Here is a 55,168-nt window from a genome sequence, read left to right on the forward strand (position 1 = left end):
CACGATCGCGTCGACATTGTCGGGTTGGTAGTAGCCCCGACGCACGCCGAGTTCTTCGAAACCGAGGCGGAGGTAGAGCCGCTGCGCCGTCGGGTTGTCGGCGCGCACTTCGAGAAAGATCTCCCGTGCCCCGCGCTTGTACGCCTCGGTGATCAGGGCGTTCATGAGGGTGCGGCCGAGACCTCTGCCGCGCGCTGACTCGGCCACGCCGATGGTCTGGATGTCGCCCTGGGACGCCCCCTTCGGCGCCAGCAAACCGGCGTAGGCCTCGATGCGCTCCGGCTCGTCGGGCGGAAAGGCGACGAGGTAGTAGCAGCTCGGGTCGCCGATGTCCCTGGCCATCATCGCGGCCGACCAGGCGTCATTCTCGAACAGAGCCGTCTCGAGCACCATGATGGCTTCGACGTCGTCAACGGTCGCGCGCCGCAGCTGCCAGACCATCAGCTCACTCGCTTCGGGCCGGCCGAGAGGGTGACGTCGGGTGAGCGCAGGTAGAGCGGTTCGTCGGCGGCGAACGGTTGTCCGGTCGCCCACAAGAGTTCGGCGACCATTCCGAGGTCTCCGGCGGAGACGGTGGCGGCGTCGAAGCGGGGCACTCCGCTATACTCCCAGCTCGGTTCCAGCAGTTCCGCCGGCTTGGCCAGGTGCGGCTGCCCGATCCGGACGGGAAGACCTGCGGCATCGGCACCGCTGTAGACGCACCAGTAGACCTCGCGGCGGCGGGCATCCGTGACGACGACCAGCGGCCCCGTCTCACCCGCCTGGTAGCGCCCGTAGGCGATGGCGTCGTGGCTGACGAGAGGAATGAACGGTGTGCCGGCGCCGAGCGCGAAGACGCGTGCTGCGGCGATGCCGACCCGCAAACCGGTGAAGGGTCCTGGCCCCATGCCGCCGACCACGCCGGACAGCTCGGAGACGTCGAGACCCGCTTCCCGGAGGCATTCGTCGATCAGCGTACCGACCACCTCGGCGTGGCGCATGGTGTCGGGAATGCCGCGTTCGGCGAGCACACCGCGGTCGCGGTCGACGACCGCGACGCTGGTTCCGGCTGAGGTATCAATGGCAAGAAGCACGGAGTTCAGCCTATTCGTTTCGCAGAAAATCAAACTCGGGGGCGCCGGCCCAGCGCGGGCCGTTGGCGGTGAGGGTGACGATCCGGGGCTCGTCGAGGTCGAGTACCTCGATCGCGCCGTCGGCGTCGGTGGCCGGGGCGGATGGTGCATCCGTCGGCAGTACCGCCTGCGACGCCCCCAGCGGGCGTTCGATCTCGATGTCGAGCCACGAGTCGGTGATCCCGTCGAGCAGGCCGCGCCCCCATTCGATCACGACGATGGAGTGGGCGAAATCGATGTCGAGGTCGTCAAGTTCCATGGCGCTCGACAACCGGTAGGCGTCGACGTGCACGAGGGGCGGGCCGCCGGCCAGGTTCGGATGCGTGCGCGCGAGCACGAAGGTCGGGCTGGTGACTGCGCCGCGCACGCCGAGCCCCTCCCCCAAACCGCGCGTCAGGGTGGTCTTTCCCGCACCGAGCGGACCGGTCAGCACGATCAGATCGCCGGCTGTCAGTCCCCTGGCCAGGGAAACACCGAACGCATGCATCTGGTCGGCGTCGGGAATCGTCAGTTTCACGGCTGCGCGTCCGCTTCGGCGGGGGCGCCGCCGCAGTAGCTGCGCGTGACGCGGTGGCCGATCCGGGTGACGATCTCGTAGTTCACGGTCAGCGCCGCATCGGCCCAGTCGTTGGCGCTCGGCACTCCGGCGACCGGGTCACCGAACAGCACGACCTCGTCACCGACCTCTGCCGTGTCGTGACCGAGGCTGACGACGAACTGGTCCATCGCGATCCGGCCGACGATCGGGTAGCGCCTGGCGCCGATCTGCACCTCGCCGCGCCCGGAAGCCTGCCGCGGAATGCCGTCGGCATAGCCGAGCGGAACGAGAGCCAAGGTGGAGTCCTCCTGGGCGCGCCAGGTGTAGTCGTACGACACCCCGGCGCCCGCTGCGACCCGGCGTACCGCAGCGATTTGTCCACGCACGGTCATCGCCGGGATGAGGCCGAGATCGCCGGAGTCGGCGTCTTCGAACGGGGAAAGCCCGTAGATCCCGATGCCCAACCGCACCATCGAATACCGTGACTCGGGCACGCGCAGAGCGGCCGCGGTTGCGGCGAGGTGAACCAGATCCGGGGTCAGGCCGGCGGCTCTGGCCGCAGCGAGACCCTCGTCGAAGCGCGCGATCGCCTCCGCGTCGTCGGTCGGTGAGGTGTTCGACAGATGGCTCATGATTCCGCGCACACGGATGCGGCCCGCACGCTCGAGCGCCGCCGCGCGGGTGAACAGCTCGTCCCATTCGCCGGGAGCGGCACCGTTGCGGCTGAGTCCGGTTTCGAGTTTCAGCTGCACCGCGGCGCTCTGCCCGAGCTCGATCGCCGCCTCGGCGACGCGGCTGAGCTGCGCCACCGACGACAGGCCAAGGTCGATGTCCGCCGTAATAGCCGCCGCGAAATCGGTGTCCGGCCCATGCAACCAGGCGAGAATCGGGGCAGTGATTCCAGCGCGACGAAGCTCGAGCCCCTCCTCGACATCGGCGACACCGAGCCAGCGTGCCCCGGCGGCAACCGCCGCGCGCGCAACCGGTACGGCGCCGTGCCCATAGGCGTTCGCCTTGACCACGGCAAGAATCTGTGGGTCGCCAATCAGCGTGCTCAGGTGACGGATGTTTGCGGCAATGGCGTCAAGATCGACGACCGCTTCTCTGAACCGGGTCATGCGCCCCCCTCCGCGATCACGAAGGCACAGGCCACCCCGGCATCGTGGGTCATCGTGAGGTGCAGACTCGTGATCCCGCGTCGGTCGAGCACCGCCAAGGCGCTGCCGTGCAGCACGAAGCCCGGGTTTCCGAGTGCGTCGGGAACGACCTCCATGTCTTGCCAGGACACCCCGGCGCTGTCGCCGAGCGCTTTGATCAGCGCTTCCTTCGCGGCGAACCGGGCGGCCAGGGAATTCACCGAGAGCCCGCGTTCGCTTTCAGCGAACAATCGGGGGATGAGCTTCGGCGTTCGTTCGACCTGGCGAGCGAAGCGCGCCAGGTCGACGATGTCGACGCCAATTCCCTTGATCATTGAAACCGCGAGACCGCGACTACTCGACAGTCACTGATTTGGCGAGGTTGCGCGGCTGGTCGACATCCAGACCCTTGGCCACGGCCAGTTCCATGGCGAAGATCTGCATCGGCACGACGGCCAGCAACGGCTCGAACAGCGGCGCAGCCAGCGGGATGTGGATCACGGTGTCGGCGAACGGCAGTACCGCGGCATCCCCCAGCTCGGCGATGGCGATGATGCGTGCCCCGCGGGCGCGGATCTCCTGAATGTTCGAGACCACCTTGGGGTGCAGGTGCGCGGATCCGCGCGGGCTCGGCACGATGACGAACACGGGCTGACCCGGCTCGATCAGTGCGATCGGGCCGTGCTTGAGTTCACCGGCCGCAAAGCCCTCGGCGTGAATGTAGGCGAGCTCCTTGAGCTTGAGCGCGCCTTCGAGCGCGATCGGGAAACCAACGTGACGGCCGAGGAAGAGCACGGCGCGCGTGTCGCTCATCCAGGTGGCGAGCTGCTTCACGGCGGGGCCCTGCTCGAGCACCGTGGCGATCTTGGCGGGGATCGCCGTCAGCTCGGCGGCCTGCTCGGCCAGTTCGGCATCGGTCAGGCTGCCGCGCACGCGAGCAAAGTGCAGGGCGAAGAGGTACAGCGCGGTGATCTGGGCGACGAACGCCTTGGTCGATGCGACGGCGACCTCTGGCCCGGCGTGGGTGTAGATGACGGCATCCGACTCGCGCGGAATCGTCGCGCCCTGCGTGTTACAGATCGAGATGGTCTTCGCGCCCTCGGCCCGGGCGTACTTGACGGCCATCAGGGTGTCCATGGTCTCGCCGGACTGGCTGATCGACACGACGAGGGTGTCGTCGGTGAGCACGGGCTCGCGGTAGCGGAACTCGTGGCTGAGCTCGACATCGACAGGAACGCGCGCCCACTTCTCGATCGCGTACTTTGCAACCTGGCCGGCATACGCCGCCGTGCCACAGGCGATGATCACAATGCGATTGATGCCGGTCAGCACGTCATCGCCGAACGCCGTCAGCTCGGGGATGGCGACGACACCGTCGACGATGCGCCCACGGATCGTGTTCGCCACGGCGTCAGGCTGCTCGGTGATCTCCTTGGCCATGAAGCTGGACCAGCCGCCCTTGTCGGACGCCGAGGCATCCCAGGCGATCTCGAACTCCTCAACCTCGACCGGCTGGCCGGCGAAGTCCGTGACGGTCACCAGGTCGGGGGTGATGCTGACGATCTGGTCCTGGCCGATCGCCATGGCGCGGCGGGTGTACTCGACGAACGCCGCGACATCCGAGCCCAAGAAGTTCTCGCCGTCGCCGAGGCCGATGACGAGCGGGGAGTTGCGGCGGGCGCCGACAACGAGACCCGGCTGGTCCTGGTGCACGGCAAGCAGGGTGAATGCGCCATCGAGGCGGCCGACGATGGCGCGGAACGCCTCATTCAAGTCGCCGGTGCGCTGGTACTCGCGGCCGAGCAGCACGGCTGCAACCTCGGTGTCAGTTTCACTGTCGAAGGTGAATCCTTCGGCGAGAAGCTCATCGCGGAGTGGGGCGAAGTTCTCGATGATTCCGTTGTGGATGAGGGCGAGTTTGCCGTTGTCGCCGAGGTGCGGGTGAGCGTTCACGTCGGTTGGGCCGCCGTGGGTCGCCCAGCGCGTGTGGCCGATGCCGGTCGCACCGTTGCTGATGGGGTGGTTGGCCAGTTCGGCGGTCAGCGCGGCAAGCTTGCCGGATCGCTTCGCGGTGTTCAGCTGGCCTGCTGCATCGATCACGGCGATGCCTGCGGAGTCGTAACCGCGGTATTCGAGCCGTTGCAGGCCCCCCATCAGAACTTCGATGCTCTTGTTGTCTCCGACATATCCCACAATTCCGCACATGCGCTCGATTTTAGTCGGACTAAGCTTGGGGGAATGTCCGAGCAGGGTGCGAGCGCAGCGAACCACTCCCACGTGACCCCCTTTGTCGAGTTGTCCCGCGCCGACTGGGCGGCCCTCGCACCGACGACGCATCTGCCTCTGAGCGAGACCGAACTCGTGCAACTGCGCGGTCTCGGCGAGCCGCTGAATCAGAACGAAGTGACGGATGTCTACCTTCCGGTCAGCCGCCTCCTCAACCTCTACGCCGCCGGCGCCCGCCAGCTGCACCGGCAAACCAGCGACTTCCTCGGCGAACGAGCACAACGCACACCGTTTGTGATCGGCGTGGCGGGTTCGGTCGCCGTCGGCAAGTCGACGATTGCCCGGCTTCTGCGGGAGCTGCTCGCCCGCTGGGAAGACACCCCGCGGGTCGAGCTGGTGACCACCGACGGATTCCTGTTTCCGAATGCCGAACTGTCCCGGCGCGGCCTGATGGAACGCAAGGGGTTTCCGGAGTCCTACGACCGGCGCGCGCTTCTTCGCTTCGTCAGCGCGGTCAAGAGCGGTGCGGCTGAGGTGCGCTCACCGTTCTACTCGCATCTCAGCTACGACATCGTTCCCGACGCGCAGATTGTCGTTCGGCAGCCGGACGTGCTCATCGTCGAGGGGCTGAATGTGCTCCAGCCTCCCGGGCAGGGTCATGGACTCGCCGTCAGCGACCTCTTCGACTTCACCGTCTACGTCGACGCGCGCACGCGCGACATCGCCCGGTGGTACGAGGAACGCTTCCTGAAGCTCCAGCAGGGCGCATTCAGCAACCCGAAGTCGTATTTCCACCGCTACTCCACGCTCAGCGAGCAGGAGGCCCGGGCGAAGGCTCACGAGATCTGGAGCCGCATCAACGAGCCCAACCTGCTGCACAACATCCGGCCCACCCGGTCGCGAGCGACCCTCGTGCTGCGCAAGGACTCGGATCATGCCGTGTCGAAGGTGCTTCTGCGCAAGGTCTGACCGCTCGCTCGAGACCCCACCGCCGGTGGTCGAGCTTGTCGAGACCACGTGACCCGCTCTCCAAACACGGGTCGCGTGAGCACGGGCGTCCGAGATCTCGACAGGCTCGATCACCGAAAGAGTCGAGCCCGGCTCGACCGTTGAGGTTCTAGAGCGCCAGGCGCTCGCGCACGACGTCGGCGAGCTGGTGCGCCAGCCGGTCGGCGGTCGGCTGGTCAGCCGCCTCGACCATGACCCGAACCATCGGCTCGGTGCCCGACGGGCGCAGCAGCACCCGGCCGGTGTCGCCGAGCTCGGTTTCGGCAGCGACCACTGCTTCGGCGATCACCGTGTCGGAGTTCAAGCCGTGGTGGTTGACGCCGCGCACATTGACGAGAATCTGCGGGAAGACGGTCATCACCGAAGCGAGTTCGGCGAGCGTCTTGCCCGTGCGGGCCATTTCGGCCACGAGGTGCAGTCCGGTCAGGATGCCGTCGCCGGTGGTGGCGAACTTGGTCATGATGACGTGTCCCGACTGTTCGCCGCCGAGCGAGAGCCCGTCGATGTTCAGTTCTTCGAGCACATAGCGGTCGCCGACCTTGGTCTCGAGCACGCGGATGTCGTGGGCGGCCATGGCCTTCTTCAGACCCAGGTTGCTCATCACCGTGGCGACGAGCGTGCGGTCTTTCAGAACGCCTCGCTCGGCCATTGAAACGGCAAGGATGGCCATGATCTGATCGCCGTCGACGATGTTTCCCTCGCGATCGACGGCCAGGCAGCGGTCGGCATCGCCGTCATGGGCGATTCCGACGTCGGCGCCGTGTTCGAGCACGGCACGCGCCAGATTGTCGAGGTGGGTCGAACCGACGCCGTCGTTGATGTTGATGCCGTCGGGATCCGCGCCGATTACCGTGACGCGGGCGCCGGCATCCGTGAAGACCTGCGGGGACACGCCGGCCGCCGCGCCATGGGCGCAGTCCAGCACGACATGAATGCCATCAAGACGGTGCGGGAGCGTGCTCAGCAGGTGCACGACGTACCGGTCCTCGGCGTCGGCAAAACGACGGATGCGACCGACATCGCCACCGATCGGAGTGAGCATCTCACCGTCGAGGTGCGCTTCGATGCGGGTCTCGACATCGTCGGGAAGCTTGGTGCCGCCGAAGGCAAAGATTTTGATGCCGTTGTCGGGGGCGGGATTGTGCGAGGCGGAAATCATCACGCCAAAGTCTGCGCCGATATCGGCGATCAGGAATGCTGCTGCGGGGGTCGGAATGACGCCGGCATCGAGCACATCCACTCCGGAGCTGGCCAAACCGGCTGCGACAGCGGCCGAGATGAACTCTCCGGAGATACGCGGGTCGCGTGCGAGCACGGCGACCGGGCGTCGACCCTGGGCGCGTCGTTCTTCTGCGCGACGTCCCTGGGTCAGTACTACTGCGCTTGCCTGGGCGAGGCCCAGGGCCAGGCCAGCCGTGAGATCACGGTTGGCCAGGCCCCGGACACCGTCCGTGCCAAAAAGTCGAGGCATGGGTGCCTTGAATCGACCTTCGACTTAACGCTTGGAGAACTGAGGAGCCTTGCGGGCCTTCTTGAGACCAGCCTTCTTACGCTCCTTGACGCGAGCGTCACGGCTGAGGAAGCCGGCCTTCTTGAGGATGGCGCGGTTGTTCTCTTCGTCGATCTGGTTGAGCGAGCGAGCAATGCCGAGACGCAGTGCGCCGGCCTGGCCCGACGGTCCGCCGCCGCTGATGCGAGCGATGACGTCGTAGGCGCCGATCAGGTCGAGAACCTTGAACGGGTCGTTGATCAGCTGCTGGTGCAGCTTGTTCGGGAAGTAGTCAGCGAACTCACGGCCGTTGACCGTGATGGTGCCGGAGCCGGGAACGATGCGCACGCGGGCGATGGCCTGCTTGCGACGGCCGACGGCTGCACCGGGAACGTTGAGGATGGCGCGGGGCGCCTTGGTGACGGCTTCTACGGGAGTCTCTGTCGAGTAGCTCTCCGGAGCCGCGTCAATCTGGTCTGCGATCTTCGCCACGATGGTGTGAATCCTTTTTCTTAGAGTCGAGAAGTCTGGGGGCCGACGCTACTGCGCGACCTGGCCGAGGGTGTACGGCTTCGGCTGCTGCGCAGCGTGCGGGTGCTCCGGGCCGGCGTAGACCTTGAGCTTGGCCAGCTGAGCGCGGCCGAGCGAGTTCTTCGGCAGCATGCCGCGAATCGCCTTCTCAACCGCACGCGTCGGGTGCTTCTCGAGCATCTCCGAGTAGTTCTGTGCCGACAGGCCGCCCGGGTAACCGGAGTGGCGGTAGGCGATCTTCAGGTCGAGCTTCTTGCCGGTCAGGGCAATCTTCTCGGCGTTGACGATGATGACGAAATCTCCCATATCCATGTGGGGAGAGAACACAGCCTTGTGCTTGCCGCGAAGGAGAACGGCTGCGTGGCTGGCGAGACGGCCAAGAACGATGTCGGTGGCGTCAATGACGACCCAATCGTGCTGGACTTCACTTGCCTTGGGGGTGTAGGTGCGCGTCACTATAGTGCTGCTTTCTTGTTCGAACGGAGGTGTTCGTGAATCCCGCTCCGGGTGTGTTCTAGAAGAAGAACACGATCGATGGAGGGCTCACGTTCGTGTGCCTGGCTGCAACGCACAGACACCAAGGGTCAATACTACTTCGCCGGCAGGGCATCACGCAATTCGAGGCGGTTCACTGAGGCGACGGATGGCGTCGGTCACTCCTCAGGGAGCTCACGACGGGCGCGGGTTTCGGCCGCGCGCAGCGCGAGTTCGGCGTCTTCCGGGTAACCGACCTCGGTGAGCGTGAGTCCCTGGGCCTGCATCACCTTGAACTCGCTCGTTCTGGCGCGTTCGATCCGCAGGTTCACCAACCGGCTCCCGGCGAGTTTTCCTTCGCCCACTGCGACACAGGCTCCGACCAGGGCGCGCACCATGCTGTGGCAGAACGCGTCGGCCCTGAGAGAGGCGATCAGAACCCCGTCGGGGTCTCTGCGCCACCGAAAATCTTGCAGGGTGCGCACCGTGGTCGCCCCGGCGCGCGGTTTGCAATAGGTGGCGAAATCGTGGAGTCCGACGAGAGTCGCGGCCGCCGCATCCATCGCGTCGAGATCGAGCTCATTCGGATGCCAGGTCGTGCGCAGCCGCTGTGCCGGATCATGCCCGGCCAGCGTGTCGGCGAGACGATATTCGTAGCGACGCCACAGTGCGGAGAAGCGGGCATCGAACCCGTCAGGTGCCAGGGTGACATCTTTCAATACGATCTCGGGTTTCGTCACGAGGATGCCGCTGACCCGTCGGTAGATCTCGACAGGAAGCGGCGGTTTGGGCTTGTTGCCGGTGCCGCGACGGGGCTGCACAAGTGCGTGCGCCTGCTCGGCGGTGAGATCGAAATGCGCGACCTGACCGCGGGCGTGCACCCCGGCATCCGTGCGCCCGGCGACGACGAGATCGGGAACCGGGCCGTGACGGCGCAAGATGGTCGCCAGCGCGTCTTCGATCTCGCCCTGAACTGTGCGCAACTCCGGCTGCTTCGCCCAGCCGGCGAACGTCGTGCCGTCGTAGGCGATGTCGAGCCGAATCCTCTGCACGGCTCCCGGCTTGGCGGGCGCAGCAGCCTCGGACGCAGGAAGAATCACGGATTCAGTTTATTGGGCGGGGCGGCAACGGCCTGCCGTTCCAGTACCGGCCACGGCAATTCCGACGGGCTATCGAGCTCGAAACGTGAGTTATCGTTGAATCCGGGTTCCGCCCGCCCTTGCTATGAAACGTCTTCCCTCCCCCTCCCCCAGCCCCAGCGCCACACCCACCGGTGTGCCCGAAAACAGTCCGGCCGCTGCGACCTCGGTTCCGGCATCCGTCGCACTCGCGCCGGTCTCCGGGCCGCTTCCCGCAGCTTCGACGTCGGTTCCGGCATCCGTCGCACTCGCGCCGGTCTCCGGGCCGCTTCCCGCAGTTCGGTGGGCCGGCCTCGACGGCTTGCGGGCGCTCGCGGTGATCGCGGTCATCGCCTACCACTTCTTTCCCACGGTCCTTCCGGGCGGCTACCTCGGCGTCGATGTGTTTTTCGTCATCAGCGGCTTCCTCATCACCAGCCTGCTGCTCGCCGAGCACGAACGCTCGGGCCGGATTTCCCTCGGACGCTTCTGGACCCGGCGGGTACGCCGTTTGGTTCCGCCCCTCGTGCCGGTGCTCCTCATCTCGGCCAGCGCCGCCCTGCTGATCGGCGGCGATGTCCTCGTCGGCCTCGGCCGGCAGATCCTCGGCGCCGTCACCTTCAGTTACAACTGGGTGTCGATCGGAGCGAACGCAAGCTACTTCGCGACCGACCAGCCCGAGCTGTTCCGCAACCTCTGGTCGCTCGCCGTCGAGGAACAGTTCTATCTGGTCTGGCCCCTGGCACTTGCCGCATTGCTGCTCATCCCTCGCCCCCGCCTGCGACTCGTCCTGGTTCTCGCATTGGCCGCCGCATCCGCGCTCTGGATGGCGGTGCTGTACGTCCCGGATGCCGACCCCACGCGGGTCTACTTCGGTTCAGACACGCATAGTTTCGGGCTGGCGATCGGGGCCGCCCTCGCTCTGGCGCTGGCGCGCAGCACGCAATCCGGCGCCACTGTCGAGCGCCCCGGCTCCGCGCTGCACGCTGTCATACCGCGTCTGCTCCCCTGGCTGGGCCTCGGCGCCCTGCTCGCCCTCGGCGCCTTCAGCATCCTCATGCCCGCCGACAGCCCGATGGCCTACCGCGGCGGGCTGGTCGCCGTCTCGCTTCTGTCTGCCGTGGCGATCTGGGCGGGTGTGCGCAGCGCACGCTTCGGGCAGCACCTCGATGCGGGGCCACTTCGCTATCTCGGCGCGCGCTCCTACGGCATCTATCTCTGGCACTGGCCGATTTTGATTCTGCTGCAGCTGGCCTGGCCGACGGCTTCCGCTCACGCGACGCCGTCCGCGGAGGTCACGCGCACCGTGCTGATCGGGGTGCTGGCGCTGGCGCTGACCCTGCTCGCGGCTGGCGCGTCGTACCGGTGGGTCGAGCAGCCCATCCGCCGACTGGGCTTTGGCGGCAGCATCCGTCGGGTGAAGGCTCGACTGCGCGGCACGCGGGTGCAACGGCAGACTATGTGGGCTGCGGCCCTGGTGTCCTGCTTCTTCCTGACCGGCGCCACTGCCGCCCTGGCCGGCGCACCGAGCGTTGCGAGCTCCGAGGCCGTCATCGAGCGCGGCCAACACGCGATGGAGGCCGCAGCGCACGACGCACAGACGCCGTCCGACTCGGCAACGACAGCCCCGCACGTTGTCATCCCATTGCGTGCCGAAACGAGTGACGCCATTGCCCCCGCAGGCGCACGGATGAGCGCCGTCGGCGACTCGGTCATGCTCGCTTCGGCCCCCGAACTGCAGGAGGCATTCCCCGGGATTGCCATCGACGCCGCGGTCTCGCGAGGCATGAATGCCGCCCCAGAGATTCTGCAGAATCTCGAGCAGACCGGTCAGCTCCGGGACGTCGTCGTCGTGGGACTCGGCACCAACGGCCCCATCGAGGACGCCGATCTGCAGCGCATCCGGGTGGCGATCGGCCCGAACCGGCAATTGATCATGGTCAATGCCTTTGCCGATCGCGACTGGACGCCCGGCGTCAACGCCACCCTGGCCGATTTCTCCGCCCACTACCGGCGCATCGAATTGGCCGACTGGTCGACCGCGATTGCCCCGCACACCGATGTGCTGGCCGAAGACAACATCCATCCCGGACCGACCGGTGGCCGGATCTACGCAGAAACGGTGGGTTCGGCCGTCGCCCGCCTGGCCGACTTGCCGCCCGGCCAGCAGCCGGGTCCGAACCGCCTGCTCCTGCTGCCCAACTGACCGGTCTGGTCGACACTCCAGCGGGGCTCAGTACTCGAGGGTGTAGGCGAACTTTTGGTGCGCTGGGGTGAATCCTTGCCGCCGGTAGAGCCGGTAGGCGCCGGTCTGACTGTCGGCGTCAACCTCGAGGGTGACCCGCTCGTAGCCGGCGTTCCGACTGGCCAGAAGCTGCGCACAGAGCACAGCGGAAGCGAGGCGTCGGCCGCGCCATTCCGGACCGACCGTCGCAAGGAATCCCCTTGTGCAAGCCATCCCGACCGGAAGCCGAAAGTAGGAGCGGAGGTGTGTCGTGCCCCCGCCAGCCGGCGTGTCGCAGCCGACTCGCCGCTCCACTCCTAATTTTGGCCTGGGCATCCCGGGCATCATCCGTATCCGGCGACTCCGCAGACATCCGTGCCGGCCGCGCAGACACAAACGCGCAGACACAAAAAAGGGGCCCGACCGAAGTCGGGCCCCTTCCGGCGGTGACTCAGCGCTGACGGATCAGCGCTGAATCAGCACAATTCTTTGAACTACTTGGCTTCCTCAGCGGATGCCTCGGAAGCGTCGGCTTCAACAGCTTCGGTCTCTACGACCTCGGCGTCAGCTTCAACTGCAGCTTCCTCGACGACCTCAACAGCAGGCTCCTCGGCGACGTGCTTTGCAGCCTTCGCCTTGGCCGGCTTGGCCTTCGGGGTGACGGGCTCGAGAACGAGCTCGATCTGCACCATCGAAGCGTTGTCGCCCTTACGGAAACCAAGCTTCGTGATGCGGGTGTAGCCGCCCTCACGCTCGGCAACCAGCGGCGCGATCTCGGTGAAGAGCTCGTGCACGACTGACTTGTCGCCGATCGTACGCAGCACGCGACGACGTGCGTGCAGGTCGCCCTGCTTTGCGAACGTGACAAGGCGCTCAGCGACCGGACGCAGGCGCTTGGCCTTGGTCTCGGTCGTCTTGATCGACTTGTGCGTGAACAGGGCAGCTGCCAGGTTGGCAAGCATGAGGCGCTCGTGCGCCGGTCCTCCGCCGAGGCGGGGTCCCTTAGTGGGTGTAGGCATTTTCGTCTTTCTCTAGTATCAAAAAATCAAAGGTTGTCGAAACGACAGCCTTAGACGGTTTCTTCGTCGTATCCGCTGTAGAAGTGAGCGCCGTCGAATCCGGGAACGGAGTCCTTGAGCGACAGGCCCAGCTCAACGAGCTTGTCCTTGACTTCATCCACAGACTTCTGACCGAAGTTGCGGATGTTCATGAGCTGCGTCTCCGAGAGGGCGACGAGTTCACTGACGTTGTTGATTCCCTCACGCTTGAGGCAGTTGTACGAGCGCACCGACAGGTCGAGGTCTTCGATCGGAATCGAAAGCTCGCCGGGCAGAACGGCGTCAACCGGCGCCGGGCCGATCTCGATGCCTTCAGCAGCCGTGTTCAGCTCGCGTGCCAGACCGAACAGCTCGGTCAGGGTGCGGCCGGCGGATGCGATTGCGTCGCGAGGCGAGATAGCCGACTTGGTCTCCACGTCAACGACGAGGCGATCGAAGTCAGTGCGCTCACCGGCACGAGTTGCCTCGACACGGTAGGTCACCTTGAGCACGGGCGAGTAGATGGAGTCGACCGGAATCTGGCCGGCTTCTGCATACTCTGCACGGTTCTGGGTGGCCGACACGTAGCCACGGCCACGCTCAATGGTCAGTTCAAGTTCGAACTTGGCCTTGTCGTTGAGGGTTGCGATGACCAGCTCGGGGTTGTGCACCTCGACACCGGCCGGAGCCGAAATGTCAGCGGCGGTAACCTGGCCGGAGCCCTGCTTGCGCAGGTACGCGGTGATCGGTTCGTCGTGCTCGCTCGAGACGACAAGTCCCTTGATGTTCAGGATGATCTCAGTGACATCTTCCTTGACACCGGGAACGGTGCTGAACTCGTGAAGCACTCCGTCAATGCGGATGCTGGTGACAGCAGCGCCGGGGATCGACGAGAGCAGAGTGCGGCGAAGCGAGTTACCGAGGGTGTAGCCGAAGCCGGGTTCCAGGGGCTCGATCACGAACCGTGAACGGAACTCCGAGATGTTCTCTTCGGTGAGCGTTGGACGCTGTGCAATAAGCACTGTTGATTCCTTTCGGCCAAGTGTCCGCTATATGACACTTCTGTAGCGAGGTTTTGAGTTTTCTGTCCTAGCGCCGATTCTCGAGACTCTCGTGTCTCGACAAGCTCGACAACCGGTTCATAGATCGACCCCGTCAGGCTCGGCAACCGTGAAGGTCATCGAGCCTGACGGAATCCGAAAGGAATTAGACGCGGCGACGCTTCGGCGGGCGGCAGCCGTTGTGTGCCTGAGGGGTGACGTCGTTGATGGAACCGACCTCGAGGCCAGCGGCCTGGAGTGAACGGATCGCGGTTTCGCGACCTGATCCCGGTCCCTTGACGAAGACGTCAACCTTCTTCATGCCGTGCTCCTGCGCCTGGCGGGCGGCCGACTCGGCTGCCAGCTGTGCGGCGAACGGGGTCGACTTACGCGAACCCTTGAAGCCAACTCCACCTGACGACGCCCAGCTGATTACTGCACCAGTGGTGTCAGTGATCGAGACGATCGTGTTGTTGAAGGTGCTCTTGATGTGAGCCTGGCCCACAGCAATGTTCTTCTTATCTTTCTTACGCGGCTTCCGTGCGGCCGACTTGGGTGCTGCCATGATTTCTCCTGAATCCTAAAGACGAACCAGCTAAGCCGAGGCCTAGCGGGCCTTCTTCTTGCCGGCTACGGTGCGCTTCGGGCCCTTACGGGTACGAGCGTTGGTCTTGGTGCGCTGTCCACGAACGGGCAGGCCCTTGCGGTGACGAATACCTTCGTAGCTACCGATCTCGACCTTGCGGCGGATGTCAGCGGCAACCTCACGGCGGAGGTCACCCTCAACCTTGAAAGTTCCTTCGACGTAGTCGCGCAGTGCAACGAGCTGGTCGTCGGTCAAATCCTTGACGCGGATGTTTCCATCGATTTCAGTGTCGGCGAGGGTCTTGAGTGCCCTCGTACGGCCAACACCATAGATGTAAGTCAGTGCAACTTCCACGCGCTTGTCGCGGGGAATGTCAACTCCTGCTAGACGTGCCATTGTGGCTTCTCCTGTGAGTGAGTGGAGGTCTGTAGCAGTTCCTGTGCATCGGCCTCCAACCGATGGTGTCTCCCCGAAGGAATCCCGGAACTGCTATTTCTGTACTCGGTTATGAGTACGTGTTTTGCGTGCTTACTCAATTCAGGCCCGATCTGAGATCGAGCCTGAAGTGACTAGCCCTGGCGCTGCTTGTGACGCGGGTTCTCGCAGATGACCATCACGTTGCCGTTACGACGGATGACCTTGCACTTGTCACAGATCTTCTTGACGCTGGGGTTGACCTTCATGGTGATTCCTTGTGTTCGCTGTCTTCGTACCCTCGGGATGCCGAGGGCCGTTACTTACAGCAGCCGTTACTTGTAGCGGTAAACGATCCGGCCGCGGGTCAGATCGTATGGGCTCAGCTCAACGATCACGCGGTCCTCTGGGAGAATCCGGATGTAGTGCTGACGCATCTTGCCCGAGATGTGGGCAAGAACTTTGTGGCCGTTGGTCAACTCAACGCGAAACATCGCGTTGGGAAGAGCTTCGACTACTGCGCCCTCGATTTCGATGACACCGTCTTTTTTGGCCATAGCCTCACTGTCGCTCAATATATTGGTAGCTGGTCATGCGTGGATTGTGGTGAAAATTGCACGCCGCGAACGGCGATGCACGACACCAAGGATCCAGCTTATGTTATAGAGCTCGGTTAAGCCAACCCGCTTCAGTGAACGCTCAGCCGGGCCGCCGCTTCGGCAACCGCGATGCGCGCCTCGGGCGCGCCAACCGCGTCGAGGGCGACCTCGGCCAGTGAGCGAGCGGATTCCAGGGTGTAACCAGCCAAGCTGGCGCGCACATCGGCCAGGGCCGACGCCGACATGGACAGGCTCGTCACGCCGAGCCCGACGAGCACGACGGCCAGCAGCGGATCGGCAGCTGCCTCGCCGCAGACCCCGACGGGCTTCCCCAACGCCCTGCCGGCCGAGCCGACCTGGCGAATCAGTGCAAGCACCGCCGGGTGCCAGGGATCCTGGAAGGCGGCGACACTCCCGAGCATGCGATCGGCGGCCAAAGTGTACTGAGTGAGATCGTTGGTTCCGATTGAGGCGAAGTCGGCCTCGGCGAGCACGCGATCCGCCAACAGTGCCGCCGAGGGGATTTCAATCATCACGCCGGCCGTCTTCAGCCCCAACTCGTGTGCGAGCCCCACGAAGTACCTGGTTTCCTCGACCGTTGCCACCATCGGCGCCATCACCCAGAGGTCCGCGTCTGTCGCCGCATCCGCTCGAGCGAGCGCGGTGAGCTGGTCGCGCAGGATTCCCTCTGACGCCCGCAACGACCGCAGGCCGCGCAGGCCGAGAGCCGGATTCTCTTCCTCGGCGTCGTTGAGAAAGGCCAACGGCTTGTCGGCCCCCGCATCGAGAGCACGCACGACCACCTTCTTGCCGGCAAACTCACGCAGCATCAGTTCGTACTTCTCTTGCTGCTGCTCGATGCTCGGGGCCGTCGCCGAGTCGAGGAAGAGAAATTCGGTGCGGAACAACCCGACACCTTCGGCCCCGAGGGCAACGGCATGCGCCGCACCATCGGCGTTGGCCAGGTTCGCAAGCAAAGGAATCGCGGTGCCGTCGGCGAGCATCCCGGGGGTCAGCGGGGCGTCGATTCGCGCGAGCCGCTCGGCGATCCGTTTCGTCGCGTCGGCTTTCTCGGCGGAGGTCGGGTCGGTGACCACCACGCCGCGGGCCGCATCGAGAATCACTTCGTCTCCGTCGGCGAGTTCGGTCGCCTGTGCCGCGCCGACGATGGCGAGAATCGACTTCTCGCGGGCCAAGATCGCCGTGTGCGAGGTTGGGCCACCACCGCTCGTGATCAAACCGAGCACGACATCAAGATTCAGCAAAGCGGTGTCAGCCGGAGCGAGATCACGGGCAACGAGAATGAACGGATGTCCGGGGTCAGGCACTTCAGACGGCGCCTGTCCGGCGAGATGCGCGCGCACCCGCTGCGAGACATCGTCGAGGTCGACCGCGCGTTCGGCCATGTAACCGCCGAGCCCGGTCAGCATGTCGCGGAACGCCCCGAATGCCTCGAAGACCGCGCGCTCCGCCGTCGTTCCGCGCGCCAGACGCACGGCGATGTCGTCGATCAGTGACGGGTCTTCGGCCATCAGCGCCTGCGCCTCAAGCACGTCTCGGGCGGCTCCCCCGGCATGCGCGCCCCGCGCGGTCAAGTCATCGGCAACGAAGCGGAGCGATGCCGCAGAACGGGCACCCTCTTGCTCGGCCGTCAGCGCACTCGGCCGGTCGTCCGGGTCCGGCAACGGATCGGACATGCGAACGACGCGGCCGATAACCACGCCCTGACCGATCCCAATTCCGTGCAGGTCCATCAGGTCTTCCTTCCGGGTCGCGGCTCTGTCCCGATTTTCACCCTAGCCGGGTTTCGAATCCGGTGGTCGTGACAGGAGAATTACGCGATGGGAACGGGGGTGACACCGAGTGGGGCGAGCGCTGCCGCTCCACCGTCTTCAGYCGTGAGCACCCAGATTCCGTCTTTGTGCACCGCAATGCTGTGTTCCCAGTGCGCGGCGGAGGCGCCGTCGGTGGTGGCCACCGTCCAGTCGTCGTCACGCGTGTAGGTGTCGATGTCGCCGAGCACCACCATCGGCTCGATGGCGACGACGAGGCCCGGCTTCACGTCGGGGCCCTTCTGGCGCACACGGTAGTTGAACACCGACGGCGCCTCGTGCATCGAGCGCCCAATACCGTGTCCGACATAGTCGGTCAGGATGCCGTATGTGCCCTGCGACTCGATGTAGTCTTCGATCGCCTCGCCGACCTCGTTGAGGTGGCGGGCTCGGGACAGCTGCGCGATGCCGACCCAGAGCGACTGTTCCGTCACGTCTGAGAGCTTCTGCCGTTCAGCGACGATCGCGGCGTGCGCCGGATCGGCGTCGGGCACGATGAAGCTGAACGCCGCATCGCCGTTCCAGCCATTGATGACGGCGCCGCTGTCGATCGAGACGATGTCGCCCGGCTGAAGCTCACGCGAGTTCGGAATGCCGTGCACGACATCGTCGTTCACCGACGCACAGATGGTGTGACGGTAGCCCGGCTCCAGCTTGAAGTTCGACGCTCCGCCGAGTGCGATGATCGCTGCCTCGGCCGCGGCGTCAAGTTCCAGTGTTGTCACACCGGGACGGATGAGCGCGCGCACCGCGTCGAGTGACGCCGCGGTCGCGAGACCGGGCGCCACCATCAGACGCAGCTGCGCCGGCGTCTTGTAGATCGACTTGCGAAGCATTGACATCGAAATCAGTTTTCCGATCAGGCCGAGACGACGATGCCGCGGGCAGCAAGCGCCTCGAGCACGCGGGCAGCCACGTCTTCGACGGAACCGAGACCATTCACCTCGGCAACGAGGCCACGTGCCGTGTAGGCGGCAATCAGCGGCTCAGTCTGCTCCAGGTAAACATCTTGGCGGTGTCGGATGACATCTTCGGTGTCGTCGGCGCGTCCCTGCTCAGCAGCGCGCTTGAGCAGGCGAGCAACAACCTCGTCTTTGTCCGCAACGAGCTGAACAACGGCGTCGAGCTGAGCGCCGGTCTCACCGAGGATGCGGTCGAGTTCAATGACCTGATCCGCCGTGCGCGGGTAGCCGTCGAGCAAGAAGCCGTCGGCGGCATCCGCCTGGTGCAGGCGGTCCTGCACGATGGCGTTGGTCAGCGAGTCGGGAACGTAGCCGCCGCCGGCAACGATTTCCTGCACCTGCAGGCCGAGCGGAGTGCCGGCCTTGATGTTGGCGCGGAAGATGTCGCCGGTCGAGATTGCGGGAATTCCGAACGTCGAGGCCAGAATCTCGGCCTGCGTTCCCTTTCCCGCTCCGGGCGGTCCGACAATAAGCAACCGGGTCATCGCAGCAGCCCTTCGTAGTGGCGCTGCTGCATCTGCGAGTCGATCTGCTTGACGGTCTCGAGACCGACACCGACGATGATCAGGATGCTGGCGCCACCGAACGGGAAGTTCTGGTCGGCACCGAGCAGCGAGAATGCAATCAGCGGGATCACCGCGATCAGCGCCAGGTAGAGCGAACCGGGAAGCGTCACCCGGGTCAGCACGAAGTCGAGGTATTCGGCGGTCGGGCGACCGGCGCGGATGCCGGGGATGAATCCGCCGTACTTCTTCATGTTGTCGGCCACTTCTTCAGGGTTGAAGGTGATCGCCACGTAGAAGTAGGTGAATCCGATGATCAGCAGCACGTAGAAGAGCATGTAGAGCGGCTGGTCACCACCGGTGAGGTTGTTCGTCACCCAGACGACCCAGGCTTGCGGCTCCTGGCCTGCGGCGGGCTGGTTGAACTGAGCGATCAGCGCCGGTAGGTAGAGCAACGAGGAGGCGAAGATGACCGGGATAACGCCGGCCATGTTGACCTTGATCGGGATGTAGGTGTTGTTTCCACCATAGGTTCGTCGACCGACCATCCGTTTGGCGTATTGCACTGGGATGCGCCGTTGCGATTGCTCGACGAACACGACAGCGAAGACGATCAGCACACCGATGACGAGCACGATGGCCAGGACGTCCCAGCCCTTGAGCAGGCCGATGGCACCGAGCGAGTTCGGGAAGCGAGCAGCGATCGACGTGAAGATCAACAATGACATTCCGTTGCCGATACCGCGCTCGGTGATCAACTCACCCATCCACATGATCACACCGGTACCGGCGGTCATGGTGATGACCATCAGCATGATGGCGTACCAGGCGTCGTTGGTGATCAGCTGCGTGCACTCCGTGCTGCCGGAGGTGCCGAACAGGGCGCCACTCCGAGCAACGGTGATGAGTGTCGTCGACTGCAGCACGCCGAGGGCGATGGTGAGGTAACGCGTGTACTGGGTCAGCGTGCTCTGACCGGCGGCACCCTCTTTGTAGAGAGTGTCGAAGTGAGGGATAACCACACGCAGCAGCTGGACGATGATCGATGCCGTGATGTACGGCATGATGCCCAGTGCGAAAACTGAGAGTTGCAGCAGTGCACCACCGCTGAACAGGTTTACCAGCTCGTAGAGGCCACTGGTCCCCTGGTTCGCTGCAAGACAGGCCTGCACGTTGCCGAAGTCCACGAATGGGGCGGGAATGAACGACCCCAGGCGGAACAGGGCAACAATACCCAGGGTGAATCCGATCTTCCGGCGAAGGTCGGGTGTGCGGAAGATCCGCGCAATGGCGCTAAACAAAAAGGCCTCCAGATATTAAACGTAGATCGAGCTTGTCGAGACCACGCCACCGAAATACTCGATAGGTGGTCCCGACAAGCTCGACCCAGCGTCTACGGACTTACTTGATTGAACCACCTGCGGCGACGATCTTCTGCTCTGCTGAGCTGGAGACCTTGTCGACTGCAACGTTCAGCTTAACCGCAATGTCCCCGTTGCCGAGAACCTTGACCTTTTCGTTGTCACGAACGGCGCCCTTAGCGACCAAATCAGCGATTGTTACGTCGCCACCGGTCGGGTAGAGCTCGGCGAGGCGTTCCAGGTTAACAACCTGGTACTCAACGCGGAACGGGTTCTTGAATCCGCGCAGTTTCGGGGTGCGCATGTGCAGCGGCATCTGCCCACCCTCGAAGCCGATACGAACGGTGTAGCGGGCCTTGGTGCCCTTGGTGCCACGACCCGCGGTCTTACCCTTGGATCCTTCACCACGGCCAACGCGCTGCTTGGACTTCTTCGAACCGGGAGCGGGGCGAAGGTGGTGAACCTTCAGCACCTGCTCGCGCTTCTCGACGGTCTCAACAGCGGCCTTCTTGGGTGCAGCCTTGGCAGCTGCAGCCTTCTTGGGGGCTGCAGCCTTCTTCTCAGCGGCGGGCTTGTCAGCCGTCTTTGCGACGGCTTCCTTCTCGTCAGCCATTAGTCAATCTCCTCGACCTTCACCAGGTGAGCAACGGTGTTGACGTAGCCACGGTTCTGCGAGTTGTCCTCGCGGATCGTGACGGCGCCAATACGACGCAGGCCCAGGCTGCGAAGCGTGTCGCGCTGGTTCTGCTTCTCACTAATTTTGGACTTGATCTGCGTAATCTTCAGCTGAGCCATTAGGCACCTGCCTTTGCTGTCGCGGCGGCTGCAGCTGCATCCGCCTCGGCACGCAGGAAGCGGGCCGGGGCCACATCTTCATACGGCAGGCCACGACGAGCTGCGACGGCGCGCGGCTCCTCGAGCTGCTTGAGAGCAGTAACCGTTGCGTGCACGATGTTGATCGTGTTCGACGAACCGAGCGACTTGCTCAGAACGTCGTGGATGCCGGCGCACTCGAGTACGGCGCGAACCGGACCACCGGCGATAACACCGGTACCGGCAGCGGCCGGACGCAGCAGAACAACGCCGGCTGCGGCCTCACCCTGCACGGGGTGCGGGATGGTCAGGCCGATGCGGGGAACGCGGAAGAAGTTCTTCTTCGCTTCCTCGACACCCTTGGAGATAGCGGTCGGGACCTCGCGGGCCTTACCGTATCCAACGCCGACCAGGCCGTTTCCATCGCCGACGACGACGAGAGCGGTGAAGCTGAAGCGACGACCACCCTTGACGACCTTCGACACGCGGTTGATGGTGACAACGCGCTCCAGGAACTGGCTCTTCTCCGCATCGCGGCTTCCGCGATCACGGTTGGGGTTGCGCTCACGACCACCGCGACGAGCCTCACGAGGCTCGTTCTGCGGGGGTGCGGTCGACGCAGCAGTCTCGACGGGTGCCTCTGCAGCCACCTCTTGCTCCTTGCTTGCTGTGTTAGGGGTTTCAGTGCTCACAGGTCCAACCCACCCTCTCGCGCGCCCTCGGCGACAGCAGCGACGCGACCCGCGTACTTGCTTCCACCGCGGTCGAATACGACGGCTTCAATTCCGGCAGCCTTTGCGCGCTCGGCGACAAGTTCGCCGACCTTGCGGGCCTTGGCGGTCTTGTCACCATCGAAGGTGCGCAGACCGGTTTCGAGCGTGGACGCCGAAGCGAGGGTGTGACCCTTGCTGTCGTCGATGACCTGCACGAATACGTGGCGAGCCGAGCGGTTGACGATCAGGCGCGGACGAACCGCGGTGCCCTCGATCTTCTTGCGCAGACGGGTGTGCCTACGACCGCGGGCAGCTGACTTGCTCTTACCTCTAGTTCCGAGACCCATGGTTACTTACCACTCTTTCCGGCCTTGCGGCGAACGATCTCGCCGGCGTAACGCACACCCTTGCCCTTGTAGGGCTCAGGCTTACGAATCTTACGGATGTTGGCGGCGACCTCGCCGACGGCCTGCTTGTCGATACCGCTGACCATGAGCTTGGTGTTGCCCTCAACAGTCAGAACGATGCCGGCGGGCGGGTCAACGAGGACCGGGTGCGAGAAGCCGAGAGCGAACTCAACAGAGTTGCCCTTCTGGACGACGCGGTAACCGGTACCGACGATCTCGAGTCCCTTGGAGTAACCCTGGGTGACACCGATGATCTGGTTGTGAATCAGGGTGCGGGTCAGGCCGTGGAGCGAACGCGAAGCGCGCTCGTCGTCGGGACGCGTGACCAGAACCTGTGCGTCTTCGAGCTTGACCTCGATGGGCTTGGCGACGGTGAGCGTCAGCTCGCCCTTCGGGCCCTTCACCGAGACCAACTGGCCGTCAACCGAAATGGTGACGCCGGCGGGAACCTCGATGGGCAGTCTTCCAATACGTGACATTGTCGGCTACCACACGTAGGCGAGAACTTCTCCGCCTACGCCCTTCTTCTCTGCCTGACGGTCAGTAAGCAGACCGCTGGAGGTGGACAGGATGGCAACGCCGAGGCCGCCGAGAACCGTGGGGATCTCAGTCGACTTTGCGTACACGCGCAGGCCGGGCTTGGAAACCCGCTTGATGCCGACGATCGAACGCTCACGGTTGGGGCCGAACTTGAGGCTCAGCGTGAGGGTCTTACCGACCTCTGCATCCTTGACATCCCAGGCGGAGATGTATCCCTGAGCCTTGAGGATGTCTGCGATGTGCGCTTTGAGTTTGCTATGCGGCATCGACACTGTGTCGTGGTACGCCGAGTTAGCGTTGCGCAGTCTGGTCAGCATGTCTGCGACCGGATCTGTCATTGTCATTTTGTGGTGCCTTTCTCGCCCGGTTTCGTGCAGCCGTTACACGGCTGACGACCTTCGCGGTGGAGGGGCTGGACGGATGTCCAGCCCCCGAGGGTAAATCTTTGGTCAAGCAGGGTAAACCCAAGCAGAACTACGTAAGCCTACTTGTTTTTACTGACTACTTGTTTTCTGCGTTCTCCGCAGCCTTGAACGGGAAGCCCAAAGCCTTGAGCAGTGCACGGCCCGACTCGTCGTTCTTGGCGGTCGTCACAACAGTGATGTCCATACCGCGAAGACGGTCGATCCGGTCCTGGTCGATTTCGTGGAACATAACCTGCTCGGTCAGACCGAAGGTGTAGTTTCCGTTGCCATCGAACTGCTTGTCGGAGAGTCCGCGGAAGTCGCGGATACGCGGAAGAGCGAGGCTGAGCAGACGGTCAAGGAACTCCCACATGCGGTCGCCACGCAGGGTGACGTGCGCGCCAATGGGCTGTCCTTCACGCAGTTTGAACTGCGCGATGGACTTGCGTGCCTTGTTGATCATCGGCTTCTGACCCGTGATCTTGACCAGGTCGGCAACGGCGCCATCAATGATCTTGCCGTCGCGTGCTGCCTCGCCGACACCCATGTTCACGACGATCTTGGTGAGCGTCGGGATCTGGTGCGGGTTGGTGAAGCCGAGTGCCTTGCTGAGCTCAGCGGCAATCTCTTCCTGGTACTTCTTCTTCAAGCGAGGCTGGGGGGCCGCGACAGGCGCGACGCCAGCTTCAACTGCAGTGTCAGTCATCAGAGGTCCTTACCTGACTTCTTGGCGTAACGAACGCGGACCGTCTTGGTGACGCCGTCCTTCGTTACCTCTTCGATACGCACGCCGACCTTGGTCGGCTTCTTGGTCTCCGGGTCAACGATCGCAACGTTGGACACGTGGATCGGGGCTTCGAACTTCTCGATGCCGCCGGTCTTGGTGCCGCGCTGGGTCTGGCCGACGCGAACGTGCTTGGTGACGAAGTTGATGCCCTCTACGAGAACACGGTTCTTCTCAACCTGCACTTCGAGCACGCGACCCTGCTTGCCACGGTCTCCGCCGCGAGCCTGGGTGCGGCCGGTGATGACCTCTACGAGGTCACCCTTCTTGATTCTGGCCATGACTTAGATAACCTCCGGTGCCAACGAGATGATCTTCATGAACTTCTTGTCGCGAAGCTCGCGACCGACCGGTCCGAAGATACGGGTGCCGCGGGGGTCACCGTCGTTCTTCAAAATCACTGCGGCGTTCTCATCGAACTTGATGTACGAACCGTCGGGACGACGGGTGTTCTTCTTGACGCGAACGATGACAGCCTTGACGACGTCACCCTTCTTGACGTTGCCGCCGGGGATTGCGTCCTTGACAGTGGCGACGATGATGTCACCGATACCTGCGTAACGACGGCCAGAGCCACCGAGAACGCGGATGGTCAAGAGTTCCTTGGCGCCCGTGTTGTCGGCAACTTTGAGTCGTGATTCTTGCTGAAGCACTTTCTAACTCCTTCTTTCAAGCAAGCGCGAGGCTTACTTGGCCTTCTCGAGAATCTCGACCAGGCGCCAGCGCTTGGAAGCGCTGAGCGGACGGGTCTCACTGATCAGGACCAGGTCGCCGATGCCGGCAGAGTTCGCCTCATCGTGAGCCTTCAGCTTGGACGTACGGCGGATGACCTTGCCGTACAGGGGGTGCTTCACGCGGTCTTCGACCTCGACGACGATGGTTTTGTCCATCTTGTCGCTGGTCACGTAACCACGCAGCGTCTTGCGGTAACCGCGTACGAGAGCCTCAGCCTCGGCAGCGACGACCTTCTCGTCAGACTTCGCCATGACTAGGCCTCCTTCGTCTCGACGGCCTCGGCTGCAGCATCCTCAGTGGAAGCTTCAGCCTTGGCCTTCTTGGTCTTCTTCTCCGCCTTGGCCGGAGCCTCGACCGGAGCCGCGACGGGCGTGGCACGAATGCCGAGCTCGCGCTCACGAATGATCGTGTAGATGCGAGCGATGTCGCGCTTGACCGCACGCAGGCGGCCGTGGCTCTCGAGCTGGCCGGTGGCCGACTGGAAGCGCAGGTTGAACAGCTCTTCCTTGGCCTTCTTCAGCTCTTCGAGCAGTCGCTCATTGTCAAAAGTGTCGAGCTCGTCTGGGGCGAGCTCCTTGGATCCGATCGCCATTATGCGTCGCCCTCCTCGCGCTTGATGATGCGTGCCTTGAGGGGCAGCTTGTGAATTGCACGGGTCAGTGCTTCGCGAGCAACGGTCTCAGAGACACCGCTCAGCTCGAACAACACACGACCCGGCTTGACGTTCGCGACCCACCATTCAACAGAACCCTTACCGGAACCCATGCGGGTTTCGGCCGGCTTCTTGGTGAGCGGACGGTCGGGGTAGATGTTGATCCACACCTTTCCGCCACGCTTGATGTGACGCGTCATGGCGATACGAGCGGACTCGATCTGACGGTTGGTCACATAAGCGGGGGTCAACGCCTGGATGCCGTACTCACCGAACGAAACAGTGGTACCACCGGTTGCGTGGCCGCTACGGCCCGGGTGGTGCTGCTTGCGGTGCTTTACCTTGCGTGGAATCAACATGGTTATGCCTCAACTCCTGCTGCAACCGGTGCCTGCTCTGCGCGGGGCGCACGGCGGGGACGGTCGTCACGACGCTCGGGGCGCGACGACTTTGCGTTCGCCTGCTCGCGAGCGAGTTCCTTGTTGGTGATGTCGCCCTTGTAGATCCAGACCTTCACGCCGATGCGGCCGAAGGTGGTCTTGGCTTCGTAGAAGCCGTAGTCGATGTTCGCGCGCAGGGTGTGCAGCGGCACACGGCCTTCGCGGTAGAACTCCGAACGGCTCATCTCAGCGCCGCCGAGGCGGCCGGAGACCTGGATACGAACACCCTTGGCACCGGCGCGCTGTGCACCCTGCAGGCCCTTACGCATCGCGCGGCGGAATGCCACACGAGCGGAGAGCTGCTCTGCGATGCCCTGAGCGACGAGCTGAGCGTCAGCCTCGGGGTTCTTGACCTCGAGGATGTTCAGCTGGATCTGCTTGGCCGTGAGCTTCTCGAGGTCGGCACGGATGCGCTCGGCCTCGGCGCCACGACGACCGATCACAATGCCCGGACGGGCAGTGTGAATGTCAACGCGGACGCGGTCACGGGTGCGCTCGATTTCGATGCGGGAAACGCCCGCACGGTCGAGGCTGGTGCTCAGCAGGCTACGGATCTTGACGTCTTCAGCAACAAAGTCGCTGTAACGCTGACCCGGCTTCGTGCTGTCGGAGAACCAACGCGACACGTGGTCGGTGGTGATTCCCAGACGGAAGCCATAGGGGTTTACTTTCTGTCCCATTACTTCGTACCCTCCTCAGGAGTGGCGAGCACAACCGTGATGTGGCTCGTGCGCTTCAAAATCTGGAATGCGCGGCCCTGTGCACGCGGCTGGAAACGCTTGAGGGTCGTACCCTCATCAACGAATGCGCTGCTTACGTACAGGTCCTGCTCGTCCAGAAAGCTGTTCGAGGCATCTGCCTTGACACGGGCGTTGGCCATGGCCGACTCCACCAGCTTGTACACCGGGTCGCTCGCACCCTGGGGGGCGAACTTCAGGATGGCCAGTGCTTCGATAGCCTGCTTGCCGCGAATCAGGTTGACAACGCGACGAGCCTTCTGGGGGGTAACGCGGATGTGACGCACACGTGCGATCGACTCCACCATTTCTTCTCCTCCTTTCGCCACCGCGTTAGCGGCGACGGCCCTTCTTGTCGTCCTTCACGTGCCCACGGAAGGTACGCGTCGGCGCGAATTCACCGAGCTTGTGACCAACCATGGTTTCGGTGACGAACACCGGGATGTGCTTGCGACCGTCGTGCACGGCGATGGTGTGTCCCAGCATGGCGGGGATGATCATCGACCGGCGTGACCAGGTCTTGATTACGTTCTTGTTGTTGGCTTCGTTCGCCGTGACAACCTTGCGGAGCAGGTGGTCATCAACGAAGGGGCCCTTCTTGAGACTGCGTGGCATCGTCTACTCCTACTTACGCTTCTTGCCGACGGTACGGCGACGAACAATGAGCTTGTCGCTTTCCTTGTTGATGTGGCGGGTGCGCCCTTCCTTCTGGCCCCAAGGGGAGACAGGGTGACGTCCACCGGAAGTCTTACCTTCACCACCACCGTGCGGGTGGTCGACCGGGTTCATGGCGACACCACGTACGGTCGGGCGAACGCCCTTCCAACGCATACGGCCGGCCTTTCCCCAGTTGATGTTGGACTGCTCGGCGTTGCCGACCTCACCAATGGTTGCGCGGCAGCGAGCGTCGACGTTACGGATTTCTCCGGACGGCAGACGAAGCTGTGCGTAGGGGCCATCCTTGGCCACGAGGCGAACCGACGCACCAGCGGAGCGGGCCATCTTGGCGCCACCACCCGGACGCAGCTCGATCATGTGGATGACCGTACCGGTGGGGATGTTCTTCAGCGGCAAGTTGTTACCGGGCTTGATGTCAGCACCGGGTCCCGACTCGACGATGTCGCCCTGGTTCAGCTTGTTCGGAGCAACGATGTAACGCTTGGTGCCATCAACGAAGTGCAGCAGCGCGATGCGTGCCGTACGGTTCGGGTCGTACTCGATGTGAGCGACCTTGGCGTTGATGCCATCTTTGTCGTTGCGCTTGAAGTCGATCACGCGGTACTGGCGCTTGTGGCCACCACCGATGTGACGAGTAGTGATGCGACCCTGGTTGTTACGACCACCGGTCTTGGACAGCGGACGAAGCAGCGACTTCTCGGGCGTCGAACGGGTGATCTCTGCGAAGTCCGCAACAGATGAACCGCGACGACCAGGGGTCGTGGGCTTGTACTTACGAATAGCCATTTGTTATCCCTCTAATCCGTGCCGCGTTAGCCGACGGCCGTGAAGATGTCGATGGAACCGGACTTCAGCGTGACAATGGCACGCTTGGTGTCCTTGCGCTTGCCGATGCCGAACTTGGTACGGCGGGTCTTGCCGACACGGTTGAGCGTGTTGATCGACGCGACCTCGACCTTGAAGATCTTCTCGATAGCGAGCTTGATCTCGGTCTTGTTCGAGCGGGGGTCCACGATGAAGGTGTACTTGCCCTGATCGATCAGGCCGTAGCTCTTCTCAGAGACGACCGGAGCGATGATGACGTCGCGCGGGTCCTTGTTGATAGCGGTAGCCATTATGCGGACACCTCTTCCTTCTTGGTCTTGCTCGCCACGAACGCTTCGAAAGCGCCCTTGGTGAAGACAATGTCGTCGCTGACGAGCACGTCGTAGGCGTTCAGCTGGTCCCACGAAAGAACGTGAACCGTCGGAACGTTACGGATGCTGCGCAAGGTCAGCTCGTCGGTGCGCTCAAGAACAACCAGAACGTGCTTGCTCGAAGCAATGCTGTTCAGCAGCTCCAGGGCAACCTTCGTGCTGGGGGTCTCACCCGTGAAGAGTGCTTCAACGATGTGCAGGCGTCCACCGCGGGCGCGGTCGGACAGCGAGCCACGAAGAGCTGCAGCAATCATCTTCTTGGGGGTGCGCTGCTCGTAGTTGCGCGGGGTCGGTCCGTGGACGATGCCACCACCGGTCATCTGAGGGGCGCGGATCGAGCCCTGACGAGCGCGACCGGTTCCCTTCTGCTTGAACGGCTTGCGACCGGCGCCGGAAACCTCGCCGCGACCCTTGGTCTTGTGCGTTCCCTGACGTGCGGCAGCGAGCTGCGCGACGACGACCTGGTGGATCAGCGGGATGTTGGTCTGAACGTCGAAGAGTTCGGCGGGCAGCTCAGCGGAGCCGGCCTTCTTGCCCTTGGCGTCGACGATGTCGAGTGCGGTAGCCATGAACTACGCTCCCTTCACTGCGTTGCGAACGAATACGAGGCGGCCCTTGGCACCGGGAACGGCGCCCTTGACCAGCAGGAGGCCCTTCTCAGCGTCAACCGAGTGAACCTTGAGGTTCAGAACGGTAACGCGCTCTCCACCCATACGACCGGCCATGCGCATGCCCTTGAAGACACGGCTCGGGGTCGAGGAAGCACCGATGGAACCGGGCTTACGGTGGTTACGGTGTGAACCGTGCGAGGCGGAAACACCCTTGAAGTTGTGACGCTTCATGACACCGGCGAAGCCCTTACCCTTGCTCGTGCCCATGACGTCAACCTTGGTGCCAGCAACGAAGACACCGTCAACGGTGAGCTCCTGGCCGAGGTTGTAGTCAGCGGCATCCGCGGTACGGATTTCGGTGAGGTGACGGCGCGGCGTAACGCCGGCCTTGTCGAAGTGACCTGCGGCGGGCTTGTTCACCTTGCGCGGGTCGATAGCGCCGGAAGCGATCTGCACGGCGTTGTAGCCGTCAACTGCAGTGCTGCGGATCTGGGTCACGACGTTCGGCGCGATTTCGATGACGGTCACGGGAACAAGCTTGTTGTTCTCGTCCCACACCTGGGTCATGCCGAGCTTCTTGCCGAGCAGGCCCTTGGCGGTCTTGGTATCTGCGTAAGACATCCGTGGCCCCCTTAGAGCTTGATCTCGATGTTGACGTCGGCCGGGAGGTCGAGACGCATAAGCGAGTCGACAGCCTTCGGCGTCGGGTCAATGATGTCGATCAGACGCTTGTGGGTGCGCATTTCAAAGTGCTCCCGGCTGTCCTTGTACTTGTGAGGCGAACGGATGACACACACCACGTTCTTCTCGGTCGGAAGCGGCACGGGGCCGACGACTGTTGCACCCGCACGGGTGACGGTGTCGACGATCTTGCGCGCCGAGGTGTCAATGACCTCGTGGTCATATGACTTAAGTCGAATGCGGATCTTTTGTCCCGCCATGTCGGACTCTCTCTCTGTCAAGGCGTCTTACATCCCCCGAATGTGTCGGGGATTGCATTGGACGCCGTCGTAGCACTACTGCTGTGGCACCACTGTTCTTCTGTCAATTTCGGATTGCACAGGGCCGAGTGAATAAACACAGGCCTGCTCAAGCCGATGCCAACGTTCCGCAGACATGGTTTACCCATGCCGATGTGTGTTGGTTTTAGCTTCGTTCTGCTCCCCGCGGCCTAGCCCAGACTCCCTGAAGAGCGGCTATGCACTGCCTGGCAGTGATCTCGATGCTGCGCTGAGCGCTGCAGTCGAAAGTGTTGAACTAGAAGAGTCTGCCATAGAAATGGGTCTATTTGCAACCCGGGCGTGTCGCGCTCGGCGTGTCTGGTCTCCCCCGTCGTTCCGCGGGAGTTGCCGGTGCTGCCCCCGGCAGCCACTGGGGTTGGAGCCGGTCATTCGATTCTCAATCTTCAAGAACTTCACGGCTGGTTCACAGTGCGCCTGCGACGGGTGTCAGTACGCGTATCGGGTGCCCAGCCACGGGCCGGTTGCCTGCCCTGTCGCATTCGGGCAGAACGTGACGGCTTGTCCGGCAGAATGCGGCCGCGCGCGTTGGGCGCCGTCACGCTAGCTGAACTCAATGCGCGTGGCGGTTTTCAACCGCGCGACGCACGCCGCACACGGACGGGGCGCCGCAGCGTGCCGAACCCGTTGGTTGCCGACGTAAGGCCGACGATCAGAAGAGTTAGTCGGTGCCGACCGACTTGTCGGCGCTATCGCGTGCGCCTTCGATCTGATCATCGAATTTTCCGCCGGTGAGCTTGCTCGCGGCATCCGCGACACTATCGAGAAGCTTGTCGCTGATTCCCTCGGCCTGTTCGCTCTTCAGCGCATCCTGAACTTTGTCGTCGCCCAGAAACTCCTGTGCCTTCTTGGTGATGTCGTCAATACCCACAATGTCCTCCTCGAGCGGGCCGCCGGTGCGGCCGTGGCCACCCAAACTACGTCCGCCCCCGTCGCCTCCGCAAGAGAGTCATCCGTGACTCACAACGCCCTGTCCCGCAGAATGGGAGCATGACAGCGTCATCCCTTCCCCAGAGTCAGCACATCGCCGCCGGCAGCGTTTCGGCCACCCGAACCGGCCCCCGCACCTACCTCGGGCGCACCGAGCGCGGTGACACCGTTCAGATCGGGCCAGCGGATGTCCCGGGCCACATCACGCCCGGCGAACTGCTCAAACTGGCATTGGCCGGGTGTGCCGGCATGAGCTCCGACCGGGTGCTGGCGCGCCGCCTCGGCGACGACTACAAGACCACGATCTGGGCGCACGGGCAGTCGGATGAGAAGGAAGAACGCTACTTCGCCATCGACGAGGAGATCCTGCTCGATCTCGACGGCCTGAGCGAGGAGGAGCTGGCCAAGTTGCTCGCCGTCGTGCGGGCATCCATTGATCGCAGCTGCACAGTTGCCCGCAGCGTGAAAGACAGCATCGCGCTGTCGAAGACGGTGAATGGGGTGGCCCTGTAGGGACCTGCGCAGCCTGTTGCGAGATTGGCTCACGGGGTCTCGACAGGCTCGACCACCGGATCGCTCGACCGCCGCGCAGACACAAAAAAGGGGCCGCACCCGAAGGTGCGGCCCCTTTCTAGAAAGAGTTACTACTTGATGATCTTCGTAACGGTTCCGGCGCCGACGGTGCGGCCACCTTCACGAATAGCGAAGCCGAGTCCATCTTCCATGGCGATCGGCTGGATCAGCGCGACGGTCATGTCGGTGGTGTCGCCAGGCATAACCATCTCGGTGCCCTCGGGCAGCGTGATGACGCCGGTGACGTCGGTGGTGCGGAAGTAGAACTGCGGACGGTAGTTCGCGTAGAACGGGTTGTGACGGCCGCCCTCTTCCTTTGACAGGATGTACGCGGTGCCCTCGAAGTCGGTGTGCGGCGTAACCGAACCCGGCTTGACGATAACCTGACCGCGCTCAACGTCTTCGCGCTTGGTGCCACGAAGCAGCAGACCACAGTTCTCGCCGGCCCAAGCCTCGTCGAGCTGCTTGTGGAACATCTCGATACCAGTGACCGTGGTCTTGACGGTCGGGCGGATGCCGACGATCTCAACTTCGGAGTTGATCTTGAGGGTTCCACGCTCGGCGCGGCCGGTGACAACAGTTCCACGACCGGTGATCGTGAAGACGTCCTCAACGGGCATCAGGAACGGCTTGTCCTTGTCGCGGACGGGCTCCGGGATGAAGTCGTCAACAGCGTTCATCAGGTCGAGAATGCGGGCAACCCACTTCTCGTCGCCTTCGAGCGCCTTGAGGCCGGAAACCTGAACGACGGGAGCGTTGTCGCCATCGAAGCCCTGGCTGGAGAGCAGTTCGCGAACCTCGAGCTCAACGAGCTCAAGGATCTCTTCGTCGTCAACCATGTCGCTCTTGTTCAGCGCGACGAGCAGGGTCGGAACGCCGACCTGCTTGGCGAGCAGAACGTGCTCACGGGTCTGAGCCATCGGGCCGTCAGTAGCGGCAACCACGAGGATCGCGCCGTCCATCTGAGCAGCACCGGTGATCATGTTCTTGATGTAGTCAGCGTGGCCCGGGGCGTCAACGTGAGCGTAGTGACGCTTCGGGGTCTCGTACTCAACGTGCGAGATGTTGATCGTGATACCGCGCTGGCGCTCTTCGGGAGCGGAGTCGATCGACGCGAAGTCGCGCTGAACGTTGGTTGCGGACGGGTACGTGTCGGCCAGGACCTTGGAGATCGCTGCAGTCAGCGTGGTCTTTCCGTGGTCAACGTGACCGATTGTTCCGATGTTTACGTGCGGCTTGGTCCGCTCGAACTTGGCCTTGGCCACTGTGGGTCCTCCTCAGGACTCGGATGATCCGCCGCTCGCAAAATGCGAGCGGCGAATCCGCTGGATTTGTACTTATGTTACTCGGGCCGAACGGCCTAAGCGATTTGGGCTCTGGAGCCCGAAGGGTTATTCGCCCTTGTTCTTCTGGATGATCTCGTCGGCAACAGCCTTCGGGACCTCCGCGTAGCTCTCGAAGGTCATCGAGTACACGGCACGACCAGAGGTCTTCGACCTCAGGTCACCGATGTAGCCGAACATCTCCGACAGCGGAACGTGGGCGCGAATTACCTTCACACCGCTTGCGTCCTCCATGTCCTGGATCTGGCCACGGCGCGAGTTCAGGTCGCCGATAACGTCGCCCATGTATTCCATGGGGGTACGCACCTCAACGGCCATCAACGGCTCGAGCAGAACCGGGTGTGCCTTACGAACGGCTTCCTTGAAGCCCATCGATCCAGCAATCTTGAACGCCATTTCCGACGAGTCAACATCGTGGGCAGCGCCATCGAGCAAGAGTGCCCGAACGCCGACCATGGGGTAACCCGCCAGTACGCCGACGTGCAGCGCATCCTGGATACCAGCATCAACCGAAGGGATGTACTCCCGCGGGATACGGCCACCAGAAACCTTGTTTACGAACTCGTAGCTCTTGTCCGGGGTGATCTCGAGGGGCTCGATCGCAATCTGAATCTTTGCGAACTGACCCGATCCACCGGTCTGCTTCTTGTGCGTGTAGTCGTGACGCTCGACGGCCTTCTTGATCGTCTCGCGGTACGCAACCTGGGGCTTGCCCACGTTTGCTTCCACGTTGAACTCACGCTTCATGCGGTCGACCAGGATGTCGAGGTGAAGTTCACCCATTCCCTTGATGACCGTCTGACCAGTTTCCTGGTTCTGCTCGGTGCGGAAAGTGGGGTCTTCTTCAGCAAGCTTCTGAATAGCAAGGCCCAGCTTTTCCTGGTCCTGCTTGGTCTTCGGCTCGATCGCGACCTCGATGACGGGCTCAGGGAACGTCATCGACTCAAGAACAACCTGCTGGGCCGGGTCGCACAGGGTGTCACCCGTGGTCGTGTCCTTCAGGCCGATAACCGCGTAGATGTGACCTGCGGTCACGAAATCCACGGGGTTTTCCTTGTTGGCGTGCATCTGGAAGATCTTGCCGATGCGCTCCTTCTTGCCCTTGGTCGAGTTGATGACCTGGGCACCGCTGTCGAGGCGACCGGAGTACACGCGAACGTAGGTCAGACGACCGAAGAACGGGTGAACGGCAACCTTGAACGCGAGAGCTGCGAAAGGCTCGTCGGCCTTCGGGTGCAGCATGACGATCTTCTCTTCGTCGCGAGCGTCGTGCGCCTCGATGGCGGGAACGTCAAGCGGCGTCGGGAGGTAGTCGACAACTGCATCGAGCATCGGCTGAACGCCGCGGTTCTTGAACGCTGAACCACAGAGAACCGGGTAGATCTCGCTGTTGACCGTGAGCTTGCGAATCGCAGCCTTGATCTCAGCAACGGTGAGCTCTTCGCCACCGAAGTACTTCTCCATGAGCGCGTCATCGGTCTCGGCGACGGTCTCGAGAAGCAGCTTGCGGTACTCAGCAGCCTTCTCAACCAGGTCGGCCGGGATCTCTTCGATGGCGTACTTGGCGCCCATCTCGACGTCACCCTTGGAGTCTCCACGCCAGGTCAGCGCGCGCATCTCGACGAGGTCAACGACCCCTTCGAAGCCCGACTCGAAGCCGATCGGCAGCTGGATGACCAGCGGCTTGGCGCCGAGGCGGTTGATGATGGTGTCGACGGTGTAGTAGAAGTCGGCGCCCAGCTTGTCCATCTTGTTGACGAAGCAAATGCGGGGAACGTCGTACTTGTCGGCCTGACGCCAGACGGTCTCGGACTGGGGCTCAACGCCCTCCTTGCCGTCGAACACAGCGACAGCACCATCGAGAACGCGGAGCGAACGCTCCACCTCGACGGTGAAGTCAACGTGGCCGGGGGTGTCGATGATGTTGATCTGGTTGGCGCCCCAGAAACAGGTCGTCGCAGCGGACGTGATGGTAATTCCACGTTCCTGCTCCTGTGCCATCCAGTCCATCGTTGAGGCGCCGTCGTGCGTCTCACCGATCTTGTGGTTCACACCCGTGTAGAACAGGATGCGCTCAGTAGTGGTGGTCTTGCCGGCATCAATGTGGGCCATGATGCCAATGTTGCGGACCTTGCTCAGGTCGGTGAGCACGTCAAGTGCCACGGGTGTCCTCCGGAAAGTTTGTGTTGGCGGGGGTCGAACAGACTCATGGAGCGTAACCGGCGAAAGCTGAGCTTTCGCCGGTCACGCTCCAGGGCTTACTACCAGCGGTAGTGAGCGAAGGCCTTGTTCGCTTCGGCCATCTTGTGAGTGTCTTCACGACGCTTCACAGCGGCACCGAGGCCGTTGGATGCGTCGAGGATCTCGTTGGTGAGACGCTCGGTCATGGTCTTCTCGCGACGCGCCTTGGCGTAGCTGGTCAACCAGCGAAGAGCCAGGGTGTTGGCGCGGTGCGGCTTGACTTCAACCGGCACCTGGTAGGTGGAACCACCGACGCGGCGCGAACGCACCTCGAGCGTGGGGCGCACGTTGTCGAGCGCCTTCTTCAGCGTGACAACTGCATCCGCACCGTTCTTGGTGGAAACGCCTTCGAGTGCGTCGTAGACGATGCGCTCTGCAAGACCCTTCTTGCCGTCGAGGAGGATCTTGTTGACGAGCTGGCTGACGATGGGAGCACCGTATACCGGGTCAGCGACAACGGGACGCTTGGGAGCTGGGCCTTTACGAGGCATTACTTCTTCTCCATCTTCGCGCCGTAGCGGCTGCGAGCCTGCTTGCGGTTCTTGACGGCCTGGGTGTCCAGTGCGCCGCGAACGATCTTGTAACGCACACCGGGGAGGTCCTTAACGCGACCGCCGCGGACGAGCACCATCGAGTGCTCCTGCAGGTTGTGTCCCTCACCGGGGATGTAGGCGGTGACCTCGGTACCGTTCGACAGCTTGACGCGGGCGACCTTGCGGAGGGCCGAGTTCGGCTTCTTCGGGGTGGTGGTGTACACACGGGTGCATACGCCGCGCTGCTGCGGGTTGGCCTTCAGGGCGGGAGCCTTGGTCTTGGTGACCTTGGGGCTGCGGCCCTTCCTGACCAACTGCTGAATGGTTGGCACTAATAACTCCTTGTTTTTGCTGCACGGTGACAGCTCATTGATGGTTAGCATTCGAACGATCCGGCCAGCTTGTTGCCAGGCAGCCGGGCTGTTCGAGTTCATCTGGACCCTTCAGCGATCGCAGAATGAATCCTGCAATTCTTGGAGGGTATGCCGTGGGGGCTGCTCGGAGAGCAAACCCTGCATATGTGAGTGTCGGAACGATTGCTGCCCTTGCGAAACCTCGCGAGGGCATGCGTCACGCGCACGACAAAGCGCACACCGGAAAATACTAACCTGACGGGGGTCTCTGGTCAAGGTAGAACCAGGCGTTACGGCAGGTTCCCGGTGATTGGTCAGGATGCCTGCGACGGCAACTCAGCGCGGCCAGAGCGGGGAGTCGAGCGCTTTGTCCAGGTCGGCCAGCAGCGCTTGCACCTGAGGCTCGATCAACTCGGCGACTCCGGCCAGGATGCGCTCCTGCTCCGCTTCCAATTCGGTGCAGATCTTGCGGCCCACTTTGCTCGCGTAGTTGTCTGCCCGCTCGAGCTCGGCCTTGAGGGCATCGTGTTTGGCGCGCACGAAATCCTCCTCGGCCCGGCTCAGCACGCGGTCGACCGGGGTGCCGACGGGATCCTCGGCAAAACTCACGTCTGACCACAGCGCGTCGTCGGCCTCTTCGTCCTTTTGTTCTTTCTCGTGCTCCTTCTCCTCCGCCTCGGCGAGCTCGCCGAAAGTGAAGAGATAGGGAGCGCCGTCGACCGGAGCGGGGTCGAGGTCGAGTCCGTCATACTCCGGCTCGAGGCCTTCCTCCGGACGGTAGGCCTTCTTCGACCTGCGCTCCTCGTCGAGGCGCATCTCGCGGCGGACCAGCGGAAGGTTGCGTTCGCTGAACTCGTCGACCATGGTCGCGAGCAACTGCATCATGCGCATGGTGAGTGCGTGCTGCACGGCATGCGGCACATCGCGGGCGATGCCGGCGGCGATCATCATCGGCGAACCGAAGCAGCGGCGGCAGAGGCGGGAGCGGCCGGGGTGGGTTCCGGGGCGCCAGCGGGGAAGCCAGAGCAGCCAATTGTCAACCTCCTGGCTGACGCGCGACTCGATGGACCCTTCCATGGTTCCAGGGTAGTCGCTCCCCCGGTGCTATGCCCGGGAATTCGGGTGTGGCTCGTGGCGTCTGGGCTGCGGGTAGAGAGCGCTACTCGCCGCGGCGTTCCCACGGCCAGAGCGGACGGCCGTGCTCTCCGACCCGCGCCGCCAGAATCCACGAGTAGACCAGGGTCACGATCATGGCCAGGATGCCCGTGGCCCAGGCGAACGGACTCTGCAGCTGGGCAGAGGCGAAGATGAGCAGATCGACGAGGGCGCCCGTGTCGATCGCGTAGATCAGCGCCCCGACGAAGACATAGATCAGTACGGCGCAGAGTCCGGTCAGAAATGCCCAGCCGACAGCGACCCGTTCCCGGGCGGCGGGTCCACCGACCCCGAGGATCAGGAGCATGACGAAGACCAGGATGACGGCTCCGCCGACCATGCTCGGACCGACCAGGGGGCCGGCATCCGTCTCGGGGAGCACCTCGAGGTTGGTCGCCAGGCTGATCAGACCGAGGGCAGCGACCACGAGCGCCCCGTAGAGCATCGTGGCGAACAGAGCGACGATCGTCGCGTACTTCTGGTAATCCTGCATCGATGCCCTGCTCTCCCGGGCGGCCCGAACTCTAGAAGGGGCTAGTGAGCTGGGGTCCCTCGTCGATGAGGCGATCGTACTCTTGGCGGGCCTCAATGTTGCGGGCGGTCACCTTGCGACCGCGGGCTGCGATCCAGGCGCCGAACCAGATCGGAACCTCGCGGGCGATGACCGCGGCGGCGATCGCTCCCGGGTTCAGCCACTGGGTACCGATGAAGTGCGCGGCCTCGGTGGGGGTCATCGTCCAGGCCTGCACGGTCAGCAGCGCGCCGCCGATGTAGGAGAAGTAGACGATGACAGCGACGAGGAAGCCGAACACAACGTAGGCCCACCAGCCGCCGCGGTTCACGATGGCGATCAACAGCGAGAAAGCGATGAAGAAGAAAATGACCGGGATGAAGAACACCGGGCGCACCACGAACTCGGAGAAGGTGGTGATGGCCTGCGCGACCGTCACGCTAGTGACGCCGGAGATCACGAAGGCGGCGATCGCGAACAGAATCGCGTAGGCGACGGTGGCGATCAGGGCGATCAGGATGCCGCCGGCACGGTTGCCTGCCGGGGTGGGCGGGGTGGGTGCCTGCACGTAGATCGGGGTCGGGGCGACAGGAGCCGCAGCGGCCGCGCCGTACGCGGCTGCCGGCGCAGCGGATGGCGTTGCGCTCGGGGCCGGGGCTACGGCGTCTTCGTAGGGAGCGCCCGGAACGTACGCGACGGGCGCATCGGCGGCGGCCACGGTAGCTGCGCCGGCGGCGACTCCGCCGACGACTGCTGCCGGAATGTAGGTCTCGCGCTTGACCCGATCGGCGGCGACCGGCTCGGGGAACTCGGAATCGGCAGACGCTTTGACGGGAGCGGGGGCGGTAGCGTCGGCCGAGCCAGCTGGGGCGGCGACCGATTCCGCAGAATCCGTGTCCCGGACTGCGGGCACTTCAGAGATCACTGGAGGTTCAGCGGCGGCTAGTGTCTCGGGGGTTGCAGAAGGTTCAGCGGCTGCAGGGGCTTCAAACGCTGCGGCGACGAGTGCGGACGTGTCGTAAGCCTTCGTCTCGTTGGCCGACGAGAAAGCGGAATCAGTCGTGTCCTCGACGGGGGAGGTGACAGCGGGAGCGGTCGGGTGCTCAGCAGCGATGCTCTCGGTGGCAACGTTCTCGCCGGCCACGTCGGTGGTGTGCTCGGAGGTCGCCTCTGGTGCAGTCGCTGCGGCATCCGTCTCGGGGGCCGTGACGCCGTCGGTGGGCTTGCTGTCGCTCATGCTGCACTCCTTGTGGCCGGGGCCGTGACTAATGAGTGCAACTTTAGCAACGGGCGTACCCGGATCGGGGACATCGCCGGGCAAGTGACGCGGGATGTCGCGACTTGCCCGGCGATGCCTCACAGTGCGTTAGCCGGTCGAAGTTCCGCTGGCCTCGGCCGTTCCCGCTGCGGGTGTGTCGCCGGCAGGAACTCCGGCAGCCTGCGGAACCAGCACGTAGATGAGTCCGCTGATCGTGGCGTCGACACCGGTCGTGACGACCTTCGCGTCGGCTAGTGCCGTCGACACAGAGGTGGAGAGACCCGTTGCCAGAAAGAGTCGGGTCCCGGTTTGCAACCCATTGACGAAGTTGAGCACTGACGAGTAGTCGCCTGTCACCGTCACTTGCACGGCGAGTGACGCGAAGTTCGTGGAGGTGATCAGAGAGTTCGTTACCGGAGGTGTACCGGCCACAGGCGGTGTCGGCGCGGGAACCGCGGGAGGCGCCGATTCAGTTGGCGCCGGAGTTGATTCCGGCACCGGGGCGCCCTCGACTGGCGCAACAACAGGAGTCGCTACCGACGTGTATGGCGCAGCATCCGCAACTGTGATGCCCGTGAGCGTCACGCCTGCAGCGCCGCTCAGAAGATCAAGCTGATCTACGAAGGCTGCGATGTCCGTGCCGCTGGGCACCGACGCATCGAGGGGGGCCAGCTCGGCTTTGAGTTCGTCAATCTTTTCGAAGTCCTGCTTCAACGTGGCCAGCAAGACCTCGTGAGCGGTATTGACTTGCTCAACGCCGGCGCGCTGCGAATCTGCAACTGCCTTCGCCGCGAGCTGCGGTTGCACGGCCACGAACCAGCCCGCCACAACCACCACGACCATGACAAGCACCGAGCCGATAACCCAGAGTCTGTTCTTATCCACGGTTACTTCTCCTCAACGAAGCGCTGTGCGAACGCAGCGTCACTGACGTGCATCGTGATGCTCACTGTGTAAATTCCGGTCGTCTCGTCGAGAGTGACCGAGTCGGGCAGCGCATCCGCATACCCGGGCAGGGTCGTCAACGCGGTTAACCAGGTTGGAACGTCGGGGAGCATCGCGCTCTTAGCAGTGAAGCTGACGGTGGCCACGCGGGCGCCCTGCAGAGGTGCAGTTGGCTGCATGTAGATTGCCATGGGCGATGCAGAGTCCACGTTGACGGTGTCGATCGTCACGCCGGCCGGAAGCGTGGCCTGTACTTTCAACAGGTAGTCCTTCCAGTTAATCTCGGTCGACGCGCCTACTTGTTGCGCAGCTCGCACCAGTCCGACCTGCTGCTGCACTGTGCGGACCTCCATGTACTTGCCCTGTTCAGCCAACAGCTCGCCGGTTCGCGCCTGTTCCGCGAGCAATTGCGCCTGAGCTTGGATCGCCAGTGCGGTCGCCGCACCTGCTCCAAGGACGACGATCAGCAAGACGCCAATGACGCCGAGACCGAGACGCCGACGAACGACCCGCGCCTGGCGCTCCTTGCGCACCTCGGGCGGCAACAGGTCGACTCGTGGCTCTCCGCCAATGATCAGGATGTCTGACTTCGACTGACGGCTCATGCTGCGCTCCCCAGGGCAAGGCCAAGCGCAACGGTAAGGCCAGAGGCACTCCGTTTCAGATGCTCGACATCCAGTGATTTCGCTATTGCTACCGTTGAAAACGGATCGCCCGCAGCAACGGGGATCCGGGTGATCTCGGCTAACGCTTCGGGAAAGCCCAGGAGATAAGCTCCGCCTCCGCTCAACACAATCTGGCGTACCGAAGCTCCCGGCCGAGTGTTGACGAAGTAATTAATGGTGTTGCGCAGGCTCGACAGCTGCTCATTCGATACCTCGTAGATGATCTCGACTGCCTGGTTCTCGTCAGCCGACGTTACCTGGGTGGCCAGCCCCAACGTGCGCTTGATGTGCTCGGCCTGGCCAGCGTCCACCTCAAGACCGTTGCTGAGTGCCTGGGTGAGGTCATCGCTCCCGGTGGGAATGATGCGCACGAACTGTGGCACCCCGTCGGTGGCGATGACGACGCTGGTGGTGTTCGCGCCGACGTCGATGAGGGCGATCGTGCCCTCGATGCGAGGGCGGGAGATCAACACACGGCTGAGAGCAAACGGAATCAAGTCGACGTCGACTGTCGTCAGGCCGGCGAGCTGGGTTGCCTTGACATTGCCGAGGACTGCTTCTTTCACCGCGGCGATGAGCAATCCGCTGACGGTAGGTCCGTTCTCACCCATTGATTCGGAGATGGGGTAAAAGTCGAGAAGGGCTTCGGCGACAGGCACGGGAAGCATCTCTTGTACCTCGAACGGCAGAGACTCGCGAATCTGTTTCAGCGACATTTTCGGAACCGTCAGATCACGGGCCAGCACCCTCTGATTGCCCACGCCGAGCACGACATCTTTACTTTTGAAGCCGCCCTTCGACCACAGCTCCTTGAGCGCGTGGGCGACGGTATTCGGCTCCATGACCTCGCCGCGGCTCACCGCCCCCTCGGGGAGCGGAACCTCGAAGTAGCGCAACACCGTCGGCTTGGCCTTCGCCGCGTCACTCACTTCGACAGCGCGAAGCGATCTGCTCCCGATGTCAATTCCTACGACACTCGTTGCCATTGGTTTGCTCCCTTGTCGCTGAACTGAATGTTATGCAAGGCCGAAGAGTGACAGATAGCCATTCCACAGCGTGTTTCCGAAGAAGACTCCGACCCAGGCGCCGGCCAGCATCCACGGCCCGAAGGGAATGCCGCTCTTCCGGTTCGCGCGGCGGGCAATAAGCAGCCCGAGGGCAAAGAGACCGCCGAGCAAGAATGCGGAGAAGGCGCCGACTATGAGTGAGCCCCAACCTACGTAGCCGATGAAGAGGCCCAAGACTCCCGCGAGTTTGACATCACCGAATCCCATTCCGCCCGGGTAGGCCAGCGCCATCACCAGATAGACGGCCCACAAGGCGGCCAGGCCGATCCCGGCACGCAGGAGCGCCGCGTAGTCGCCACTAACGAGGCCGGCCGCGCCGAGCAGCACGATGCCGACGACGTAGCTCGGAAAAACGATCGAATTCGGAAGGCGATGTACGTCGAGATCGATCAGTGCCAGTGCAACGCTCGCGGCCGCCAAATAGAGGAAGGCAACCAACATGAGGATGCCGACGGCGAGGGCGACACCGGTCGTCGAGCCCAAACCGGTGGTCGAGCCTGTCGAGACCCCGCCCCATCCATGCGTAACCCACACCGCAACCGCAGCGAATGCCACCCCGGTTCCAGCCTCGACCAACGGATAGCGAGCCGAAATCGACGTCTTACAGCTCCGGCATTTTCCTCGCAGAAAAAGCCACGACAAAACTGGAATGTTGTCATACGTCCGAATTGCGGCACCACACCGCGGACACGCGCTCGGCGGCGACACGATCGACAATCCGGCCGGAACCCGATAGATAACTACGTTGAGGAAGGATCCGATGAAGAGACCCATGATTCCGATCAGTATGACTGCCATTTCGACCTAGTTGATCCGGTCGCGCAAGGTGAGCATGTCGCCGAATTTGGCCGCTGATCCAGCGGAACCGCCGGGTGTGGTGGTGCCCTTATCGAGGTCTACGCCAGGCAGGCCGAGACCGACGTATTTAAACCCAGTGTTGTTCTTGAAGTCGTTTGCACCGTTTGCATACATCTGTCCACGCCATTTAAAGCTGTTCTTGGCGACGAAGCGGCACGGCGTATAGACCATTACCGCAGTATCATCCGGATCGATATCGAATGAGTTCTTAATAGTGAAGTCGCCTTGACCCGGCCCACATGTCGGCAAATGATTTGGGGTGTTGTCAGGGGTTATGAACCAGAGTTGGCGTTGTTGGGTCGAGTTTGATGATTTGAAACCAACGTTGTTGTTGAAATTGAATTCAGGCGCAAAGACCGCCACACCGGTCGTCAAGATCACATTTCCGCTCGCGGTAATACCACCCGCACAGCCCAGGGCGTTGATAATAACGGGGCCGTTGTACAGCGCTCGTGCAGGGGGTCTGGAGGCTGAAGCTGCGGCCAGCAAACCTGCGTCCAGCGTGCATACACCTGATCCATTGGGAGTCGCCGTGTAGACCGTGTACGGGTTCCCCGAAGCATCGATCCAATCCGTCGGTACATACGGAAAATCAACCCAGTCGGGCACCGACGGAATGGGGCCGTTCCTCACCCAGGCACCGTCTACACCGCCCGGACGCGTGGCGTTCGCCGATGTGAGGTTCCCGGTGACGTGGCCGAGCGTCGCGGTTCCGTCAGTCCAGGCATTCCCTAGAATCGTGCAGGAGCTGATGTTCATATCGCCGCCCAGTACGGTGACATCGCCTTGAATCTTCGTGTTGTTTGAGCAGGACAAACTCCCGTCCTTGATTTGAATTGCCGCTTTCCCCGCCAAGGTGACTACAAGATCTCCATTGTTGTCAAAGACGACGCCACCGTACATGTAGATCGCGGCCCCGCTCGGTGGGACCCCCGGCAGGATGGCAGGGGTGTATTTGAATGTTGATTCAACGGTGCTTTTGTCTCCCGATGAAGTTCCCGCCACCCCTTTGGAAGCTGCTGTGCCGGTCGAAGTCACTTTGAGGCGAAGCGCCTGGATCCCAGCCGCAGGGCACCCGGCGATCCATGTGTTGTCCGTCGCGCTCAAGGAGTATGAGACGGCGGCAGAGTAGACCGGATCGGTCGTGCCGACATAGGTCGCAGCGCATGTTCCTCCGCGCAGAGCGACCACTGCAGCATTCACTCCGCTCTCAGCTGCCGACACCGATTGAATGCCAGCCCGGGTCGAACTCGTGAACCCGAGCGAGCGAACAGTGACTGCCGCCAGGCTGACGGCAAGGAGCATCATGACAGCTGCAATACCGATGACTGCGATCAACGCACCGCCGTGGTCCTTTGGTTGCCCCGGGCTTCTCCGACTCAAAAACATGGCGCGCTCTCCGTTTCCAGCGTTCGAGTTGTCGCGGTCGATTTGATTGAAATCGGCGTGTTGGTGCCAGCCTTGACTGTGAAGTTAAGTGAGACGAGTCCAAGCACCGAAGTGAACACCGGCCCACCCGAGGAGGAGATTCCGGTTCCGAGTTTTGTCCAGGTTGCGAGGGAGGATGCCGTCGGTTGTGCGATTAACGCGGCCGGAGATGTGGTCTTCATGTAGAGGGTGCCTCCGGAATCCGGCGTGTAATACCAAGCCTGGCAAGACCACGATGGCGTGATGGCTTTGCTGGCTGTTCGAACTCGCAGGAGTTGAGTCGACCCGACGGTTGTGAGGCTTACCTTCGATGCATTCCGCACCCCTGATTGCACGGACCGCGCGATAAGTTGTCCGAGGTCTGCGGCTTGGGCCACCGCTCGCGCATCACGTTCAACCCGCATCGAGCTGGTCAGAAGCCCACCGGCAATCGCCAGGACGACGAGTGAAATAGTCATGGCTACGAGGAGCTCGATCAGGGTGAACCCTGCATCCGAACTTGCCATTCGTGTTCGAGCGCGGGCGATCATGGCGCGTCCAGAAGTACGAGCTTACGTGCCCCGGCGAGCACGGTCGCCGAGCTGGATTCAGTCACCCAGACGTGTACGGACACTGTTCTCAGGTAGGGATTTGAGCACACATCGCCGACCGGAAGATTGAGCTTCCAGTGCGATTGAAATGTACCCCTGGAGCCAGCCTCCGCCGGAGGAGTTGTTGCGATTAGCGCCTTGACAGCGCTGCAACTCGACCCCGACGATCTGACTTGCTCGAACTGTTGCGCGACAATCTGAGTCGCAATCGCAGTCTTGGCGTTGCGTGAGGCTGTGGTCAGCGACTGGATGAGGAGCGGCAACGTGGAAACCGCTAGGAGGGCGAGGAGCATCATTGACACCAAGACCTCAACGAGCGTGAAGCCAGCTTCGGTCGGGTCGTGGAGTCGCTTGCGGACGTTCTTCACGATCGCCTCCGTCGGGTGTCGGGATCAGTGACGCAAAAAGTCTGGAGAAATCAAAGTGTGATGAGCGAGGCCCCGTGCGAGGGCCCCGCTCATCGCCGTGAAACCGTTACGGGGTCGCTGTGAACACGCCAGCGGCGCAGGTACCCGCGGCCGCGCCAGCGGCGTCCGTGATTCCGAACGTCTTGCTTGTTGCGCTCGTCACCTGGATGCAGAACTTGGTGGCCGGAACTGTCGCAGTCGAGTCGGAGGTGTAAGTGACAGCACCAACTCCGTCGCTCTTCTTGAATCCGTACTTCGCCGGCAGCGCCGTGAGGTCAGCACCAGTGTTGGGAAGAGCCTGGGTGTCCGTCTGCAGAGCGATCACAGCGGTCTTCGCGTTGACCGCATCCGAGGTGGCCGCGCTGTCCTTGGCGCTGTCCTGGATTCCCAGGTACACGGGGATCGCGATGGCGGCCAGGATGCCGATGATGATGACGACAACAAGAAGCTCGATCAGGGTGAAGCCCTTGTCGCTTTCTGAGGCATTCTTGCGTCGGGCGTTGAGTGCATTGAGGGACTTAGTAAGCATGTGATTGTCCATTCGAGAGGTGGTGGGGAACCGGCCTTCGAGATCGAAGGGAACACCAACAGTATTGCCAGACTGTTCCCAGCTACGACCCAAGGATGGGGGTCAAATCGCGAAAATGCTGCCCCCAGTGCTGGGGGTAACGATAGAAATGCATGACAGATTGCTTGCATTGATCGCACGGCTGAGACACAATGACCAGCTCATTTGATGGCGCCCGCAATGCTGAAGATGGGCATGTAGAGCGCGATGACCATTCCGCCGATGACAATCCCGAGAAATGCGATCATCAGTGGCTCGATGGCAGCCGTAAGCTGCTCAGTGGCAGACTGCACCTCTTGGTCATAGAAGTCGGCGATCTTGTCGAGCATCACCTCGAGCGAGCCGGCATCCTCACCTACTGCGATCATCTGCGTGACCATGGGCGGGAAGACAGGCTGCGCCAGAAGCGGCGCGGCAATCGAATGGCCTTGGCGCACCGATTCCGCCACCTTCGTCAGAGCGTCTTCAATCACCCAGTTGCCGGATGTCTCCCCCACAATCTTGAGCGACTGCAGAATGGGCACGCCCGCACCGATCATGTTCGAGAAGTTGCGCGCGAACCGAGCGACGGCGATCTTTTTCAGCAGCGAGCCGAACACGGGCAGTTTGAGCAGAAGGGGGTCCTTAAACTTGCGCACCCGCTCAGTGTTTTTGTTCTTACCCCACCACACCGAAAAAACGATGCCGACGACGAGCAGAATCGGAACGACCCAGATCATTGACCGGGAGAGGTAGACGAGCATCATGGTCGGTGCAGGCAATCCGCTACCGAGGCCTTTGAACATGTCCTCGAAGATCGGCACGATGAAGATGAGCATGATCAGCACCGCAACGAGGGACATCACGAGCACGATGATCGGGTAAGTCATTGCCGATTTGATCGTTCCGCGCAGTTTCACTTCCTTTTCGAAGTTTTCCGCGATCGCTTCGAGGGCACCGTCAAGGAACCCGCCGGTCTCCCCCGCACGCACCATGTTGACCATGATCGGCGGGAAGGATTCGCCATGCTTGCTGAAGGCATCGGAGATCGACGTGCCGCTTTCGACGTCATCCCGCACCTGAGCGAGAATCTTCGCCAGCGGTTTGCTCTCTGTTTGTTCGGAAAGGATGTTGAGGGTGCGCAGCAGCGACAGCCCCGACCCGATCATGGTCGCCATCTGGCGGCTCATAATGGCGAGGTCTTTCAGACCAACACCCTTACTGAAACCAGGAACCGAGATCTCCCGGTTGAGCCCGGTGCCTTCGGGAGCAGCGGCGATCGAGATCGGAGAGATGCCCATCGCCTGCAGACGGCCGGCGACGGCGCCCTCGCTCGACGCATCCACTCGCCCCTTGACCGTCTTACCAGCAGCGTCACGTCCGGTGTAGGCAAATGCCTGGGCGGTGGCCACTAGCGCACGACCCCGGAGTAGGAGTCACCGAAGTCGATGCCACTGGCAGCGATGGCACGGGCTGAGGCTTCGGTGGGCGACTCAACACGCTGAATCAGCTGCGAGAGGCTCTCGGGCTCGTGAGCTTTCTCTACTGCCGCCTGGCGGGTGATCTGGCCGGAATTGACCAGGTCGGCCAGGTGCTGGTCCATGGTGTGCATGCCGAGATCGCGACCGGCCTGCATCATCGAGGTGATCTGATACGTCTTGCCCTCGCGAATAAGGTTGCCGATAGCCGGGGTCGTGACGAGCACCTCCGTGGCGACGACACGGCCGCGACCGCTGGCGCGCTTGACCAGCGTCTGACACACCACACCTTGCAGGGTGGCGGCTAGCTGGGCACGCACCTGCCCCTGCTGGTGGGGCGGGAATACGTCGATGACACGGTCGATGGTCTGAGCTGCATCCTGCGTGTGCAGGGTGGCGAAGACGAGGTGGCCGGTCTCAGCCGCGGTCAGGGCAACCGAGATCGTCTCCAGGTCGCGAAGCTCACCGATCAGGATGATGTCGGGGTCCTGACGCAGAACATGCTTGAGCGCCGCAGCGAAGCTGTGCGTGTCATGGCCGACCTCGCGCTGGTTGACCAGCGACTGCTGGTGCCGGTGCAAGAACTCGATCGGATCCTCGACCGTGACGATGTGGTCGGCGCGGGTGCGGTTGGCCAGGTCGATCAGAGCCGCCAGCGTGGTCGACTTTCCCGAACCGGTCGGACCGGTGACGAGAACGAGTCCACGTGGGAGTTGGGCGAACTTCGCGATCGTTTCCGGCACACCCAGCTCGGCGAGCTGCTTGATCTCCTGCGGGATCAGTCGGAAGGCCCCACCGATCGAGTTGCGCTGTTGGTAGTAGTTGACACGGAACCGGGCTCCGCCAGCGGTGTAAGCGAAGTCGAGCTCAAGCTCTCTCTCGAAGCGTTCACGCTGCTCATCGGTGAGGAGGCTGTAGAGAGCTTCGGTGACCTTTTCCGGCATCCATCGCGGTTCTCCCTCGATCGGGCGAAGGCCGCCGTCAACGCGGAGGCTCGGCGGTGCGCCCGCCGTCACGTGCAGGTCGGATGCGCCGTCGCGCACGACTGATTCGAGAGCCCGGATGAGATCGGGATTGGCGTTGCCCAACACGGCCCGCTCGGCGTCGGTGAGGCGTGCTTCGGCGCGAGCGACATGCGGCGAGACCTCCGCCCGCACGGTGAGGGGCGGCGGTGCGATCGAAACCGGGAGTCCCGTCGGCGGTGCAATCGGAACCGGGAGTCCCGTCGGCGGCGCGATGTCATCGAGGGAGTAGATCGTCTCGGTAGCTGCATCGTCGAGCACGTAGATCGGAGTCGTCGTAACGGCGTCTTGCGTGGGGATCAACTGGGTGGCCGGAAGCGGGATCTCGACCTTCGTCGGTGCGGGTGGTATCTCGTCGACCGGATTGGCATCGAAACCAAGGTCGGCGAACGGGGAGAGGTCAGCTGGTTCGACGGCCGCTGACGCAATCGCGACGGGGTCGGCGACTGGCTCGAATGCCGGCTCAGCGACCGAGGCCACGACTGCGGGTGTTTCGACGACCGCGTCAGAACCCGAAAGCAGCAACTCGAACGGCGATGGCTGGGCACTCGGCGATTCGGCCGGCACCGACGCCGAACCTGCATCGGGCGAGATTGCCGCAATGCCGGCGCTCTCGGCCCGATCGTTGAGTTCGGCGAGCAGCGCTTCGAAGGAAGTCTGCCCGTCATCCGGCTCGCTGGAGTTCGTGGGCTGGGGAAGCGAGGTCGCAGCGACCGGCGTGTAGGTAGGGACAGGCGCATATGTCGGGGCAGGCTCGTACGTCGGGGTAGCCTGCTGTCCCGACGGCGGGCTGTAGGTCGGCGGGATCAGCCTTTTCGGCGCCCACTCGCCCTGCGCGCCCTCGGGAGGAGTGACCGGAATTTCATAAATTGGCTTGTCCATGGCGCCTCCCACTCAAGCTGCGGGCGGCACTATGCCACCACTCGCAGAATCTCCTCGACGGATGTCAGGCCGAGCTTGGCCTTCTCCCACCCGTCTTCACGCAAAGTAATCATGCCCTGCTCGCGCGCCAGCCGGCCGATTTCGGCGCTCGACGCGCGGGCAACCGCGAGGCGCTCGACCTCCTCGGTCACCGTCATCACCTCGTGCACGGCGATTCGACCGCGATAGCCCGTGTTCGAGCAGGTCGTGCAGCCGACCGGCGCGAAAACCGTCGGTGGCTCGAGGTCGGGGTCGAACCCAAATCGCAGCTTGGTCAAGTAGTCGGCATCGAATTCAGCCGGTGCCTTGCACCTGTCGCAGAGCCGGCGGGCGAGGCGCTGTGCCACGACGCAGTCGAGGGCCGAACCGACGAGGAACGGTTCGATGTCCATCTCGGTGAGCCGGGTTATCGCGCTCGGCGCATCATTGGTGTGCAAAGTGGAGAGCACCAAGTGACCGGTCAGCGAGGCTTCGATGGCGATCTGGGCGGTCTCGTGGTCACGGATCTCGCCGAGCAGAACGACGTCGGGGTCGCTGCGCAGAATCGAGCGGAGCGCACTGGCGAACGTGAGGCCGGCCTTCGGGTTCACCTGCACCTGATTGATACCGGCCATCCGGTACTCGACCGGGTCTTCGACGGTGATGACGTTGATCTCGGGCCGGGCGACGGCGCCGAGAGTGGTGTACAGCGTCGTGGACTTGCCCGATCCCGTCGGTCCGGTGACCAGAATCATGCCGTACGGCTTGCTGTAGGAGGTCTTGTAGGCCTCGAAATTGCGGTCGAGCAGCGCCAGGTCGCGCACATTCAGGCTCGTGTTGGAGTTGTCGAGAATTCGCATGACGACCTTCTCGCCCCACACCGTGGGCAGGGTCGCCACGCGCAGGTCGATCTTGCGCCCGCCGTGGCTGACCGACATCCGGCCGTCCTGAGGCTTGCGCCGTTCGGCGATGTCGATGTCGCTCATGATCTTGAGGCGTGAAATCACGCCATTCTGGATGCTCTTCGGGGCACTCTGCATCTCGTGCAACACCCCGTCGATGCGATAACGCACGCGCAGATCGTGCTCGGCAGGTTCGATGTGGATGTCGGAGGCCAGGTCTTGGATCGCTTGGCTGACCAGAAGGTTGACGAACCGCACGATCGGGGCGTCGTCATCCGCTGAATCCGTGCTACCGAACGTCGTGGTCTCGACCGGAGCGTTTTCTTCCTCGAGCGTCGTCGTCAGGTTGCTGAGTTCATCGTCGGCGCGAAGATAACGGTCAATCGCCGCCAGCAGGTCGGCACGTTCGGCGACAATCGGTCGCACCGGCATCCGTGCAGCCTCGCGCACATCGTCGATGGCAAAGATGTTGCCGGGGTCGACCATGGCGAGCATCAGCCGGCCATTGTCGATTCCAATCGGCAGAATCTCATGGCGGCGGCACGCCACGGCCGGGATGAGCGCAACAGCAAGTCGGTCGACCGGGTAGTCGACAAGTTCGATGAACGGAAGGCCGGCTTGGGCTGCACGTGCCTGAGCAAACTGAACCTCGGTGATGACGCCCTCGGCGACGAGCGTGCGTACGGCCGATTCATCGGCAGGGTCGCCGGCCATCACCGTATCGAGATGCTCGATCGGGAGGAGGCCGTGCAGAATCAGAATTTCGGTGAGTGTTGCCACAAGAACCTCCTCGGGTGAGGTGCAGCTGAGAGCCCGGAGAAGTGAAGACATTGAGAGTCCGCAAATCCGCGGGGTACTACGGGGTAGCGCATCAGCGTAGCGTCAGCACACCCACTTGGCATATACCCACGATCAGGGGGCAAAGCCCTTGTCTGCCCCTCATTGGCGGCACGTTCTATGTGGAGCGCTTCGACCCACGGCAATGAGTTAGCGCGGCGTGACGCGGCGACGACGATCGTTTCCCGCGCGCAGGTCGCGGTTGAGCCGGCGGTCACCGTGGTAGAGAACCGATTCCCAATCCACTTCCTCCGGCGTCTTCGGCACAATCTGCGGCGCGGCCTGCTTCGGCTTCTTCGGCTCGACGTAGAGCCAGCCGAGTATTCCGAGGGCCACGTCGACGGCTGAATTGCGCACCCCGATGTAGGCGCGAATCGCTCCAGCAGCCAGCACGGCGTTGAGCGCGGCGAAGGCCGCGTTGCCCCAGTTCTGATCCTGCACGTTCCGCCACACGGTGAGCAGCGAGAAGGCAACGATCAAGTACGGGATCACAACGTAGAGGGCCGGTGCCGCGGTGCGGTTCTTCACCTTCGGCGTGCGCACGAAGGGGATCTTCTCGCCGGTGAAACCTTGCTGAATCGATTTGATGACCCCGGCGAGGTTTACCGGCAGCAGAACAAGGTTGAATCCGTAGATGCGGAAGATGTCGCTGAACCGGTGCCCCGAGTCGCGAAGATCGCTTCCCATAGCCAGGAAGTATGGCAGCGCCGCGACGAAGACGAGTGGGCTGAGCAACCGGCTGTCATAGGGGTAGGCCAACAGGAACAGCAAGCCGAAGCTCGCCCACGCGATGGAGGCCATGTAGTTGACCCGCAGCAGAACCTCGCGGAAGAGCACCCGCTCGCGCATGAAACGACGCTGCGAGATCTGCTTCCAGAACTTCGGCAGGATCAGTAGCCCACCATTGGCCCAGCGGCGCCGCTGCACCACGAGTGCGCCGAAGTCGGGCGGGGTGGCACTGTAGCTAAGTCGTTCTGGGTAGTTCGACAGCGTCCAGCCATGGGTGCCCAGGTCCACGCTGGACTCGGTGTCTTCGATGACCGTGCGGTCCTGGATGTACGTGCGGATCTCAAATCCGCCAACGTTCTCTACCTCGACGATGTCCTCTAGTGCACGCTTGCGGATGACGGCGTTGGCGCCGACCCAGAAAGTTGCCCCGTAGTAGGTCATGCCCTGGTGCAGGATGTGCTGGATGTCTGTGGTTGCGCCGGCGACCCGTTCGATACGCGTCGGTGCGCCCCGAAACGACGAATACGGGGTTTGTGTGACCGCGACCCGCTCATTACCGGCCGATTCGAGGAAGTACACCAGTCGCAGGCAGTAGTCGCGCAAGAGCAGTGAGTCGGCGTCGAGCGTGAGAACGTACTCCGTGTCGGGGATGATCAGGTCGGCCAATTCCCCAGCAGCTTCACGGAGGATCACAGCACCTGCCGCGTCTTCCCGGCGCCAGCTGCTTCCCATGAGCGAGATGTAGGAGTTGAGGTTCATGGCCTTGTTCGCCTCGTGCGACAAGTTCGCGAACTTCTTGCGTTCGAAGGTGTTGGTCTTCACATTGAAGATCCAGGTCAGTCGTTGGTACAGCTCGCCCAGCCGGTCAGCGCCGAGTGCGGCATTCTGCGCGCTGGCCGCGTTAAGCGCGAGCATCGTCAGGCGCAATTCTCGAGCGAGCCCCATGACGACCAGGTCGACGAAGAACTCATCCACATGGTCTTCGACGCGCTCCGCTTCGGCCATGGTCTCCAACCAGCCGGCTGCCGCCTCGTATTCGGTGCTGACGCGGCGCAGCTCGTCTGCTGCGTCTGTGTCGCCTTGCTCCATCCGCTGCCGAAAATCGGCCAGCGCCGAGTTGGTCCGTTCGGCCGGGGCGGCCAGGGCGGATTCGATGTCGACGGAGAGGGCCCGCGTCTGTTCAAGCCTGGCAAGCACGGCCGGGTCGGAGGGGAACGGCGGGTCATCCAGCAAGAGGACAACGGTGAGGTCTGGGAATTCTTGCAGCGCCGCCGACCAGAGCGTCGCGCGCACCACCTGAGGCTCCTCGGCGTACGAGGGTACGAGCACGGTGATGCCCTCGTGGTAGTCGGCGAAGTGGCGGTCGAGTTCGCCGCGGGCGACGCGCTTGTGACTGGCGAAACGGTACATTGCACCCTGCCGCGCGAGCAGGTACATCAGCGCGGAAAAGGTGAGGAAGGTGACAACGACGAGGTAGGAGACGGTCTCCAGCTGAAACTGGAAACCCGCGTTCGGGTTGTCGGCCAGTTGCCGCAGCACCGTCGAAATGACATAGAGAATCCAGGCCAGGATCGTGGCCAGAATCCCCACTCGTCCGAGCAGAATTTTGCGCCGGGACGGCACTGGGTGCACGATCGAGAGCGGCTCCGACCGGCGCTCCGCACCCCACTGGCGCTTGCGGGTGCTACCGGCATCGGAAACGGATGCGTCATCCGGCGCGGCTGTGGACTTCGTGATGTCGTGCTCGACCGCGTCCGTCGGCAGCACTGGTTGGTCTGGCATAGCTCTCCCGTGTCACCGGGAGGAACTCTCACCCGTGTCTGGCGCGGAAAAACTCACCCGGATGTGGGCCAGAAATTCTTCGCCGTTTGCCAACATAATGGGAGGACGTGCGTTTTCCACCACGCTGGATCGACTCTCGGCAATGATGCCCACATTCATCCAATCATCACAAACAGGACCGTGACCGGCACTTTCGTCGGCCATGCGAGGCGTTTCCCGGGTCCGCCTGTACCCCGTATTGGGGAGAAAACTATGTCACAACGCTTTCCCGGGCGCCGTCTGTCCGCTGTCCGGGTCGTCGCCCTGTGCGCCGCCGTCGGAGTGGCGGTCGCTGGAGCGGTCTTCAGCTGGAGCCAATTCGACGATGCACGCGCGGCATCCGATGCGCGGTCATTCTTCTCCGGATACGTCGATGTCACTGCGACGCCGACGTTTGCGTTCGAGGATGTCGCCGCAACGGATGTGAAGAATGTCGTGCTCTCCTTCATCGTCGCCGACCCCGATTCCGACTGCGAGCCCTCGTGGGGTGGGCACTACGGACTGGATGAGGCCGAGCAAAGCATGGACCTGGACCGGCGCATCGCCCGTTTCGCTCAGAACGGCGGCGAGATCCTCGTCTCGTTCGGCGGAGTGGCCAACTCCGAACTGGCCACATCGTGCACCGACCCCGTGAAGCTGAAGCAGGCGTACCGGGAGGTCATTGACCGGTACAAAGTCACCACCATCGACCTCGATGTGGAGGGTGCCAGCCTGAGCGACCCGAACGCCGGGCTGCGACGGGCTGCGGCAATCGCCGCCATCCAGGAAGAGCAGGTCGCGCGAAGCTCGAAGCTGGACGTCTGGCTCACCCTTCCGGTGGCCCCGACGGGCCTGACCACCGAGGGCACGACCGCAGTGGCCCAGATGCTCGCAGCGGATGTGGATCTCACCGGAGTGAACGTGATGACCATGGACTTCAACACCGGCATCACGACCTCGGCCGGCATGCTCGACGCCTCGATCGCCGCGGCGCAGGCCACCCACGATCAGCTCGGCACGCTGTACACGGCAGACGGTTCTGACCTCGGCGACATGACGCTGTGGCGAAAGGTCGGGCTCACCCCGATGATCGGCCAGAACGACGTGCGAAGCGAGGTCTTCACCATCGATTCGGCGCAGGGCCTGAATGCGTTCGCCCAGAAGAAGGGCATCGGTCGGATGTCGATGTGGTCGCTCAACCGCGACGCCACCTGTGGCACCAACTACCCCGACGTGAAGCGTGTCTCGGATGCGTGCAGCGGCGTGAATCAGGGCGACTCCCGGTTCGCCAAAGTGCTTGCCACCGGGATCACCGCCGCACCGGCCACAGCGCAGGCGACTGCTCCGGCCACCCGGACCGCTGAGCCGTCGATCGCGCCGGTCGTCGACGACCCGGCGACCAGTCCCTACCAAATCTGGTCACCCGAGGCCACCTATGTGGCGGAGGACCGGGTGGTGTGGCACGGCAATGTCTACTCGGCCAAATACTGGACGCTGAATGATGTGCCGGACAACCCCTCGGTGCGCGCCTCGGAGACTCCCTGGAAGCTCATCGGTCCGGTGCTGGCGGGCGACAAACCGCAGCCGGTCATCGAGGTGCCCGCGGGCACGTACCCGGAGTGGGCGGCCGACATCGTCTACGAGAAGGGTGACCGGGTCATGCTCGATGGCCGGATCCTCGAGGCGAAGTGGTGGAACCAGAGCGACAGCCCGCAGTCGGCGCTTGAGGGGTCGAACAGTTCGGCCTGGTACAAGCTGAAGAACGAGGAAGTCACCCGGATCCTGTCCGGCGAGTAGCGTCGCCGCGGGACCAGACGAGGCCGAGCGCTCTACGCTCGGCCGCTGACTGCCGACCCACTCGCTGATCGTGGAGCGAGCGTATCCCGAGATCCCGCGAGCCGGCCCCTGAACGCGGCCCCGGTGATCGAGCCTGTCGAGATCCCGCGAGCCGGCCTCTGAACTCACCCGTTCTGAGGCTTGCTTCTCGGGGTTGAGGGCGCGCTCCTCCACAGAACGTATGTTAGAAAAGTTATCCACCGATCCTGAGAAATGCTCGTATTCCAGTTCCCGCTTTGAGAGAATTGAAGCATGGAATCAGAGCCTGTTTCCCTCATCATCACCGCGACCACCGACACCCCGGTGGCCGCGGTCATGGCGCAGGTTGCCGCTCTGACCGC

The 55,168-nt window shown here is 63.1% G+C and carries 66 protein-coding genes (2 of these 66 only partly in view); 5 read left to right on the top strand and 61 right to left on the bottom strand.

The window, feature by feature from the left end; all coding sequences use genetic code 11:
• The 6 genes in view from rimI to glmS are tightly spaced (at most 26 nt apart) and all read right to left on the bottom strand, a layout consistent with a single transcriptional unit that may run on beyond the window.
• Positions 1-441, bottom strand: partial view of a ribosomal protein S18-alanine N-acetyltransferase gene (gene rimI, locus AC1DCF_RS16935; protein ID WP_477212017.1) — the 5' portion only. It extends 81 nt beyond the left edge of the window; only the first 441 of its 522 coding nucleotides appear in the window; its start codon is at positions 439-441; its stop codon lies off the left edge, out of view.
• The gene (tsaB, locus tag AC1DCF_RS16940; protein ID WP_477212018.1) at positions 441-1,073 is read right to left on the bottom strand and encodes a tRNA (adenosine(37)-N6)-threonylcarbamoyltransferase complex dimerization subunit type 1 TsaB; all 633 of its coding nucleotides are present in this window, start codon (positions 1,071-1,073) and stop codon (positions 441-443) included. The genes rimI and tsaB overlap by 1 nt, the downstream gene beginning before the upstream one ends.
• Before the next feature lie 10 nt (positions 1,074-1,083).
• Positions 1,084-1,599, bottom strand: coding sequence for a tRNA (adenosine(37)-N6)-threonylcarbamoyltransferase complex ATPase subunit type 1 TsaE (gene tsaE, locus AC1DCF_RS16945; protein ID WP_477212054.1), 516 nt, complete (start codon positions 1,597-1,599; stop codon positions 1,084-1,086).
• 26 nt (positions 1,600-1,625) lie between these two features.
• Positions 1,626-2,768 carry an alanine racemase gene (gene alr, locus AC1DCF_RS16950; RefSeq protein WP_477212019.1) on the bottom strand — a complete coding sequence of 381 codons (1,143 nt, stop codon included), beginning with the start codon at positions 2,766-2,768 and terminating at the stop codon, positions 1,626-1,628.
• Positions 2,765-3,121 carry a holo-ACP synthase gene (locus AC1DCF_RS16955; RefSeq protein WP_441790946.1) on the bottom strand — a complete coding sequence of 119 codons (357 nt, stop codon included), beginning with the start codon at positions 3,119-3,121 and terminating at the stop codon, positions 2,765-2,767. Before AC1DCF_RS16955 ends, alr begins: the two co-directional genes overlap by 4 nt.
• A gap of 19 nt (positions 3,122-3,140) precedes the next feature.
• Complete coding sequence (gene glmS / locus AC1DCF_RS16960) at positions 3,141-4,991, bottom strand: glutamine--fructose-6-phosphate transaminase (isomerizing) (protein WP_477212020.1); 1,851 nt, start codon at positions 4,989-4,991, stop codon at positions 3,141-3,143.
• A 33-nt stretch (positions 4,992-5,024) separates the two neighbouring features.
• Here glmS and coaA point away from each other — a divergent pair, with 33 nt between their 5' ends.
• The gene (gene coaA / locus AC1DCF_RS16965) at positions 5,025-5,981 is read left to right on the top strand and encodes a type I pantothenate kinase (RefSeq protein ID WP_477212021.1); all 957 of its coding nucleotides are present in this window, start codon (positions 5,025-5,027) and stop codon (positions 5,979-5,981) included.
• Between the two features lie 148 nt (positions 5,982-6,129).
• Here the strand turns inward: coaA and glmM are convergent, their stop codons facing one another.
• The 4 genes from glmM to truA all read right to left on the bottom strand — a co-directional run bounded on the left by glmM (position 6,130) and on the right by truA (position 9,614).
• Positions 6,130-7,491 (bottom strand): phosphoglucosamine mutase, encoded by a 1,362-nt coding sequence (glmM, locus tag AC1DCF_RS16970; RefSeq protein ID WP_477212022.1) that lies wholly within the window; start codon positions 7,489-7,491, stop codon positions 6,130-6,132.
• A 24-nt stretch (positions 7,492-7,515) separates the two neighbouring features.
• Positions 7,516-8,001 (bottom strand): 30S ribosomal protein S9, encoded by a 486-nt coding sequence (gene rpsI / locus AC1DCF_RS16975; protein WP_441790950.1) that lies wholly within the window; start codon positions 7,999-8,001, stop codon positions 7,516-7,518.
• 48 nt (positions 8,002-8,049) lie between these two features.
• On the bottom strand, positions 8,050-8,496 hold the full coding sequence (rplM, locus tag AC1DCF_RS16980; protein WP_345069947.1) for a 50S ribosomal protein L13: 447 nt from the start codon (positions 8,494-8,496) through the stop codon (positions 8,050-8,052).
• Positions 8,497-8,693: 197 nt separating this feature from the next.
• On the bottom strand, positions 8,694-9,614 hold the full coding sequence (gene truA, locus AC1DCF_RS16985; protein WP_477212023.1) for a tRNA pseudouridine(38-40) synthase TruA: 921 nt from the start codon (positions 9,612-9,614) through the stop codon (positions 8,694-8,696).
• 175 nt (positions 9,615-9,789) lie between these two features.
• Between truA and AC1DCF_RS16990 the strand changes: the two genes are divergently transcribed.
• Positions 9,790-11,838 (top strand): acyltransferase family protein, encoded by a 2,049-nt coding sequence (locus tag AC1DCF_RS16990; protein WP_477212024.1) that lies wholly within the window; start codon positions 9,790-9,792, stop codon positions 11,836-11,838.
• A gap of 27 nt (positions 11,839-11,865) precedes the next feature.
• Here AC1DCF_RS16990 and AC1DCF_RS16995 read toward each other — a convergent pair whose 3' ends face one another.
• The 32 genes from AC1DCF_RS16995 to AC1DCF_RS17150 all read right to left on the bottom strand — a co-directional run bounded on the left by AC1DCF_RS16995 (position 11,866) and on the right by AC1DCF_RS17150 (position 30,790).
• Complete coding sequence (locus AC1DCF_RS16995) at positions 11,866-12,090, bottom strand: GNAT family N-acetyltransferase (protein WP_477212025.1); 225 nt, start codon at positions 12,088-12,090, stop codon at positions 11,866-11,868.
• A 260-nt stretch (positions 12,091-12,350) separates the two neighbouring features.
• On the bottom strand, positions 12,351-12,875 hold the full coding sequence (gene rplQ / locus AC1DCF_RS17000; RefSeq protein WP_477212026.1) for a 50S ribosomal protein L17: 525 nt from the start codon (positions 12,873-12,875) through the stop codon (positions 12,351-12,353).
• A gap of 50 nt (positions 12,876-12,925) precedes the next feature.
• On the bottom strand, positions 12,926-13,915 hold the full coding sequence (locus tag AC1DCF_RS17005) for a DNA-directed RNA polymerase subunit alpha (protein WP_441790954.1): 990 nt from the start codon (positions 13,913-13,915) through the stop codon (positions 12,926-12,928).
• Between the two features lie 184 nt (positions 13,916-14,099).
• Positions 14,100-14,498 carry a 30S ribosomal protein S11 gene (gene rpsK, locus AC1DCF_RS17010; RefSeq protein WP_441790955.1) on the bottom strand — a complete coding sequence of 133 codons (399 nt, stop codon included), beginning with the start codon at positions 14,496-14,498 and terminating at the stop codon, positions 14,100-14,102.
• Between the two features lie 42 nt (positions 14,499-14,540).
• Positions 14,541-14,915 (bottom strand): 30S ribosomal protein S13, encoded by a 375-nt coding sequence (gene rpsM / locus AC1DCF_RS17015; protein ID WP_179580156.1) that lies wholly within the window; start codon positions 14,913-14,915, stop codon positions 14,541-14,543.
• 173 nt (positions 14,916-15,088) lie between these two features.
• A complete protein-coding gene (gene rpmJ, locus AC1DCF_RS17020; protein ID WP_022883251.1) occupies positions 15,089-15,202 on the bottom strand; it encodes a 50S ribosomal protein L36 in 114 nt (37 codons plus the stop codon).
• Between the two features lie 66 nt (positions 15,203-15,268).
• On the bottom strand, positions 15,269-15,490 hold the full coding sequence (gene infA / locus AC1DCF_RS17025; RefSeq protein ID WP_022883252.1) for a translation initiation factor IF-1: 222 nt from the start codon (positions 15,488-15,490) through the stop codon (positions 15,269-15,271).
• 131 nt (positions 15,491-15,621) lie between these two features.
• Positions 15,622-17,286, bottom strand: a complete 1,665-nt coding sequence (gene ptsP, locus AC1DCF_RS17030; RefSeq protein WP_477212027.1) for a phosphoenolpyruvate--protein phosphotransferase — start codon at positions 17,284-17,286, stop codon at positions 15,622-15,624.
• Positions 17,287-17,366: 80 nt separating this feature from the next.
• The gene (gene map / locus AC1DCF_RS17035; RefSeq protein ID WP_477212028.1) at positions 17,367-18,206 is read right to left on the bottom strand and encodes a type I methionyl aminopeptidase; all 840 of its coding nucleotides are present in this window, start codon (positions 18,204-18,206) and stop codon (positions 17,367-17,369) included.
• Between the two features lie 17 nt (positions 18,207-18,223).
• Entirely contained in the window at positions 18,224-18,811 is a 588-nt protein-coding gene (locus AC1DCF_RS17040; protein WP_477212029.1) for an adenylate kinase, read from the bottom strand.
• Positions 18,808-20,130: a preprotein translocase subunit SecY gene (gene secY, locus AC1DCF_RS17045; protein ID WP_477212030.1), complete on the bottom strand. Its 1,323-nt coding sequence runs from the start codon at positions 20,128-20,130 to the stop codon at positions 18,808-18,810. Before secY ends, AC1DCF_RS17040 begins: the two co-directional genes overlap by 4 nt.
• Before the next feature lie 100 nt (positions 20,131-20,230).
• A complete protein-coding gene (gene rplO / locus AC1DCF_RS17050; RefSeq protein ID WP_441790960.1) occupies positions 20,231-20,803 on the bottom strand; it encodes a 50S ribosomal protein L15 in 573 nt (190 codons plus the stop codon).
• Positions 20,803-20,985 (bottom strand): 50S ribosomal protein L30, encoded by a 183-nt coding sequence (gene rpmD / locus AC1DCF_RS17055; RefSeq protein WP_066597599.1) that lies wholly within the window; start codon positions 20,983-20,985, stop codon positions 20,803-20,805. Before rpmD ends, rplO begins: the two co-directional genes overlap by 1 nt.
• The gene (gene rpsE / locus AC1DCF_RS17060; protein WP_345069933.1) at positions 20,985-21,653 is read right to left on the bottom strand and encodes a 30S ribosomal protein S5; all 669 of its coding nucleotides are present in this window, start codon (positions 21,651-21,653) and stop codon (positions 20,985-20,987) included. Before rpsE ends, rpmD begins: the two co-directional genes overlap by 1 nt.
• 38 nt (positions 21,654-21,691) lie before the next feature.
• Positions 21,692-22,063, bottom strand: coding sequence for a 50S ribosomal protein L18 (rplR, locus tag AC1DCF_RS17065; protein ID WP_345069932.1), 372 nt, complete (start codon positions 22,061-22,063; stop codon positions 21,692-21,694).
• 2 nt (positions 22,064-22,065) lie between these two features.
• Positions 22,066-22,602 carry a 50S ribosomal protein L6 gene (rplF, locus tag AC1DCF_RS17070; protein WP_441790961.1) on the bottom strand — a complete coding sequence of 179 codons (537 nt, stop codon included), beginning with the start codon at positions 22,600-22,602 and terminating at the stop codon, positions 22,066-22,068.
• Between the two features lie 6 nt (positions 22,603-22,608).
• Positions 22,609-23,007 carry a 30S ribosomal protein S8 gene (rpsH, locus tag AC1DCF_RS17075; protein WP_345069929.1) on the bottom strand — a complete coding sequence of 133 codons (399 nt, stop codon included), beginning with the start codon at positions 23,005-23,007 and terminating at the stop codon, positions 22,609-22,611.
• A 157-nt stretch (positions 23,008-23,164) separates the two neighbouring features.
• Entirely contained in the window at positions 23,165-23,773 is a 609-nt protein-coding gene (gene rplE / locus AC1DCF_RS17080) for a 50S ribosomal protein L5 (RefSeq protein ID WP_441790962.1), read from the bottom strand.
• Entirely contained in the window at positions 23,773-24,132 is a 360-nt protein-coding gene (gene rplX / locus AC1DCF_RS17085) for a 50S ribosomal protein L24 (protein WP_345069926.1), read from the bottom strand. Before rplX ends, rplE begins: the two co-directional genes overlap by 1 nt.
• A 3-nt stretch (positions 24,133-24,135) precedes the next feature.
• On the bottom strand, positions 24,136-24,504 hold the full coding sequence (rplN, locus tag AC1DCF_RS17090) for a 50S ribosomal protein L14 (protein ID WP_345069925.1): 369 nt from the start codon (positions 24,502-24,504) through the stop codon (positions 24,136-24,138).
• Positions 24,505-24,537: 33 nt separating this feature from the next.
• Entirely contained in the window at positions 24,538-24,837 is a 300-nt protein-coding gene (rpsQ, locus tag AC1DCF_RS17095) for a 30S ribosomal protein S17 (RefSeq protein ID WP_179580142.1), read from the bottom strand.
• Between the two features lie 2 nt (positions 24,838-24,839).
• On the bottom strand, positions 24,840-25,178 hold the full coding sequence (gene rpmC / locus AC1DCF_RS17100) for a 50S ribosomal protein L29 (protein WP_345069921.1): 339 nt from the start codon (positions 25,176-25,178) through the stop codon (positions 24,840-24,842).
• A complete protein-coding gene (gene rplP / locus AC1DCF_RS17105) occupies positions 25,178-25,597 on the bottom strand; it encodes a 50S ribosomal protein L16 (RefSeq protein WP_345069919.1) in 420 nt (139 codons plus the stop codon). The genes rpmC and rplP overlap by 1 nt, the downstream gene beginning before the upstream one ends.
• 2 nt (positions 25,598-25,599) lie before the next feature.
• Positions 25,600-26,358 carry a 30S ribosomal protein S3 gene (gene rpsC / locus AC1DCF_RS17110; protein ID WP_345069917.1) on the bottom strand — a complete coding sequence of 253 codons (759 nt, stop codon included), beginning with the start codon at positions 26,356-26,358 and terminating at the stop codon, positions 25,600-25,602.
• Complete coding sequence (gene rplV / locus AC1DCF_RS17115; RefSeq protein ID WP_345069916.1) at positions 26,358-26,723, bottom strand: 50S ribosomal protein L22; 366 nt, start codon at positions 26,721-26,723, stop codon at positions 26,358-26,360. The genes rpsC and rplV overlap by 1 nt, the downstream gene beginning before the upstream one ends.
• A 25-nt stretch (positions 26,724-26,748) precedes the next feature.
• Complete coding sequence (gene rpsS, locus AC1DCF_RS17120; protein ID WP_064296700.1) at positions 26,749-27,030, bottom strand: 30S ribosomal protein S19; 282 nt, start codon at positions 27,028-27,030, stop codon at positions 26,749-26,751.
• Between the two features lie 9 nt (positions 27,031-27,039).
• Positions 27,040-27,879, bottom strand: a complete 840-nt coding sequence (rplB, locus tag AC1DCF_RS17125) for a 50S ribosomal protein L2 (RefSeq protein WP_179580137.1) — start codon at positions 27,877-27,879, stop codon at positions 27,040-27,042.
• 26 nt (positions 27,880-27,905) lie between these two features.
• On the bottom strand, positions 27,906-28,208 hold the full coding sequence (gene rplW, locus AC1DCF_RS17130) for a 50S ribosomal protein L23 (protein WP_345069913.1): 303 nt from the start codon (positions 28,206-28,208) through the stop codon (positions 27,906-27,908).
• A complete protein-coding gene (gene rplD / locus AC1DCF_RS17135) occupies positions 28,208-28,858 on the bottom strand; it encodes a 50S ribosomal protein L4 (RefSeq protein ID WP_441790963.1) in 651 nt (216 codons plus the stop codon). The genes rplW and rplD overlap by 1 nt, the downstream gene beginning before the upstream one ends.
• Positions 28,859-28,861: 3 nt before the next feature.
• Positions 28,862-29,521 carry a 50S ribosomal protein L3 gene (gene rplC / locus AC1DCF_RS17140; RefSeq protein ID WP_441790964.1) on the bottom strand — a complete coding sequence of 220 codons (660 nt, stop codon included), beginning with the start codon at positions 29,519-29,521 and terminating at the stop codon, positions 28,862-28,864.
• A gap of 11 nt (positions 29,522-29,532) precedes the next feature.
• Positions 29,533-29,841, bottom strand: a complete 309-nt coding sequence (gene rpsJ, locus AC1DCF_RS17145; RefSeq protein ID WP_005050520.1) for a 30S ribosomal protein S10 — start codon at positions 29,839-29,841, stop codon at positions 29,533-29,535.
• 739 nt (positions 29,842-30,580) lie between these two features.
• Entirely contained in the window at positions 30,581-30,790 is a 210-nt protein-coding gene (locus AC1DCF_RS17150) for an Rv0909 family putative TA system antitoxin (RefSeq protein ID WP_477212031.1), read from the bottom strand.
• Between the two features lie 119 nt (positions 30,791-30,909).
• On the opposite strand from AC1DCF_RS17150, the gene AC1DCF_RS17155 reads away from it, so the two are divergent.
• The gene (locus AC1DCF_RS17155; protein ID WP_477212032.1) at positions 30,910-31,362 is read left to right on the top strand and encodes an OsmC family protein; all 453 of its coding nucleotides are present in this window, start codon (positions 30,910-30,912) and stop codon (positions 31,360-31,362) included.
• A 131-nt stretch (positions 31,363-31,493) separates the two neighbouring features.
• Here AC1DCF_RS17155 and tuf read toward each other — a convergent pair whose 3' ends face one another.
• From tuf to AC1DCF_RS17250, 19 genes are all read right to left on the bottom strand, one after another.
• A complete protein-coding gene (gene tuf / locus AC1DCF_RS17160; RefSeq protein WP_441790968.1) occupies positions 31,494-32,687 on the bottom strand; it encodes an elongation factor Tu in 1,194 nt (397 codons plus the stop codon).
• A 126-nt stretch (positions 32,688-32,813) separates the two neighbouring features.
• Positions 32,814-34,928, bottom strand: a complete 2,115-nt coding sequence (gene fusA, locus AC1DCF_RS17165) for an elongation factor G (RefSeq protein ID WP_441790969.1) — start codon at positions 34,926-34,928, stop codon at positions 32,814-32,816.
• A 98-nt stretch (positions 34,929-35,026) separates the two neighbouring features.
• Positions 35,027-35,497: a 30S ribosomal protein S7 gene (gene rpsG / locus AC1DCF_RS17170; RefSeq protein WP_345069864.1), complete on the bottom strand. Its 471-nt coding sequence runs from the start codon at positions 35,495-35,497 to the stop codon at positions 35,027-35,029.
• The gene (gene rpsL, locus AC1DCF_RS17175; protein ID WP_055787040.1) at positions 35,497-35,871 is read right to left on the bottom strand and encodes a 30S ribosomal protein S12; all 375 of its coding nucleotides are present in this window, start codon (positions 35,869-35,871) and stop codon (positions 35,497-35,499) included. Before rpsL ends, rpsG begins: the two co-directional genes overlap by 1 nt.
• A gap of 357 nt (positions 35,872-36,228) precedes the next feature.
• Positions 36,229-36,969 carry a spermidine/putrescine ABC transporter substrate-binding protein gene (locus tag AC1DCF_RS17180; RefSeq protein WP_477212033.1) on the bottom strand — a complete coding sequence of 247 codons (741 nt, stop codon included), beginning with the start codon at positions 36,967-36,969 and terminating at the stop codon, positions 36,229-36,231.
• 82 nt (positions 36,970-37,051) lie between these two features.
• Positions 37,052-37,540, bottom strand: coding sequence for a DUF6121 family protein (locus tag AC1DCF_RS17185; RefSeq protein WP_477212034.1), 489 nt, complete (start codon positions 37,538-37,540; stop codon positions 37,052-37,054).
• 31 nt (positions 37,541-37,571) lie between these two features.
• Entirely contained in the window at positions 37,572-38,795 is a 1,224-nt protein-coding gene (locus AC1DCF_RS17190; protein ID WP_477212035.1) for a hypothetical protein, read from the bottom strand.
• A 129-nt stretch (positions 38,796-38,924) separates the two neighbouring features.
• A complete protein-coding gene (locus AC1DCF_RS17195; RefSeq protein WP_477212036.1) occupies positions 38,925-39,701 on the bottom strand; it encodes a hypothetical protein in 777 nt (258 codons plus the stop codon).
• A 2-nt stretch (positions 39,702-39,703) separates the two neighbouring features.
• Positions 39,704-40,366, bottom strand: a complete 663-nt coding sequence (locus AC1DCF_RS17200) for a hypothetical protein (protein ID WP_477212037.1) — start codon at positions 40,364-40,366, stop codon at positions 39,704-39,706.
• Positions 40,363-41,412 carry a type IV pilus assembly protein PilM gene (pilM, locus tag AC1DCF_RS17205; RefSeq protein ID WP_477212038.1) on the bottom strand — a complete coding sequence of 350 codons (1,050 nt, stop codon included), beginning with the start codon at positions 41,410-41,412 and terminating at the stop codon, positions 40,363-40,365. The genes AC1DCF_RS17200 and pilM overlap by 4 nt, the downstream gene beginning before the upstream one ends.
• A 30-nt stretch (positions 41,413-41,442) precedes the next feature.
• Positions 41,443-42,291, bottom strand: coding sequence for a prepilin peptidase (locus AC1DCF_RS17210; RefSeq protein WP_477212039.1), 849 nt, complete (start codon positions 42,289-42,291; stop codon positions 41,443-41,445).
• Positions 42,292-42,297: 6 nt separating this feature from the next.
• Positions 42,298-43,689 (bottom strand): hypothetical protein, encoded by a 1,392-nt coding sequence (locus AC1DCF_RS17215; protein WP_477212040.1) that lies wholly within the window; start codon positions 43,687-43,689, stop codon positions 42,298-42,300.
• Positions 43,690-43,730: 41 nt separating this feature from the next.
• On the bottom strand, positions 43,731-44,309 hold the full coding sequence (locus AC1DCF_RS17220) for a prepilin-type N-terminal cleavage/methylation domain-containing protein (protein ID WP_477212041.1): 579 nt from the start codon (positions 44,307-44,309) through the stop codon (positions 43,731-43,733).
• Positions 44,306-44,737, bottom strand: coding sequence for a type II secretion system protein (locus tag AC1DCF_RS17225; RefSeq protein WP_477212042.1), 432 nt, complete (start codon positions 44,735-44,737; stop codon positions 44,306-44,308). The genes AC1DCF_RS17220 and AC1DCF_RS17225 overlap by 4 nt, the downstream gene beginning before the upstream one ends.
• A 106-nt stretch (positions 44,738-44,843) precedes the next feature.
• Positions 44,844-45,305, bottom strand: coding sequence for a type II secretion system protein (locus AC1DCF_RS17230; protein WP_477212043.1), 462 nt, complete (start codon positions 45,303-45,305; stop codon positions 44,844-44,846).
• Between the two features lie 200 nt (positions 45,306-45,505).
• Entirely contained in the window at positions 45,506-46,735 is a 1,230-nt protein-coding gene (locus tag AC1DCF_RS17235) for a type II secretion system F family protein (protein ID WP_477212044.1), read from the bottom strand.
• A complete protein-coding gene (locus AC1DCF_RS17240; protein WP_477212045.1) occupies positions 46,735-48,705 on the bottom strand; it encodes a type IV pilus twitching motility protein PilT in 1,971 nt (656 codons plus the stop codon). Before AC1DCF_RS17240 ends, AC1DCF_RS17235 begins: the two co-directional genes overlap by 1 nt.
• Positions 48,706-48,734: 29 nt before the next feature.
• On the bottom strand, positions 48,735-50,405 hold the full coding sequence (locus AC1DCF_RS17245) for a GspE/PulE family protein (protein ID WP_477212046.1): 1,671 nt from the start codon (positions 50,403-50,405) through the stop codon (positions 48,735-48,737).
• Positions 50,406-50,612: 207 nt separating this feature from the next.
• On the bottom strand, positions 50,613-52,973 hold the full coding sequence (locus tag AC1DCF_RS17250) for a glycosyltransferase family 2 protein (protein ID WP_477212047.1): 2,361 nt from the start codon (positions 52,971-52,973) through the stop codon (positions 50,613-50,615).
• 252 nt (positions 52,974-53,225) lie between these two features.
• Between AC1DCF_RS17250 and AC1DCF_RS17255 the strand changes: the two genes are divergently transcribed.
• Both AC1DCF_RS17255 and AC1DCF_RS17260 read left to right on the top strand, forming a co-directional pair.
• Positions 53,226-54,788: a chitinase gene (locus tag AC1DCF_RS17255; RefSeq protein WP_477212048.1), complete on the top strand. Its 1,563-nt coding sequence runs from the start codon at positions 53,226-53,228 to the stop codon at positions 54,786-54,788.
• Positions 54,789-55,079: 291 nt separating this feature from the next.
• On the top strand, positions 55,080-55,168 hold part of the coding region annotated (locus AC1DCF_RS17260; RefSeq protein ID WP_477212049.1) for a DUF222 domain-containing protein (this coding region is incomplete at its 3' end). The annotated region continues 1,272 nt past the right edge of the window; 89 of 1,361 annotated nt are visible.

It is taken from the genome of Leifsonia sp. 10L418, assembly GCF_056395445.1.

Bases quoted from the DNA above. Each gene is read 5' to 3' on its own strand.
- rpsH (WP_345069929.1), bottom strand. From the start codon at position 23,007: ATGACAATGACAGATCCGGTCGCAGACATGCTGACCAGACTGCGCAAC.
- rpmC (WP_345069921.1), bottom strand. From the start codon at position 25,178: ATGGCGATCGGATCCAAGGAGCTCGCCCCAGACGAGCTCGACACTTTT.
- rplB (WP_179580137.1), bottom strand. From the start codon at position 27,879: ATGGCTATTCGTAAGTACAAGCCCACGACCCCTGGTCGTCGCGGTTCA.
- rpsC (WP_345069917.1), bottom strand. From the start codon at position 26,358: ATGGGACAGAAAGTAAACCCCTATGGCTTCCGTCTGGGAATCACCACC.
- AC1DCF_RS17040 (WP_477212029.1), bottom strand. From the start codon at position 18,811: ATGACCCGGTTGCTTATTGTCGGACCGCCCGGAGCGGGAAAGGGAACG.
- rpmD (WP_066597599.1), bottom strand. From the start codon at position 20,985: ATGGCTCAGCTGAAGATTACGCAGATCAAGTCCAAAATTAGTGAGAAG.
- rpsQ (WP_179580142.1), bottom strand. From the start codon at position 24,837: ATGGCGAAGTCTGACGAGAAGGTCGTCGCTGCCGAGGCTGAGGCTCTC.
- rplP (WP_345069919.1), bottom strand. From the start codon at position 25,597: ATGTTGATTCCACGCAAGGTAAAGCACCGCAAGCAGCACCACCCGGGC.
- tsaE (WP_477212054.1), bottom strand. From the start codon at position 1,599: ATGCATGCGTTCGGTGTTTCCCTGGCCAGGGGACTGACAGCCGGCGAT.
- AC1DCF_RS17155 (WP_477212032.1), top strand. From the start codon at position 30,910: ATGACAGCGTCATCCCTTCCCCAGAGTCAGCACATCGCCGCCGGCAGC.
- rplE (WP_441790962.1), bottom strand. From the start codon at position 23,773: ATGACTGACACTGCAGTTGAAGCTGGCGTCGCGCCTGTCGCGGCCCCC.
- AC1DCF_RS17250 (WP_477212047.1), bottom strand. From the start codon at position 52,973: ATGCCAGACCAACCAGTGCTGCCGACGGACGCGGTCGAGCACGACATC.
- rplX (WP_345069926.1), bottom strand. From the start codon at position 24,132: ATGGCCAGAATCAAGAAGGGTGACCTCGTAGAGGTCATCACCGGCCGC.
- AC1DCF_RS17180 (WP_477212033.1), bottom strand. From the start codon at position 36,969: ATGGAAGGGTCCATCGAGTCGCGCGTCAGCCAGGAGGTTGACAATTGG.
- rpsS (WP_064296700.1), bottom strand. From the start codon at position 27,030: ATGCCACGCAGTCTCAAGAAGGGCCCCTTCGTTGATGACCACCTGCTC.
- AC1DCF_RS17210 (WP_477212039.1), bottom strand. From the start codon at position 42,291: ATGGCAGTCATACTGATCGGAATCATGGGTCTCTTCATCGGATCCTTC.
- rplQ (WP_477212026.1), bottom strand. From the start codon at position 12,875: ATGCCTACACCCACTAAGGGACCCCGCCTCGGCGGAGGACCGGCGCAC.
- AC1DCF_RS17255 (WP_477212048.1), top strand. From the start codon at position 53,226: ATGTCACAACGCTTTCCCGGGCGCCGTCTGTCCGCTGTCCGGGTCGTC.
- AC1DCF_RS17240 (WP_477212045.1), bottom strand. From the start codon at position 48,705: ATGGACAAGCCAATTTATGAAATTCCGGTCACTCCTCCCGAGGGCGCG.
- rpsG (WP_345069864.1), bottom strand. From the start codon at position 35,497: ATGCCTCGTAAAGGCCCAGCTCCCAAGCGTCCCGTTGTCGCTGACCCG.
- rpsJ (WP_005050520.1), bottom strand. From the start codon at position 29,841: ATGGCGGGACAAAAGATCCGCATTCGACTTAAGTCATATGACCACGAG.
- rplV (WP_345069916.1), bottom strand. From the start codon at position 26,723: ATGGTGGAGTCGATCGCACGTGTGCGTCACATCCGCGTTACCCCCCAG.
- rplW (WP_345069913.1), bottom strand. From the start codon at position 28,208: ATGGCTACCGCTATCAACAAGGACCCGCGCGACGTCATCATCGCTCCG.
- ptsP (WP_477212027.1), bottom strand. From the start codon at position 17,286: ATGGACCTGCACGGAATTGGGATCGGTCAGGGCGTGGTTATCGGCCGC.
- AC1DCF_RS17200 (WP_477212037.1), bottom strand. From the start codon at position 40,366: ATGAGCCGTCAGTCGAAGTCAGACATCCTGATCATTGGCGGAGAGCCA.
- rpmJ (WP_022883251.1), bottom strand. From the start codon at position 15,202: ATGAAGGTCAACCCCAGCGTCAAGAAGATCTGTGACAAGTGCAAGGTC.
- AC1DCF_RS16995 (WP_477212025.1), bottom strand. From the start codon at position 12,090: ATGGCTTGCACAAGGGGATTCCTTGCGACGGTCGGTCCGGAATGGCGC.
- infA (WP_022883252.1), bottom strand. From the start codon at position 15,490: ATGGCCAAAAAAGACGGTGTCATCGAAATCGAGGGCGCAGTAGTCGAA.
- rplO (WP_441790960.1), bottom strand. From the start codon at position 20,803: ATGGCTGACGAGAAGGAAGCCGTCGCAAAGACGGCTGACAAGCCCGCC.
- rplD (WP_441790963.1), bottom strand. From the start codon at position 28,858: ATGGCTACCGCACTCGACATCGTCGACGCCAAGGGCAAGAAGGCCGGC.
- AC1DCF_RS17190 (WP_477212035.1), bottom strand. From the start codon at position 38,795: ATGAGCGACAGCAAGCCCACCGACGGCGTCACGGCCCCCGAGACGGAT.
- pilM (WP_477212038.1), bottom strand. From the start codon at position 41,412: ATGGCAACGAGTGTCGTAGGAATTGACATCGGGAGCAGATCGCTTCGC.
- rpsM (WP_179580156.1), bottom strand. From the start codon at position 14,915: ATGGCACGTCTAGCAGGAGTTGACATTCCCCGCGACAAGCGCGTGGAA.
- coaA (WP_477212021.1), top strand. From the start codon at position 5,025: ATGTCCGAGCAGGGTGCGAGCGCAGCGAACCACTCCCACGTGACCCCC.
- rplF (WP_441790961.1), bottom strand. From the start codon at position 22,602: ATGTCACGTATTGGAAGACTGCCCATCGAGGTTCCCGCCGGCGTCACC.
- AC1DCF_RS16955 (WP_441790946.1), bottom strand. From the start codon at position 3,121: ATGATCAAGGGAATTGGCGTCGACATCGTCGACCTGGCGCGCTTCGCT.
- alr (WP_477212019.1), bottom strand. From the start codon at position 2,768: ATGACCCGGTTCAGAGAAGCGGTCGTCGATCTTGACGCCATTGCCGCA.
- glmM (WP_477212022.1), bottom strand. From the start codon at position 7,491: ATGCCTCGACTTTTTGGCACGGACGGTGTCCGGGGCCTGGCCAACCGT.
- AC1DCF_RS17185 (WP_477212034.1), bottom strand. From the start codon at position 37,540: ATGCAGGATTACCAGAAGTACGCGACGATCGTCGCTCTGTTCGCCACG.
- rplR (WP_345069932.1), bottom strand. From the start codon at position 22,063: ATGGGTCTCGGAACTAGAGGTAAGAGCAAGTCAGCTGCCCGCGGTCGT.
- rpsK (WP_441790955.1), bottom strand. From the start codon at position 14,498: ATGGCAGCACCCAAGTCGGCCGCACGGAAGCCGCGTAAGAAAGATAAG.
- AC1DCF_RS17220 (WP_477212041.1), bottom strand. From the start codon at position 44,309: ATGATCGCCCGCGCTCGAACACGAATGGCAAGTTCGGATGCAGGGTTC.
- glmS (WP_477212020.1), bottom strand. From the start codon at position 4,991: ATGTGCGGAATTGTGGGATATGTCGGAGACAACAAGAGCATCGAAGTT.
- AC1DCF_RS17230 (WP_477212043.1), bottom strand. From the start codon at position 45,305: ATGCTTACTAAGTCCCTCAATGCACTCAACGCCCGACGCAAGAATGCC.
- rplC (WP_441790964.1), bottom strand. From the start codon at position 29,521: ATGTCTTACGCAGATACCAAGACCGCCAAGGGCCTGCTCGGCAAGAAG.